This window comes from Williamsia limnetica, from assembly GCF_003217475.1.
GTDB lineage: Bacteria > Actinomycetota > Actinomycetes > Mycobacteriales > Mycobacteriaceae > Williamsia > Williamsia limnetica.
Window position 1 is genome coordinate 1 of record NZ_QJSP01000014.1, and the last position, 57,671, is coordinate 57,671.

Below are 57,671 nucleotides of genomic sequence, written 5' to 3' on the forward strand. Positions count from 1 at the left end.
CGGTCCCATTCCGAACCCGGAAGCTAAGCCCACCAGCGCCAATGGTACTGCACCCTAATCAGTGTGGGAGAGTAGGACACCGCCGAACACAATTTCCATTGAAGGCCCCTCATTCGTGAGGGGCCTTCAATGCGTTGTAGGCCAGATGTGCCTCGAGGTCGAGCGTGCAGTGTTAGATGAACGCATGTCATCCCTCGTTGCCGGTCCTTCACTGGTGGAGTCTTACCTGGAGCACATACGCAATACCTGCCTGGTCGGTACTGACGGCGATCTCGCTGACTACATCCCGGAACTCGCGCGGGTGGACCCGACGAAGTTCGGGCTGTCTCTTGCTCTGCACGACGGGTATGTGTACTCGATCGCCGACGCCGATATCGGGTTCACGATCCAGTCGGTATCGAAGCCGTTGACCTACGCGCTCGCGTTGACACACAAGGGATTCGATCAGGTAGACGATCGGATCGGTGTGGAGCCGTCCGGCGAGGCGTTCAACGAGATCAGCGTGGACAGCAAGCGCCGCCCCCGCAATCCCATGATCAACGCCGGCGCGATCCTGTCGGCGTCGATGCTGTTGGAGGTCGAGCCCGATGTGGATCTGGCGTTCGCGGAATTGCTCGAGTTCTACTCCGCGTGCGCAGGTCGGCAGCTCGCTCTCGACTCAGAGGTTTACGAGTCCGAGATGCGCAGTGGCGCCCGCAATCGCGCCATCGCCTACATGCTCCAGAGCTTCGGCGTCCTGCACGCCTCTGTGGAAGCCTCGATCGACCTGTATTTCCGGCAGTGTTCGCTGGTGGTGACGACAGACGACCTCGCCGTGATCGGCGGAACGCTCGCCAACGGTGGCGTCAATCCGCGGACCGGCCGACGGGCGGTCGGGCAGGCCGTTGTGCAGCGGGTGTTGAGCGTGATGACCACCTGCGGTATGTACGACGGGGCGGGCGACTGGGTCACCACCGTGGGACTGCCGGCGAAGAGCGGGGTCGGGGGTGGGATCATGGCTGTGCTTCCCGGCCAGCTCGGTATCGGTGTGTACTCGCCCTTGCTCGACGAACATGGGAACAGCGTTCGAGGTGTGGCCGCATGTAAGCGGCTGTCGGCCGATCTCGGATTGCACATGTTCAACGTCGCCAGGGAGAGCCGGGTGACCGTGAGGTCGTTCCACACCGCCGCTGAACTCGATATCGACACCGACCGTACCGACGCCGAACGCCGATACCTACGTGGAAAACGGGACCGGATCAGGATCTTCGAATTGCAGGGCGACCTCACCTTCTCCGGTACCGAGAGTGTGTTGCGGCGTTTGCGTGCCACCGCAAAGGAGTTCGAGGTCGCAATCTTGGACATGACACGGGTAGACCATGTCGATCAGGTGTCGCGGTCGATGTTCGTCGGTGCCAGTCGCAACCTGAAAGGTGTCCAGCGGAGCGCGGTCATCGTGGATCCGGACGGTGTCGTCGTTCGCCGCAGTGCCCATCGCACTGAACCAGGGCCAGGTATCGAGTTTGTGGTGACCACCATGGCCGAGGCGGTGGCCCGTGCGGAGGACTTCCTGCTCAAGCTGGCAGTGGAAGGGTCCTAACGAAGTGTCGAGTCGAACGCCGACAGCAAGGTGAGTGCCGCGAGGGTCTGAGCATCGCAGATCTGCCCGGATGCAACTGCTGCCCACACGTCTGCGACCGGCCACCACCGAGCGTCCATGTCCTGTTCCTCGTGTTCGCGCGCGGGAGGACCCGGTGAGAGCCTCTCGGCCAGGAACACTGCCTGCCGTTGGCTGCTGAAACCCGGTGCCACATCCACGGATCCGATCTGGATCAGCGCTTCGGCACGCAATCCGGTCTCTTCTGCGAGCTCCCTCACAGCAAGCTCTTGCGGAGGCAGACTCTGTCGGTCAGGCGCGGTGCCTGCAGGGAATTCCCAACGGCGGGCACCGACCGCGTACCGGAACTGTTCGACGAGGTACAGCCGCCCATCATCGCGTGGGATGACGATCACGCCGGCCGGCTTGTCGATGACGCTGTAGATGCCCGGGCTGCCGTCGGCCCGCACGATCTCGTCCTCCCGCAGAGACAGCCACGGATTGGCGTAGATATCGGTTGAGGACACTCGCTTGATCGACACCACACCAGAATATGGCGCTTGCTCGGCACGGGAGCCGCAGGAGTCCGCCGCCACGGGCCTAAGGTGGACGGCGTGCGTCTAGTCATTGCCGAGTGCCAAGTCGATTACGTGGGGCGGCTCACGGCCCACCTCCCCAGGGCCCGTCGACTCCTGTTGATCAAGTCCGACGGTTCGGTGAGTGTGCACGCCGACGATCGTGCCTACAAGCCACTGAACTGGATGAGCCCTCCGTGCTGGCTGGTCGAGACCGAACCGGAAAACCCTGACTCTCCTCAACTATGGATCGTCACGAACAAAGCGGGTGAAGAACTCCAGATCACGATCTTCGGTGTGGAACACGACTCGAGCCATGAACTCGGCCTCGATCCGGGACTGATCAAAGACGGCGTGGAAGCACATCTGCAGGAATTGCTCGCCGAGCATGTCGAGACACTCGGTAGCGGCTACTCATTGGTCAGACGTGAATACATGACCGCCATCGGGCCGGTGGATCTGCTGTGCCGTGATGCCGACGGCGTTTCGGTCGCCGTCGAGATCAAACGTCGCGGAGAGATCGACGGTGTCGAGCAGTTGACCCGGTACCTCGAACTGATGAACCGCGACCCGCTGCTTGCGCCGGTGCAGGGTGTGTTCGCCGCCCAGCAGATCAAGCCCCAGGCGAAAACGCTGGCCAAGGATCGAGGGATCCGCTGTGTGACACTCGATTACGACAAGCTCCGGGGAACCGAGAGCACCGAGTTCAAGCTCTTCTGAAGCCGAGGCGGAACATCAGTGGAGATCATCGAGTCGGGACCGGACGGGTATGACCACTATGTCCGTCCGATCAGCGGCCAGCGCGCGGTCAAAGAATATCGGTGCCCCGGCTGCAATCAGGTGATCTTCGCCCATACGCCGCACGTCGTCGTGTGGCCGGCAGACGACTACGGTGGCGGCAGCCTGGTCGCCGAACGCAGACATTGGCACACCGGCTGCTGGCGCCGCCGGAGGAACGTCGCTAACGGTAAGAGGCGCTGATCTCTTCTGCGGCGTCGTCCACGTCGTCCACGTCGTCCACGTCGTCGGCTTCGGCCTCTGCGGTGCTCGCCTCCGCCGAGTCCTCAGCGCCCGTGTCAGAACTCTCCGAGGTCGCCTGCGACCTCGACTTGTGAAGCAGCGCGTTGTCGGACAGTTCCTTGTTCAAGAGCCCGGTGGTGTCGGGATCGAGTAGGTCCGGCTCGGATTCGGCTTCGGCGAGCAATTGCGGGACCTCGTCGAGTTGACTGCGGATCTCGCTGAGTTGAGCCAACATCCGACTCCGCAGAACCCGAATCTGCTCGGTGACCTCCTGCGCGCGAGTGACCCGCTCGGTGGCCGCCGACGCCGCGCGCTGCCGCGTGCTCTCCGCCTCCGCGCGTGCGGTGTCTAGACGCTCTTTGGCCTCTGCCTTGCTGCTGCGGTCGAGTTCCTTCGCCTGCTCGAGCGCCTCGGAGCGCCTGGCGGCCATCGTCAGGTCGAAATCTTCCTGAATCCGCTCACGATTGCTCTGTGCGCGGGCATCGAGTTCCTCGGCCTGCGCGGTGGCCTCGGCGATGATGCGCTGGGCCTCGGCATGGGCGGCGCTCATGGTGGCCTCGTGCTCCGCTTCCATCGCCTCACGTCGACGCGTCATCTCCTCGCGCTGGCGGGCGATCTCGTCGCGGTGCTCCTGCGCCTCTTGGCGAGCGATCGAAAGAGTCTCCGCAGCCTCGGCCTCCGAACGGGCACGGATCTCGGAAGCCTCATCGGAGGCCAACCGGAGCATGCTCGATACCCGCTCGCTCATGCCCTGCACCGTGGTCGGTGGGACGGAGAGCTTGTTGACCTCTCGGCGCAGATCGTCGATCTCGTCGCGCGCGATCTCGAGATTGTCCGCGAGCTCACGTGCATTCGCAGTCGCGGCATCCCGATCTGCCGCGATCACCCGCATCTCGGCATCGAAACGACGGAAGAAGTCGTTGACCTGATCACGGTCGTACCCGCGCATGACGGTGGCAAAAGGCAAGCCGGAAGCGGAAGTGGCCTCGTGGTTTGGCATGGTCGCGATTTTACGCTGCCGAAACCCCCACACCTGCCACGACGGCCCGCCCGGCGCCGAGGAGTTACCGTGCTGCAACCATCACGTCGGGCGAGTCCGGGTCAGTGGGGATCGGCGGCAGGCTCCACCAGTTCGAGCAGAACGCCGCCCGCGTCTTTGGGGTGGATGAAGTTGATGCGAGAGTTCGCGGTGCCGCGGCGAGGGGCGTCGTAGAGCACTCGGATGCCGTTCGCGACCAGACGGCGGGTCACTTCCTCGACGTCGGTGACGCGCACCGCCATCTGCTGCAGACCCGGGCCGTTGCGATCGATGAACTTCGCGATGGTGGAGGTCTCGTCGATGGGGGACAGCAACTGGATCAGCGCATGTGACTTCTCGGCGCCCTCTGGGCCGACCATGGCCTCCACGACGCCCTGGGCCTCATTGGTCTCCTGGTGCAGGGTGACCAGGCCAAGGTTCTCGAGGTACCAGGCCTTTGCCGCGTCGAGGTCCGGGACGGCGATGCCCACGTGATCGATCGCGGTGACCAGATCGCCGATGGCGCTCAGCGTCGCTGACTGGGGGTTCTGTTCAGAGGCACTCATGGTCTAAAGGTAGCGTTGGGGGAGGCCATTACACCATTCAGCCACTGGCCGGGACGCTTTTGCTCCCGGTTGCCGGAGAACTCCGGCGGTATTGTCAAGAGAGGTCAGAAGAGATGTCGACGTCGGTAATCGTGTCGGGAGCGCGCACCCCCATCGGGAGATTGATGGGTTCGCTCAAGGATTTCAGCGCTGTGGACCTGGGCGCGATCGCCATTCGCGGCGCACTCGAGAAGGGTAACGTTCCCGCCTCTGAGGTCGAGTACGTGATCATGGGCCAGGTGCTGGGTGCCGGTGCCGGGCAGATGCCTGCGAAGCAGACTGCGGTCAAGGCCGGAATCGGCTGGGACGTACCGGCTCTGACCATCAACAAGATGTGCCTGTCCGGGATCGACGCGATCGCCCTGGCCGACCAGCTCATCCGGGCCGGCGAGTTCGAGTGTGTCGTCGCCGGTGGCCAGGAGTCGATGACGCAGGCGCCGCACATCCTTCCGGGCAGCCGCGGCGGCTTCAAGTACGGCAATACCGAGCTGGTCGACCACATGGCATATGACGGGCTGCACGATCCCTTCACCGACCAGGCCATGGGAGCTCTCACCGAGCAGCAGAACGACGTCGAGAAGTTCACCCGTGCGCAGCAGGACGAGTTCGCCGCCCAGTCGCATCAGCGTGCGGCCACCGCGTGGAAGAACGGCGTCTTCGCCGACGAGGTCGTGCCCGTGAGCATCCCGCAGCGCAAAGGTGATCCGATCGAGTTCACCGAGGACGAGGGCATCCGGGCCGACACCACCGCTGATTCGCTCGGGCGACTGCGCCCGGCGTTCCGCAAGGACGGGACGATCACAGCAGGCAACTCGTCACAGATCTCCGATGGCGCGGCCGCGGTCATCGTGATGAGCAAGAGCAAGGCCGAAGCCCTCGGACTCGAGTGGCTGGCCGAGATCGGACCCCACGGCGTCGTCGCCGGCCCCGACTCCACCCTTCAGCACCAGCCCGCCAACGCCATCCGCAAGGCGTGTGGTCGCGCGGGCATCGATCCCAAGGATCTTGATCTCCTGGAGATCAACGAGGCCTTCGCCGCAGTCGGTCTGTCGTCGGCCGCCGAGCTCGGCGTCGACGAGAGCAAGGTCAACGTGAACGGTGGCGCGATCGCAGTCGGACACCCGATCGGTGTGTCCGGAGCGCGGATCACGCTGCACCTCGCACTGGAACTGGCCAGGCGGGGCGGTGGCACGGGCGCTGCTGCGCTGTGTGGCGCCGGCGGACAGGGCGATGCCCTCGTCATCACGGTGCCCGCCAAGTGAGCGCGTCGGCAACAGCAGTGCTGTTTCGTATCGTCGCCATCGCCGAGGCCATCACCTGGCTGGCGCTCCTGATCGCCATGTTCTTCAAGTGGGTTCTGGGCCACGAGGAAGCAGTTGCCGTGCCGGGCATGGTGCACGGCATCGTGTTCGTCGTCTACCTCGTCGTGACCGTGTACACCGCGCTGCGGTTGCGGTGGAATGCCACCTCGACCAAACAGATGCTCACCATCACGGCAGTGGCGCTGGTCGCCAGCATCCCGCCGTTCGGCACCCTCGTATTCGAGTGGTGGGCGCAGCGCAACGGGCGCCTCACCGACGCGGGCAACACGTCGAAGGCTGCCATCTCCTGACAACATCCCCGGTCACCGCCACCCATCCGCACCCTCGGGTGCGGGTGGCGGTGTCGGGGATCTTTGCCCTCAACGGGCTGCTCGCTGCCATGTGGGTCGCTCACATCCCGGTCATCCAGTCGCGGACCGGCGTGGACCACGCCACCCTCGGTGGCCTGTTGCTGGTGCTCGGCGGGTCCGCGTTCATCGGTATGCAGGTGATGGGCCCGCTCACCGACAGATTCGGGTCTCGATTTCCGACCGTCATCAGTGCGATGGCTCTGTCCGGGGCCATCGTCCTGCCGGGACTGGCCACCGGGACAACGTCGTTGGCGGTCGCTCTGGTGGCCTTCGGCTTCTGCAACGGAGCTCTCGACGTCTGTATGAACTCGCAGGCGGTTCTCACCGAGCGCGCTTACGGCCGCCCGATCATGTCGTCTTTCCACGGATTTTTCTCGGTCGGGGGCCTTGTCGGGTCGGGAGTCGTGGCGGCCACGGTGGCGACCGACGTCCCCCTGCCCGCGACCCTGCTCGCCTGCTGTGTGCTCGGCGTCGGGACGGCGCTGCTGCTGGCACGGTCCCTGCTCGCAGGACGACCGGGTGATGGGCGGTCGCAGGCCCAGATCGTCGCGGATGGGCCAGAGCGCAAACCGTGGGGCCGTATCGCCCTGCTGGCGGCAGTGGCTTTCAGCGTGATGCTCGCCGAGGGCACCGCCTACGACTGGAGTGCTCTGCATCTTGTCGAGCGTTTCGATCAACCCGAGGCGATGGGCGCCGTCGCGTTCGGGGCCTTCAGCGCGACGATGGTGATCGCGAGATTCTCGGCCGACGCCGTGAGCGCCCGGCTGGGTCCGGTGGCCGTCGTTCGGGTGGGGTCACTGGTCGGATTTGCCGGAATCGCTCTGGTCATCTGCTCTCCGACACCGCTGCTCAGTGTCGCCGGCTGGGCGATCTTCGGTCTCGGCGTGGCCGGGGGAGTGCCGCAACTGTTCACTGCCGCAGGAAATCTCTCGACTCGATCGAGCGGTCAGACCATCTCGTTGGTCGTCGGATTCGGGTACGTCGGGATGTTGTCCGGACCGGCCGTCATCGGGCCCGTCAGCCACTGGTGGTCGCTGGGGTCTGCGCTGTGGCTCGCGGCGGCCGCAATGCTGTTCGCCGCGGTGGCCGCTCCCATCGTCCGGCCGCGCGGCGTCGACGAGGCTGCGCCCCTGTCAGGTGCTGTTGAAGGGTCGGCTGCCGGCGAAGTGTCAGCTTCTGGCGAACGCCCGCAGACCTGAGAACCAATCGCTTCGCCGTCGTGCCAAACTGGACTGGTGAGTAGACCGCAACAACGTAAACCCGTTCCCGCCGCCGCGGCCAGAGCAGCCGCCGCGATGTCCGGGGCAGTGGACCTTTCCGTGTTGAAGGAGCGTGCCGATGCGGGGCGCGCGCAGGCGAATCGACCTGCGGCACCCCCGGCCGGCCGCGCCCCTGCGCCGTCGTCAGGCGGCGCGTTCCCGTCGGTGTACGACGTCACCGAGGCCGACTTCGAAACCGACGTCGTCGCCCGTTCCGGTCAGGTGCTCGTCCTCGTCGACCTGTGGGCGACCTGGTGTGAGCCGTGCAAACAGCTCTCGCCGACCCTGGAAGCACTCGCGGCGCAGTCCGGCGGTAGCTGGGTGCTGGCGAAGGTGGACGTCGATGCGAACCCGCGGATCGCGCAGTTGTTCGGAGTGCAGTCCATCCCGACCGTGGTCGCGATCGTCGCCGGGCAACCGGTGTCGGCCTTCGCAGGGGTGCAACCCGCTGGACAGATCCAGGGTTGGATCGACGACATCCTCGCCAAGCACGGGGCGGAACTGACCGGCGCGCCGGCCGCCGAAGGCGCCGAGCCGGAACCGGAGCCCGAGGACCCGCGGATGGTCGCCGCGGAAAACAAGCTCAACGACGGTGACATCGATGGTGCGCTCGCCGACTACAAGGACATCGCCGCCGCCGAACCCGAGAACGTCGAGGCCGCTTCACTCGTCCGCAATCTCGAGTTCGTCGCGCGAGCCCAGAAGCACGACGCCGCGACCCTCACCGACGCTGCGCCCGACGACGTCGAGGCCCAGCTCGCGGCGGCCGATATCGAACTGCTCAACCAGCAGCCCGAAGCCGCGTTCGACCGCATCATCAAGGTGATCTCACGGACTGCGGGCGACGAACGCACCCAGGCCAGGACCAGACTCCTCGAGCTGTTCGAATTGTTCGATCCGGCCGAGACGTTCGTGGTCGCCGCGCGGCGCAAGCTGGCGACAGCGCTGTACTGAGCAGACGGGGCTGCGGTCGACAGCCGCATCAGCGCATCAGGGGTCGTAGCGCGAGCAACCGTTCTCGGTGTCGAAGTACCCGGCGGTGAAGGCATCGATCCGGGCGAACCCGGAGGGCAGTGAACGACCGGCGACATCGCTCGCCACCGCGCCGCTGACCAGAAGCCCGGACACCAGTTCGTCGAGATCGCCGCCTCGCAGGGTGAAGGTGCCGGAAGCGGCGGTGGATCGGGCCCAGCGGCCGGTGTCGCACGCCGCTCGCGCCGCGGTGACCGGCTGATCGATTGCCTGGCCCCGTGCGCTCTGCGCGGCGACCGAGTACCGGGACGCGACCAGTGAATAGGCGCTGAAGTCGCCGCCGATGAAACTCGGCAACCCTGCCGGCCCGTTCGTGCCGTTGGTGGCGATCAGCGCGAGCTCGTCCGGATCCATCGACACCGTGTTGGTGGTCGGGCAGAAGGCGACCGGGGCCTGCGCGACGACGGCCACATCGACGTCGGCGCACGAGATGCCGAGCGCCGTGCGGTCGACCACCGGCCGAACCGAGTCGGAGAGGCCGTAGAAATCCTCCACCGACGCCACCACCGAACTCAATCCCGCCTCACTGAACGGCGTGGCGTCGATCGACCCGGTGTTGTCGAATCGTGGTGGCATCAGGTCCCGCTTCTCGTCGACGTAGAGCTGACCGATCGCTCCGCAGACGGCTGCGCCAGAGCTGAACCCCGTCTTGAATGCATCGGCACGCTCGAAGGCGGTGCCGTGGTCGGATTGTCCGCGACGTCCGTCCCGCGCGGAGATGAGTGCCGCCACAGCACTGTTCAACCCGTCGCCGGTGTTGATCTCGAGATACTCGCCGTGTCCCTCGGCGAGCCAGCGGATGAAGGTGCCGGACAGGCAGTCGGCTTGTTGCTCGCTGACGATGGGAGAGGCGGATTTGTCGAAGCCACCGATCATCTGGATGTAGTGACCGTATTCGTGGGCGATCACGGTGACCGGCGCCATGGGGCCGAACTCCTCGAGCAGTGCGGGCATCAGCACCCCCCGGTCCCAGCCGATCTCGATGCGATCGGGACAGAACGCAGCGTTGACCTGACGAAAGGTGGACTGTCCGCAGAACGATTCCGAGAGTGTCTCGGACGTCTGCGCATCCCAGGAGACGAAGCGCAGACCCGTTTTGAAGCCCTGGCCGAAAGCTGGCTCGAAGGCCTGTTTCCAATAGGTGTCGAGGTCTGCGAGAGCGGCGGCCATGAGTGCGTCGATCTGGTCGCCCGTGCCGCCTCGGATGTCCAGATCGGGTCCGGTGGTGTCGGCGCGCAGCCCGTTGGGCCCGGTCGTGACCGGCAGACCGGCGACGGTGAAGGGATCGCTGAAGGCCGACACTGCGTCGCCGCTGACCTGTTCACGGCGCTCGTCGGCCGCACACGCCGTCAACGCCAGTAGGACGACGCCGAGCAGCGGCCCGATCACTGCCCGACCGGTCATGTTCATGTACGTCGGCCGTCAGGCCGGGGTGAGCCAGATGGCCCCGTTGGCCGGAAGGGTCAACCGGGCGCAGGCGGGACGACCGTGCCACTGTTCGTCCGCTGCGATCACCTGACCCAGGTTGCCTTCTCCACTACCGCTGTAGGCCGGTGCGTCGGTGTTGAGGATCTCTGTCCACGTGCCCGACTGTGGCAGTCCCACGCGATATTCGGTGCGGGTGGTGCCGGAGAAGTTGAACACGCACGCCACCACCGAACCATCGGAACCCCAGCGCAGGAAACTGATGATGTTGCCCGCAGTGTCGTTGGCGTCGATCCAGGAGTAACCGTTGGGCGTGATGTCCTGGCTGTACAGCGCGGGATGCGCCCGGTACACGCCGTTCAGATCGGTGACGAGGGACTGAACCCCGGAGTGCAGCTCACCTTCCCAGCCGTCGAGCTGATCCCACGACAAGCTGCGGTTCTCCGACCACTCCGGCGTCTGCGCGAACTCCTGGCCCATGAACAGCAACTGCTTACCGGGATGTGCCCACATATAGGCGAGCAGTGATCGGACACCTGCGGCCTTGGCCCGCGAGTCTCCCGGCATCCTGGACCACAATGTGCCCTTGCCGTGCACCACCTCATCGTGACTGATCGGCAGGACGAAGTTCTCGCTCCAGGCATACATCAGCGAGAAGGTGATCTCGTGGTGATGGAAGCTCCGGTGGATCTGGTCGCGCCCGAGATAGCCGAGAGTGTCGTGCATCCACCCCATGTTCCACTTCATGCTGAAACCGAGGCCGCCGAGATTGGTGGTGCGCGTGACGCCGGGCCACGATGTCGACTCTTCGGCAACGGTCACGACACCGGGGTGGTGCTTGTGCACGGTGGCATTCATCTCCTGGATGAATTGCACTGCCTCTAGGTTCTCGCGACCACCATAGATGTTGGGGGACCAGCCACCCTCGGGCCTCGAATAGTCGAGGTAGAGCATGGACGCAACAGCATCCACACGGAGGCCGTCGATGTGGAATTGATCGAACCAGTAGAGGGCGTTGGCGACCAAGAAGTTGCGGACCTCATTGCGACCGAAGTCGAATACGTAGGTGCCCCAGTCCAATTGCTCACCGCGCTGCGGGTCTCCGTGTTCGTAGAGCGGGGTGCCGTCGAACCGGGCCAACGCCCAGGCGTCCTTCGGGAAGTGAGCGGGAACCCAGTCGACGAGTACTCCGATCCCGAGGGAATGGAGGTGGTCGACGAAGTAGCGGAAGTCGTCGGGGCTTCCGAATCGTGAGGTCGGCGCGTAGTACGAGGTGACCTGATAGCCCCACGAGCCACCGAAGGGATGCTCCGACACCGGCAGCAACTCCACGTGTGTGAAGCCCAGCCGGGTGATGTAGTCGCCGAGCTGTTCGGCCAATTCTCGATAGTCCAGGCCCTGGCGCCACGAGCCGAGATGGACCTCGTAGACGCTCATCGGCTCGTCGGTGGCCACGACCTTCTCCCGGTCGGCGATCCACACCTCGTCTGTCCACTCGAACGACGTCTCCGGGATCACCGACGCGGTCGCCGGCGGGATCTCGGTGGCGCGTGCCATCGGGTCCGCCTTCTCGCGGACGATGCCGTCGTTGCCCGTGATGCGGAACTTGTAAGTGGTGCCGGGGCCCACGTCGGGAACGAAGACTTCCCACACGCCGCTCGATCCCAGTGAGCGCATCGGCGCAGTGTGCCCGCGCCAACCATCGAAGCTCCCGATGAGGGTGACGCCCTGGGCATTGGGCGCCCACACCGCAAAACTGGTGCCACCGACATCGCCGTCCGCAGTGGTGTAGACCCGCGCCTGCGGGCCGAGGATCTCCCACAGCCGTTCGTGGCGGCCCTCGGTGAACAGGTGGATGTCGAGCTCTCCGAGGCTGGGTAGGAAGCGATACCCGTCGGCGACGACGAATTCACGGTCGGCACCGCCGTCATCCGAGTTCGGATAGGTGACCCGGTAGCGGTAGTCGATGAGGTCGGTGATCGGCACTGCAACCACCCACAAGACCGAATCTTGTTGCGTGAGTGGGTACTCGACACCACCGATGATCGCGGTCACCGCGATTGCATCTGGTTTGAGGGTGCGCAGGACGGTGTGGTCGCCGACTGGATGGGCGCCGAGGACCCCGTGCGGATTGTGATGGGTGCCCGCGAGTAACCGCTCGAGGTCAGCTGCGGGCAGTAGTGCGTCGGGTACGGCGTCTGATGATGTGGTCATGAGGGAGTCCTGAACGCGAGGTTGCGGCGGGCGGCTTCGGGCATGGGAGGCAGGGCGACGATGTGGGCCACCGATCGCCAGGGTTCGAGTCTGACGAAGTTGGCCTGACCCCAGTGGAAGCTCTCGCCGCTGACTTCGTCCACGCCGCTGAAGCGGTCTTGCCAGTCGTATCCGATGGACGGCATGTCCAGCCAGAGCGTGGATTCTTCCGCACCGTACGGGTTGATGTTCACCACGACCACCACGGTATCCCCGGTCTTGGGGTCGAACTTGGAATACGCGATCAGCGCATCGTTGTCGAGGTGGTGGAACTTCAGGTAACGCAGCTGCTGTAGAGCGGGGTGTCGTCGGCGGATCTCGTTCAGTGACCGGATCCAGCCCTCGAGGGACTCACCTCTGCTCGAGGCGCCCTTGTAGTCGCGTGGACGCAGCTCGTACTTCTCGGAATCGAGATACTCCTCGCTGCCTTCCCGGACCGCGTGGTGCTCGTACAGTTCGTATCCGCTGTACACGCCCCACGTGGGTGACAGGGTCGCGGCCAGCGCCGCGCGGAGCGCGAACATCCCGGGACCGCCGTGCTGCAACGATTCGTGAAGGATGTCGGGCGTGTTCACGAACAGGTTGGGCCTGGCGATGTCGGCGTTGCCGGCAATCTCGTTGCCGAATTCGGTCAGCTCCCACTTGGCGGTACGCCAGGTGAAGTACGTGTAGGACTGGGTGAAACCGAGTTTGCCCAGACCGTACAGACGGGCCGGCCGGGTGAATGCCTCGGCCAGGAACAAAACGTCCGGATCACGTTTCTTGACCTCTACGATGAGCCACTCCCAGAAGTCCGGCGGCTTGGTGTGAGGGTTGTCGACCCGAAAGATCTTGACGCCCCGCGCGACCCAACCCAGGACCACCTTGAGCACTCCGCGGAAGATGCCGTTGCGGTCGTCGTCGAAATTGAGTGGGTAGATGTCCTGGTACTTCTTCGGCGGGTTCTCGGCGTACCGGATACTGCCGTCGGGTTCGGCGGTGAACCAATCCGGATGCTCGGTCGTCCACGGATGGTCGGGGGCGCACTGGAGGGCGAGATCGAGTGCGACCTCCATCCCGAGTTCTTCGGCTCGATGCCGGAAGTATTCGAAATCGTCGAACGTGCCCAGCCGTGGGTGGATCGCGTCGTGTCCACCGTCCTTGGATCCGATCGCCCACGGTGACCCGACGTCGTCGGGGTGCGCGGTCACCGAATTGTTGGGGCCTTTGCGGTTGACCTCGCCGATCGGATGGATCGGTGGGAGATACACGATGTCGAAGCCCATGTCCGCGATCCGCGGGAGGTCCTCGGCGGCGGTCAAGAAAGTGCCGTGGACCGGGTGTCCCTCGTTGTCCCATCCGCCGGTGGAGCGGGGGAAGAGTTCGTACCAGGATCCGAACAGGGCGCGGGTGCGGTCGACCCACACGCGGTGGGTCCGGCTCTTGGTGACGAGCTCGCGAACCGGATAGGTCGTGAGCAACTGCGCCACCTGCGCTGACAATGCGGGTCCGACACGGTCCGGCAGTGCCAGATGCGAGTCCCGCAACGCCGTGGACGCGCTCGTCAGCAAGTCGCGATCGGTGGGAGGTGTGAGCTCACGGACGCGATCGAGCAGTCTCGCACCTCGTTCGATGTCATTGGCGAGCTCTGCGCTTCCTTGTCCGGCCGCGAGTTTTTTGTCCATCGCATCGCGCCAGGTGCTGAAGGGATCGCTCCACGCGTCGATGCGATAGGACCAATAGCCCGTCGCGTCGGGACTGAAGAATGCGTTGAACGTGTCCGGTTCGGCTCCCGGCGACATTCGGATGTCCAAGGCACCCGCGCGGGTCGGGCCCTCGACATGCAGTGTGGCGGCCACCGCGTCGTGACCTTCGCGCCATACGGTTGCACTGACTGGAAAAGTTTCTCCGACAACCGCTTTCGCGGCGAATTGACCCGAAGAAACCACTGGGGCTATGTCATCGATCCCGATGCGCCCAATCACCTTGTCGGCCACCTCTCACAGTGTTGTTGCCAGCGTTGCCCTGGTCATCGTTCTGCCCACCACCGTATGCGACATCGACGTATCCGGCTCAGGCTCTGTCACCATCGGTTGTGTTCGTCCCCTGCAATCGGGACAGCGCGCCGCGCACCAACTGGCCGTCGGTCGTGCGCCAGAACGGCGGCAGCGACGCCAGCAGATAGTTCCCGTAGCGGGCGGTGGCCAAACGTGAATCGAGTACCGCGATGACACCGCGATCGGACGTGCCGCGGAGCAGACGCCCGGTGCCCTGCGCGAGCAGCAGTGCGGCATGGCCTGCCGCGATGGCCATGAATCCGTTGCCGCCCCGCGCCGCGACCGCGCGCTGACGTGCCATCAGCAGTGGGTCGTCAGGTCTGGGGAACGGGATGCGGTCGATCAGGACCAGGTTGAGTGATGGACCGGGGACGTCGACGCCCTGCCACAGCGACAGCGTGCCGAACAGACAAGTCTTCTCGTCGGCAGCGAACTCTTTCACCAACGCGCCGGTCGCACCGTCACCCTGGCACAGGACAGGCAGATCGATACGCGTCCGAACTGCTTCGGCCGCGTCTTTAGCCGCCCGCATGGACGAGAACAGACCCAGCGTCCGACCTCCCGCTGCGGTGATCAGGTCGACCACTTCGTCGAGGGTGCGCGCCGACATCCCCTCGCGGCCCGGTGCGGGCAGATGCTTGGCCACATACAGGATGGCGGACTTCTGATGGTCGAAGGGCGATCCGACGTCGAGCCCGTTCCAGACGAGCTTCTTCTCGTCGGCCGGTGGGGGTTTGCCGATCGCGGTGATGCTCTGCGCGGATTTGGTGGCTTCCGTCGCCGGGTCGGAGTCAGGGGCGGCCGAGGTGGCGTCTGCCGAGCCCGGGCGGTGGGGTGGTAGGCCCCAGCTTGCGGCCAGACCGTCGAACGACCCACCGACGGTCAGCGTTGCCGACGTCAAGATGACCGTGGCGTGGGCGAACAGTGAAGCCCGCAACAGTCCGCCGACGGACAGCGGTGCCACCCGCAGCACGCGCTTGCGGTCGCCGCGGACGAGGTCCTCACCGATCCAGACGACGTCGGGCCGCTTGGCCTCGTCGGGATCGTCGAACGCGGCCAGGATGCGTACGGCGGTGTCGTGCATTTCTTCGAGGCTGGTCAGCGCAGCCAACCTGGCCGCGTTTCCCTCGGGATCGACCTCACCGCTCCGACGTACCGGGCCGATTGCGGTGTGGGCTTTCCACAGCCGGTCACGCAGCGATGACAGGGCCAGCGGTGCCCCGTCGGGTAGTCCGGTCCAGCGGCCCGGTGCGATGTCGTCGAGCAGCGATTCGATCAGTTCGGCGCTGCCCGAGATGTCGTCTGCGACCTCTTCGTCGACGAGTTTTGCGCATCGTCGGGCCAGGCCGGCGACCGATGCACCGGAAATCTCCGCGGTCGCGACCGAGGTGATGCGGTCGGCCAGTTCATGGGCTTCGTCGACCACGACGACGTCGTGTTCGGGAAGGATCGCGGCCGGGCTCATGGCGTCGATGGCCAGCAGCGCGTGGTTGGTCACCACAACATCGGCTTTCCCTGCCTTGGCCTTCGCCTTCTCGGCAAAGCAGTCGGCACCGTAGGAACAGTTGGTGGCGCCGAGGCATTCGCGTGCGGTGACGCTCACCTGGCGCCAGGATCGGTCGGTCACCCCGGGCGTCAGGTCGTCGCGGTCGCCGGTCTCTGTGTCCGAGGTCCATTCGCGCAGCCTGGTGACCTCACGGCCGAGCCGTGAGGCCGCGAAAGGATCGGCCTTTCCGCCCCCGAGGGCGTCGAACAGGTCACCCTCGGGTTCTTCGATGGTGCCCGCGTGAATCTTGTTCAGGCACAAATAGTTTCCGCGACCTTTGAGGATTGCGAACTCGGGGACCCGGCCCAGGGGACCGGTGAGCGCCGTGGCGGTGCGCGGTAGATCGCGTTCGACGAGTTGGCGCTGCAGTGCGATGGTGGCCGTCGAGACCACCACCGTCTTGCCGGTGTCGACCGCATGGCGCAGCGATGGCACCAGATACGCCAACGACTTGCCGGTGCCGGTGCCCGCCTGAACGGCCAGATGCTCACCCGTGTCGATGGAGTGGGCCACCGCGGAAGCCATCTTCAGCTGCCCGTCGCGCCTGGCCCCACCCAGCGCCTCGACCGCGGACGACAGCAGATCGGGCACTTCGGGGATGTCTGTCATCGCGCTCTGTTCGTCCGTCGCGCTTGGCTGGTCACAGCGGCCGGGCGGCCACTGACGAGACCACGGAGACCCCGGCGGCGGTCATCGCGGAGATGGCCGCCCCGGTGGTCTCGGGGCTGACGCCGGCGCAGTATTCGAGTAGGACGCGGGTCATGAGACCCAGCTTGCGGGCGTCGAGCGCCGTGGCCAGGACGCAATGGTCGGTGGCCAATCCGACGACGTCGACCGCGTTGATGTCGCGGGTGCGTAACCACTCGCCGAGCTCGACGCCCTCTGCACTCGCGCCCTCGAAACCCGAGTATGCGGCAGTGTATTCACCTTTGCTGAAGACCTCGTCTGCGACACCGGCGTCGAAGGCGGGATGGAAGTCCACCCCCGGGGTTCCGACGACACAGTGCGGCGGCCAGCTGTCGACGAAGTCGGGGGTCTCGGAGAAGTGGTCACCGGGATCGATGTGATGATCACGGGTCGCAGCGACCGCCAGATAGCCGTGATCTCGGCCGGTGTACGCCGCGATCGCCGAGGCGACGGCAGCGCCACCGGACACTGCCAGCGATCCGCCCTCGCAGAAGTCGTTCTGGACGTCGACGATGAGCAGCGCTGTTCGGATGTGTTCGGTCACGGGCGATACCTTCCGGGCGTTGCGTGGCTGGTCGTTGTGTTGTCTGGTCAGTGTTGTCTGGTCATCGTGGGTCTGGTGATCGTGGGTCTGGGGCGATGAATCGCACCGGTATGGCCGGTTCGCCTCGCGACAGTCCCAAACCCTCCCACGGAAGACTGACAAGCGCAGCAGCGAGGTGTTCTCGCGAGTCGTCGAGGGTCGGCAGATCCGCGACCGGGTCGCCGCCGCGTACCAGGGGGATCTGCAGTGGCCGGGCGGTCGACGTCGTCTCCGGGACGGCCGCGCCGGTGGGATAGATGATCTCCTCGAGGATGGTGCCGGTGGCCTTCGCGGTGCGGATCGCGGTTTTGGCGCCGCCTCGGGACTCCTTGTGGCTGGCGCGTTTCGCGACGGGGATCCCGTCGACCTCGACCAACTTGTAGACCATGCCCGCGGTCGGGGACCCCGAACCGGTCACCAGGGAGGTCCCGACCCCGTAGACGTCCACGGGCTCGGCACGCAGCGACGCGATGGCGTACTCGTCGAGGTCTCCGGAGACGACGATGCGTGTGCCCGTCGCGCCGAGGTCATCGAGCTGTTTGCGAACCTGCCGGGCGAGCACCCCGAGGTCGCCGGAATCGATTCGGACCGCGCCGAGCTCGGTGCCCGCGACCTCGATGGCGTTGGCGACGCCCTGGGTGATGTCGTAGGTGTCGACGAGCAACGTCGTACCCACGCCGAGCTTGGCCACCTGGGCCGCGAACGCGGCCTTCTCGTCGGGCCGTCCATCGGTGGTCGTATGGAGCAGGGTGAATGAATGCGCGCTGGTACCGGCGCTGGGTACGCCGTGTCTACGCGCTGCCTCGAGGTTGGACGTGGCCGACAGGCCGGCGAGGTACGCGGCCCGGGACGATGCGACCGCGGCTTGCTCGTGCGTACGTCGGGATCCCATCTCGATGATCGGGCGTGATCCGGCCGCGGTGACCATGCGGGCAGCTGCGGAGGCGATGGCGCTGTCATGGTTGAGGATCGACAGCGCAAGGGTCTCCAGGATCACTGCTTCGGCGAATGTCCCGCGGACCGTCAGGACAGGGGACCCCGGGAAGAACAATTCGCCTTCGGGATAGCCGTCGATATCGCCTGTGAACCGATAGTTGCTCAGCCAATCGAGCGTCTCGTCATCCAGGAACTTTTCCACGACGGCGAGTTGCTCCGAACCGAATGTGAAGTCCGAGAGTTGCTCGATCAGACGTCCGGTACCTGCGACGACGCCGTAGCGGCGGCCGTCCGGCAAGCGACGCGCGAACACCTCGAAAGTGCACGTGCGATGAGCGCTCTGGTCGGCGAGCGCGGCCGCGACCATGGTGAGTTCGTACTGATCCGTCAACAACGCCGTGTTCAAGGAGTTCACCGTCAACACCCTAGGCCTGCCACTGCGCGCTCGTTCTGAACGGTCACTATCGGTACCCTGGGCTCCATGCGCGGACTGATGATGACCGCACCGCCCCGCTGTGAACCTCGGCGTGTGGCGGGCGACGGTCAGCACGAGGCCACCCCGTCGAGTACCGCCGTCGCCGAACGTGACCAGGCAGTGGACAGGCCGTGGGTGACCATCGTGTGGGACGATCCGGTGAACCTCATGCGCTACGTCACGTACGTGTTCCAGAAGCTCTTCGGCTACAGCGAGACGAGGGCATCCGAACTCATGATGCAGGTACACACCGAAGGTCGGGCCGTGGTGTCCACCGGTGATCGCGACAAGGTCGAACTCGATGTCCAGAAACTGCACGCCGCCGGCCTGTGGGCCACGATGCAGCGGGACAGCTGAGCAGTGCGCAACTGGAAACGGCGAGGTTCGGGTGAGCGGCTGCGGATCACCTCAGAACTCGACTCGCACGAGTCCGACCTCATCGCCTCGCTCGTCACCTCGATGACCGAACTGCTCGACGAACGCCAGTCGACCGCACCGACCGATTCGCTGGCCGACCTGACCGGCATCGAGGCCGGACACTCGACACCGCCATCGGATGCGACGCTCGGCAGGCTGTTCCCCGACTTCCATCGCCCCGACCAAGACGAGACGACCACCGTGGACGCTGTCACGGGCGATCTCAACGGGGCGTTGCGGAGCTTGCATGAACCGCACATCCTCAACGCGAAACAAGAAGCGGCGCAGGTGGTCCTGAACTCCTTGCCTACCGGCGGTGGCCAGATCTCGTTGAGTCCGCAGGAGGCCGACCAGTGGCTCTCGGCGATCAACGATGTGCGGCTGGCTCTCGGTGCGATGATCGGCATCAGCGAATCCACCCCTGACCAGCTTCCCGAGGGCGACCCGATGGCCGCCCATCTCGACGTGTATCACTGGCTCACGGTGGTGCAGGAATTGCTGGTGGTGGCGCTGATCGGCAAGTGACCCGGCTCGTGCTCGCGCGGCACGCGGCGACATCTTCGAGAGGTAGGGCACCACAGATGATTCCCGGCGCATCCGATTCGATCACCGACGTCGCAGGGGTGCTGGTCGGGCACCACCATCGCCTCGACGAGCAGGTCATTGTGGGCACCGATGAGGTGGTGGGCGAAGGCTGGGCGACCGGCACCACCGTGGTGTTGCTCCCCGATGGAGCGGTCGCCGCGGTGGACGTCCGGGGCGGGGGACCGGGTACGCGCGAGACCGATCTGCTCGATCCTGCGAACACCGTTCAGACGGCGCACGCGATCGTGCTCAGCGGCGGCAGCGCCTACGGGCTCGCTGCGGCAGACGGGGTGATGACGTATCTCGAGGACGCCGGCATCGGCCTGGCGATGGACACCCGCGGATCTGTGGTTCCGATCGTCCCGGCAGCGGTGATCTTCGATCTGGCTGTCGGGCAGTGGGGGGCCAGACCTGATCGCGACTTCGGGCGGCGTGCGGCGCTGGCGGCGGGGCCCGGCGTCGAGCTGGGATCGGTCGGCGCGGGCACAGGCGCACGGGCGGGAGCACTCAAAGGCGGCGTCGGGTCGGCGAGCATCACATTCACTTCCGGACCGGCGACAGGGATCACGGTTGGTGCCGTTGTCATCGCCAACCCGGTGGGCGCGGTGGTCGATCCCGCCAGCGGACTGCCCTGGGGTGTGCTGCCGTCCGAGCTCGACCACTTCGGATTGCGCCGCCCCTCCGACGTCGAGACCGCCGCATTGGCGGCCCTGACCGCAAAGTCGAGTCCGCTGAACACCACGATCGGGGTGGTGGCGACCGACGCCGCCCTCGACCCCGCGTCGACCCGGCGCGTCGCGATGACCGCCCATGACGGACTCGCGCGCGCCATCCGCCCGGCCCATTCACCGCTCGACGGTGACACCCTTTTCGCTGTCGCCACCGGTTCGGCGGTGCCGACACCGCACGAGAAGACGCCCGCCATCCCGAGGGGTATGAACCCGAACGTCGCGCTCGTAGCCGCGATCGGCGAGGCCGCGGCGACCGTCGTGCACCGTGCCATCGTCAAAGCCGTGATCGCGGCGACACCGGTCGCCGGAATACCGACCTATCGGACGACGTTGCCATCAGCGTTTGAGTCGTCGGCCCCGTCGACGTAGCCGATCACCGATTCCGATACGGAGGTAGCAGTGCTCGCCATCAGTCGTTCGCTGGTCGATTCGATGGTGGCGCACGCACGCGCGGACCACCCTGACGAAGCCTGCGGTGTCATCGCAGGCCCCGAGGGCTCGGATCGGCCGGAACGTTTCATCGCGATGATCAACGCGGAACGCTCACCCACCTTCTACCGGTTCGACTCTGGTGAGCAATTGAAGGTGTGGCGTGAGATGGACAGGGCGGACGAAGAACCGGTGGTGATCTACCACTCGCACACGGGAACCGAGGCGTATCCGAGTCGAACCGATGTCTCGTTCGCGTCAGAACCGAACGCGCACTACGTCCTGATCTCGACCAGAGATCCCGACACCGAGGAGATCCGCAGCTACCGGATCGCCGAGGGAGTGGTCACCGAAGAAGAGATCGAAATCAACTAGGAGTTCGCCATGGCGGTAACCGTTTCCATCCCCACGATCCTGCGTACGTACACCGACGGCAACAAACGCGTCGAATCGACCGGCGGCACAGTGGCAGAACTGATCGACAATCTCGATGCACGCCACAGCGGGCTCAAAGACCGCCTGATCGCCTCCGGAAAGCTGCACCGTTTCGTCAATGTCTACGTCAACGACGAGGACGTTCGATTCTCAGGCGGCCTCGACACCGCGGTCGCCGATGGCGACGAGGTCACGATTCTGCCTGCCGTCGCCGGCGGCGCAGACAGCAGTCGATGACCCGTTATGAATCGCTGATCGACTCGGTCGGTCACACCCCGCTGATCGGTCTGCAACGATTGTCGCCGCGGTGGCACAACACTGACGACGGCCTCGCCGTGCGATTGTGGGCTAAGCTCGAGGATCGCAATCCCACAGGTTCCATCAAGGACCGGCCGGCGCTACGGATGATCGAGCAGGCCGAGTCCGATGGATTGCTGACCCCGGGGGCCACGATCTTGGAACCGACCAGCGGCAACACCGGGATCTCGCTGGCGATGGCAGCGAAACTCAAGGGTTACAAGCTCATCTGCGTGATGCCCGAGAACACGTCGGTCGAACGGCGTCAGCTGCTGACGATGTACGGCGCCGAGATCATTTCCTCACCCGCGGTCGGCGGATCGAACAAGGCGGTCGCGATGGCCAAGGAGTTGGCTGCCGCCAACCCGGACTGGGTGATGCTCTACCAGTACGGGAACCCGTCGAATGCGCTGGCGCACTACGAGTCCACAGGCCCCGAGTTACTCGATGACCTGCCTGAGATCACCCACTTCGTGGCCGGACTGGGCACCACCGGGACCTTGATGGGTGCGGGCAGGTTTCTCCGAGAGCGGCGGCCGGAGATCCAGATCGTCGCGGCCGAGCCCCGCTACGGCGAAGAGGTGTACGGACTGCGCAACATCGACGAAGGCTTTGTGCCGGAGTTGTATGACGAGTCGATATTGACGATGCGGTATTCCGTAGAAGGCCGCAACGCGGTCCGGCGGATGCGAGAGCTGATCGACACCGAGGGCATCTTCGCCGGGGTCTCGACGGGCGCCATCGTCCACGCCGCGCTCGGAGTGGCCCGCAAAGCGATGTCCGCTGGTCAACGCGCCGACATCGCCTTTGTCGTCTGCGACGCCGGATGGAAGTATCTGTCGACAGGGGCGTACGAAGGTAGCCTCGACAAAGCAAGTGACGATCTCGAGGGCCAGCTCTGGGCCTGACGAGCGCAGCGATATCTGATCGGAGACCCATGACCGGATCGCTCGGCTCCTACGGCGGCGGATTGCCATCCGCAGGACCACCGACTCCTGCGCGGACGTCGTGGCCGCTGTGGGCGCGGTCGGCGGTCGTCATCGGCATTCTGACGGCGTTGCTCTACGTCGTCGAGGCGATCGACGCGGTCAGCAAACATGATTTCGACAGCGCAGGTATCGAACCGCGAGAGACCGACGGTCTCACCGGTATCTTCTTTTCCCCGTTCCTGCACGCCGACTGGGAACACCTGGCAGCCAACACCCTTCCGGGAATGGTGCTCGGGTTCCTGGTCCTGATGGCCCGGCGGTTCATCGTCACGACGGCCATCGTGTGGGTGGTGTCAGGCGTCGGCGTCTGGTTGTTCGCGCCGCCGTACGCCGTGACCGTCGGAGCGTCCGGCATCATCTTCGGTTGGCTCACCTACATCCTGGTGCGCGGACTGTTCAATCGTGATTTCTGGCAGGTCCTGCTCGGTGTGGTGGTGTTCATGGTCTACGGCGGAGTGTTGTGGGGCGTGGTGCCCACCGACGGCCGTGTCTCGTGGCAGGGACACCTCTTCGGTGCCATCGGCGGTGTGTTGGCTGCGTGGTACCTGTCGAAGAAAGACCGAAAGCGCGACGAACCAAAGGCCCCGACCCTGTGAACCCCGGTGTCGACGCCCCGATCGGAATCTTTGATTCAGGGGTCGGTGGCCTGACGGTCGCGCGTGCCGTGATCGATCAACTGCCCGCCGAGAACATCATCTACATAGGCGACACCGCCCATGGTCCGTATGGGCCCCTGACCATCCCGCAGATTCGGGCCCATGCGCTCGCCATCGGGGACGAACTCGTCGAACGCGGCGTCAAGGCGCTGGTGATCGCATGCAACACGGCGTCGGCGGCTTGTCTTCGCGACGCACGTGAGCGTTACCCGGTGCCGGTGATCGAGGTGGTTCTGCCGGCGGTGCGCCGAGCCGTCGCGGCGACCAGATCGGGACGTATCGGCGTGATCGGCACGGAGGCGACTGTCGCCTCCCGGGCGTACGAGGATTCCTTTGCCGCTGCGCAGAACGCGGTGATCACCTCCGTCGCGTGTCCGAGATTTGTCGACTTCGTCGAGCGGGGGATCACCAGTGGTCGTCAGGTTCTCGGCTTGGCAGAGGGGTACCTCGAGCCGCTGGCTGCCGCCCGGGTCGACACTGTCGTCCTCGGTTGCACCCACTACCCGATGTTGTCCGGGGTCATCCAGTTGGCGGTCGGCGACGATGTGACGTTGGTGTCGAGTGCTGAGGAAACCGCGAAGGACGTGCTGCGCGTGCTCACCGCCGCAGACCTCCTTCGCGAGCCTTCGGAGTCACCGGCGCAGCGCATATTTCAGGCGACCGGCGATCCGGATTCGTTCGCACGGTTGGCGACGAGGTTCCTCGGACCCGCCATCGGCGCAGTTCAACACGCCTGATCCGCCGTCCGGCGGCGCCACGGTCACCCGGCGTGGCAGCATGGCGGCATGCGATTGACCGTGCTGGGTTGTTCGGGCAGTTTGTCTGGCCCGGACTCTCCGGCGTCGGGGTATCTCCTCACCGTGCCCGGGCACCAGCCAGTGGTGATGGATTTCGGTCCGGGTGTCCTCGGATCTCTGCAGCAGCACGCGAATCCGAACGAGGTGGCGATCATGCTCAGTCACCTCCACGCCGACCACTGCCTCGACCTGCCGGGTCTGCTGGTGTGGCGTCGGTACAGCCCCGTTCCTGCCGTCGGCAAAGGCACACTCATCGGCCCTCCCGGTACGGCGGCGCGAATCGGCGCGGCGTCGTCGGAGTACGCGGGGCAGATCGACGACATCACCGACACCTTCGAGGTAGGCGAATGGGTCGACCGTGAAGAGATCGATCTGGGTGGGATGAAGATCCTGGCTCGCAAGGTCAATCACCCGCCGTCGACGTTCGGGTTCCGGATCACCGGACCCGAGGGCAAGGTCCTGGTCTACTCGGGGGACACCGGGGTCTGTGACGAGCTGGTCGAACTGGCCGAGGGCGCAGATGTGTTCTTGTGCGAGGCATCGTGGACTCACGACCCGGCGAACCGCCCTCCGAACCTGCACCTGTCCGGTCGCGAGGCTGGTGAAGCTGCGGCCAAAGCTGGGGTCAAAAGACTTGCGCTGACCCACCTACCACCGTGGACCTGGCCTGACGACGTCCTGGCGGAGGCACGTGAGGTGTACGACGGCCCGATCGCAGTCGTTCGACGTGGCGAACAGATCGACATCGGCTGAACCCCACCGGCCCGTGTATCGGCCACCCGACCACAGTCCTGGGCGTAGTCGATAGGGTGGCGGTGTGAGCAGACGTGTAGATGGCCGAGTCGACGACGAACTGCGGAAGGTCACCATCACCCGCGGATTCACCAACCACCCCGCCGGATCAGTGTTGGTGGAATTCGGGCAGACGCGGGTGATGTGCACCGCGAGCGTGACCGAGGGGGTACCCAGGTGGCGCCGCGGCTCCGGACTGGGCTGGCTCACAGCGGAGTACGCGATGTTGCCCGCCGCCACCCACGACCGCTCCGACCGAGAGTCGGTCAAGGGCAAGGTCGGCGGCCGTACCCAGGAGATCAGCCGCCTCATCGGTCGGTCGCTGCGTGCCTGCATCGACCTCGCTGCCCTGGGAGAGAACACCATTGCACTCGACTGTGACGTGCTGCAGGCCGACGGTGGTACGCGAACTGCGGCCATCACCGGCGCCTACGTGGCACTGTCAGACGCGGTGACCTATTTGAACGCCGCAGGTAAACTCGCTGACCCCCAGCCGATTTCCTGCATGATCTCGGCGGTGAGCGTCGGCGTCGTCGACGGCCGGGTCCGCTTGGACCTGCCGTACGAAGAAGACTCTCGTGCCGAAGTCGACATGAACGTGGTCGCCACCGACACCGGAACCCTGGTCGAGATCCAGGGCACGGGGGAGGGCGCGACCTTCCCGCGGTCGACCCTGGACCGGCTGCTCGACGTGGCGATGGCAGGCACCGAACAGCTCTTCGAGGTGCAGCGCGCAGCGTTGGCGCTTCCGTACCCGGGAGAACTACCGGTCGCCGAGACCTCCGGCAAGCGCAAGGCATTCGGCAACTGATGGGCGGCCGGCTGCTGGTTGCAAGTCGCAACGCCAAGAAGTTGGCCGAGCTGCGGCGTGTGGTGGAGCAGGCCGGCATCGAGGGCCTCGAGGTGATCGGGCTGGACGAAGTGCCCCCGTTCGACGAGGCACCCGAAACCGGCGCCACGTTCGAGGAGAACGCTCTCGCGAAGGCCCGGGACGCGTACGCGGCCACCGGGTTGCCCTGTGTTGCCGATGATTCCGGACTCGAGGTCGATGCGCTCAACGGCATGCCCGGGGTCCTGTCGGCGCGCTGGTCCGGGCGGCACGGCGACGATCCCGCGAACACCGCACTACTGCTCGGTCAGCTCACCGACGTTCCACACGAACGACGTGGTGGCGCATTCGTCTCTGCCTGCGCATTGGTCACCGCCGACTCGGAGGTCGTGGTCCGCGGGGAGTGGCGCGGTCGCATCATCTCGGAACCGCGTGGCGGCAACGGCTTCGGCTACGACCCGGTTTTTGTGCCTGATGACGCAGCGGCAGGCGGACGCAGTTCAGCCGAGCTGTCCGCGGCCGAGAAAGATGCGTTGAGTCATCGCGGGCGCGCGTTGGCACAGCTGGTGCCCGCCCTGCAGAAGTTGGCGACGCGGTAGACCGTCAGACGTTGAACTGCGCCCGGATCTCCTCGGTGCGTTTGTGTTCCACCCAGAACGACAGGAACGGGATGGTTCCGGCGATCAGGGTGAATATTGCCTTCCCGATCGGCCAGCGGACCTTGATCCCGAGGTCGATCGCCATGATCAGGTAGATGAAGTACACCCACCCGTGCACAAACGGCACGAAGTCGAGTGAGTGGTTGTCGAATCCGTAGAGCAGGATCATCTCGGCAACCAGTAGCAACAACCACAGGCCGGTGATCCACGCCATCACCCGATAACGCAGCAGCGCGCCCTTGATCTTGTTCGGCGGCGTGATGGTCTTCGGGGTCGTGGTCGACTCGGCGGGTGTTTCGGTCACTGATTACTCCGTTGTGAATTGTCGGACGGTGTCGCTTCGGCCTGCAGTCGCGCCAGACGGATCCGGTCCGCTTCCGCGAGCTCGGCGAGGATTCGGTTGTATTCGGCGATCTGATCGCCGTCGGTGGTGCCGTCCTCGACCATCGGTGCCGGTGCGGCACTCGGGCGCGGCGGCAGGATCCCCGCTGGGATCTCTTTGATGCCCTTGTCCGCCGCATGCATCTTCGCGACTTCGTCCGGGTTGTCCTCGAGGACGACGAACTTGCGGTAGGCGTAGACGAAGAAGGCTGCGAACGCAGGCCACTGCAGGGCGTAGCCGAGGTTCTGCCCGGTGCCGGAGCTGGACTCGAACCGATCGAGCTGCCACCAGGCCATGGCGAGACAGGCAACGGCTGCGACGATGACCAGCGCGATGAGTGCTGGTCGGTGCCGCTGCTTGTTCGATGCCATGTATTGACCGTACCTAAGTGCCGCAACCCGCTGGTCAGCCGGTAGTCTGTGGTCTGCACGCGCGAGTGGCGGAATTGGCAGACGCGCTGGATTTAGGTTCCAGTGTCTACGGACGTGGGGGTTCAAGTCCCCCCTCGCGCACCACGTGTGACCGCCCCCCGGCTTCGAAAAGCCGGGGGGCGGTGGTGCCGGGAGGGTCGGGGGACTCCCGGCATCAAGTCATTCGGTCGCCGGTCGGGTGTGGATTGGTCTGCTTCTGTGGTTCCGCACACAGCCGTGATCAACCGGGTGACTGGGTGTGAAAGCCGTCGTGGGGCGGGACTGTCGATAGACAGGGCGGCGTCTCCACGTCCCCATTCGGAGTCCGCGGGCTTGGCCGCCCCGTCGGGCTTGAGACTATCAGTCATTCGAACGTATGGTCGAACCATGAAGACGGCAGGCATCGGTGGAGACAGCGGTCAGCCGCGACGACCGGCGTTCGTCCGGGTGGGCCACATGGCGGTGACGGTTGATCTGGTCACGCTTTATGCCTACCAACCTCACCATTCCGGCTCGTACCACCCCGACGGTCTGCAGTTCCGAAAGAAGACGCTGGGGGTGCTGACGGAGTGGGGCATGACCGAATGGGGTGAATGGTTCGGCAAGGTGTCGTACACAATCCCTGCCAAAGGGCGGGAGGAAAAGGTCACGCACTGGGTTCCGGGGTGGGCGTTGAGACCGGCCGATCGGCCCGGGAACGGGTAGGTGGCGCGGTACACACTGCACGAAGTGGCCGAGGCCGGCGTGAAGGCGGATGCTGGACACACGATGCCCGCTCGCTTTGTCTTCGCTGTACCGTCCGCACGCACCGTCGTCGCGGCGTCGCTGATCGCCGCGCAGGTCCTCGTAGCAGCGTCGGTGGGGGCCGTGGTCTGTGGACCTGTAGGCGCCGACGCTCCCAGGCCGGCCGCCAACTCCTTGTTGGTGGCACCCTCCGGTCCCATGTCCGGCGACTATCCGTTCGCGGCACTGACCGCGGCGCAGGCCGCGGCCACCGGCGTGGGCGGCCTGGACCTCGATGTCGGGATCCTCGACCTGCGGACCGGGGTGAGCGCGTTCAGCACCTCGGCGCCAGTTCCGATGTTTGCCGCCTCGCTGGCCAAAGTGATTCTGATCGTCGACGTTGTCGACCGCCGCCGCGAGGAGGGACTCCCTGTCGGGGACACCGACCTGGAACTGATGCGGCGGGCCCTGGGGCCGAGCGATGACCTCGCGATGAATGAACTCTGGACGCGATTCGACGGTCAGGGTGCCGCACCGCGCGTCAGCACGCGGCTGGGCCTGAGTGGTACGGCGGCACCTGCCGATCCGACGTACTGGGGGCAGATGTTGATCACGGCCGCTGATCTCACAGCCGTCTATCGGCACATTCTCACGATGCCGAACGCGGACCGCGATCTGATCATCGGTGCGCTCGCCGCCGCGCCGGCCGTGGCGACAGACGGCTTCGCGCAAGATTTCGGGCTTCTCGGCCCGCGAACGGTCGGAATCGCCGTCGCCAAGCAGGGCTGGATGTGCTGCGGCGAGGACGGTCGGACCGCTTATCTGCACAGCGCAGGTCTGGTCGGCGACGACGGGCGGTTCGTGGTGGTACTGCTGAGTCGACAGCAGTTCGAGCAGGACTGGCAGTTGCAAAAGGACCGGCTCTCGGCGGTGGCCGACGCCGTCCACGACGTGCTGGACACCGCTGCGACGATGCACTGACACCGTGGAGCGGTGCGCTTTCGGCTGTGATGTCGATCGCCTCTGTGCCGGTCCGGGAACGCAACCCGCCCATCGGCCGTTGATCGAAAAGTTCAGAGCCGAGCCGCGTTTACGCAGTGTTCAAGGAGTAGTAGACAGTGAGTGACTTTCCGCCCCCACCACCGTGGACGGCCGGTTTTCGTGCCCAGCAGGCCGCGAAGAAGGCCGAGACCGAGCAGACGTCGCCGCCGCGCAAGAGCCGCGGTGACAAGTGGGAGTGGCTGATCCTGGTCGCGCTGCTGGCTCTCGTGGTCGGCGTGTTGGTTCTGAAGTAGCACCTGTCCCGGTTGTCTCAAGCCCGCGACGGCCACCACACCCGATTGCCCAGCAGTGACATCGCAGCGGGCACCAGGATGGTCCGGACGATCGCCACGTCGAGCAGCAGTCCGATGCCCACGGTGAAACCGATCTGCAGCAGATTGATCACCGTCCCGCTCATCAGGGCGAACATGGTGATCGCGAACACGATTCCGGCGGTGGTGATGACGCTGCCGGTGGTGCCGAACGCCCGCACAATGCCGCGGCGCATCCCCAGGGACGACTCCTCTCGGATCTTGGAAGCGAACAGCATGCTGTAGTCCGCTCCGACCGCGACCAGCGCCATGAACGAGATCGGCATCACCGACCAGTCGAGGTTGATCCCGATCAGGTGCTGCCACACCAGGATCGAAGTTCCGATCGCCGTTCCGAATGACAGGACCACCGCGCCGACGAGCAACGCCGGCGCCAGCAGGCTGCGCAGCAGTATCGCCAGGATCAGGAACACCGCCAGCACCGCCACGACAGCGAACAGCGCGAAGTCACGTTCGACCTGTTCGTTCATGTCGGCTGACAGCGACGTCAACCCGGTGCTACTCACCTCTGCGGTGTCCAGGACAGTCCCGTGTAGTCCGGCGCGAGCTGCCTCGGCGATCAGTCCGACGTTGCTCAGTGCGACGTCGCCGTAGGGATTGATGCTGCGCACCACGAGCATTCGGGCTGTTCTCCCGTTAGGGGAGATCAGCAGCTTGCTGCCCTCGACGAATCTCGGATCGGAAAAGCCCTGTGCGGGTAGATAGAAGCCGGCGCCGGGGCCGTACATGGTGTGTTTGCTCATCTCGGTGAGATAGTCGGACGCCTGAGCCAGGCCACCGGCCAGCTGGCCGGTGAGTCGAACGGTGGTGTCGGTACCGTCCTTCACCTCCCGCAGACCGTCGGCCAACGTGGTCATGCCGGTGGACAACTCGGTGACGCCTGAACTGAGCCGGTCCAGATCGGCGCGCAGTTGTTCGGGGGTACGTCCATCGAGTCCGTCCACCATCGACTGCAGCTGCACCAGTCCCGTCTGTAGTTCTGGCAGCAGGGCTCTTGCCTTGTCCAGTAGCTCTCTCGGTACCCCGCCCAGGGCCGCGCTCTGACGCAGTGCTGCAGCAGCTCTGCCGCCGGTCGCCCTGTCCAGTTCGGTGAAGGCGGCACGGGCGGTCAGACACCGCGGGTCGGCGACGCAATCCGGCGAAGGCAACGGGGCGAGCAGCGGGTCGAACACCGCGCCGAGCTGCCCGACGACTTCGCCTGTCTGCACATCGCTGCGGTTGATCGACTCGACCAGCGTGCCGAGCGTCCCCGTGAGCGCGGACAGCTGAGCAATTCCTCCGGTGAGCGTGCCCTGTCCGTCCGACGCGATGGTGGCGATGCGGGTGGCGGTCTCCAATCCGGCCAGTACGCCATCGGCCATCCCCACCACCTGTTGTGTGCCGGCGACGAGCTCGGGCATGCGCGCCCGGGCATCGTCTGCGCCATCGCGCAGTTGTGTGACACCTGATGCCAACCGTCTCAATTCCGGTGCGGCGTCGACCAGTTGACGGTGAGCGTCACCTAGACCATCGCCGACGATCTTGGTCTGCGATCCGATCGCCGCTTCCGGCAACGGTTTACCGTCGGGACGCGTGATCGACCGGACATAGGCGATGTCAGGGAGATTGGACACCGACATCGCGGCCATCTCCAGGGCAGCCAGGTCTCCGGTGTTGCGGAGATCATGGTCGGCGCGGATCACCAGATATTCGGGGAGCACCTCGTTGACCCCGTAGTGCTCGAGGACCTCGTCATACCCCTTGGCAGAGCCGGTATCCCGCAACTGCATCGCATTCTCGTCGAAGTTCACCGTGAACGTCGGTATCAGCAGGCAGATCCCGAGCAGGAATGCGAGCGCCAGCGCGGTCAGGGGGCCGGCGCGGCGGATGACGCGTGCACCCAATCGTCGCCACCGTCGTTCGGTGGACCGTTTCGGTTCGATCAGACCGCGGCGTCCGGCGATGGCCAGCAACGCCGGGGTCAACGTCAGTGACACGGCGAGGGTGATCCCGATACCGATGGCCGTCGGCGGGCCCGCGGTCTTGAACATGCCGACCTGGGTGAAGATCATCGCGCAGGCCGCGGCGGCGATCGTCAGCGCGGAGGCGATCAGAATGCCCGACACCTTCGCGCCGGCAGTGGCCACCGCATCGTCGGAAGGCTGCTTTGCGCGACGGGCGTCGTGATAGCCGGCGACGAGAAAGATGGCGTAGTCGGTACCCGCGCCCAGGACCATGGCAGTCATCAATGCGATCGTGAAATTGGAGACCGGGAGCATGTCGTGCATGCCGAGTGCGGACACCACCGGGCGGGCCGCCAACAGTGCTATCCCGATCGTGAGGAGTGGGACGAGGGCGGTGATCAGAGAGCGATACGCGAGAAGCAGCAGCATGGTGATGAGCACGACCGAGACGCCGGTGATGATCAACAACGAGTAGTCGATCGATGAGAACAGATCGGCCAAAGTGGGCGAGGCGCCGGTGTAATACGCTTCCAGTCCAACAGGTTTGGGAATCGAATCGATGATCTCTCGGATCCCGACGGTGCTGTGGTGCGCTCTCGTCGAGCCCACGTCACCTTGGGCCACGACCATGAGGTTGAGGGCTTTGCCGTCCGGGCTCACGCTGATGTCGCGGGTGACCGGATTGCCATAGGTATCGAGGATGTATGCCACGCCGGTGCGGTCGGCGAGCAGGGCACCCACCAGTTCGCTGTAGTACTGCCCCTCGGCCTCGCCCAGCGGGGTGTCGGAGGCCAGCACCACATGACCTACCGCAGTCGACGGCGGTGAACCGAAGTCGGTGGACATGTCCCGGAGTGCGTCCACCGACGGCAGGTTGCCGGGCAGGAAGGGCGCGGACCGCTCGGAGACCGTCTGTTCGAGTTGGGGCACAACGATGTTGAGTATGCCCACGACCGCGACCCAGAATGCCACGATCCACCACGCGTACCGCGCGCACCATGTCCCCAGCGCTCGCAGAGGACCATTCCCGCTGTGCCCACTCGCCACATCAACCCCCGATATATGGACCAATCGATCTATGTGACGAACGGTAACAGTAACAACGTTCATTGGTAAACCCGCGAAGGCGATCTCCGTCGCGGCTCCGGGCCGTATGCGGCGGCGTCAAGCCGGTAGCGTCCCCGAGAAATGACAACGGGAGGCAGGCCGCGGTGGCCTGCCTCCCGTTGCTTTCGGGGTCTTGTCTATTTCGTGTGTGTTGTCTACTTCGTGTAGAGACCCTCGATCTCGTCGGCGTGCGAATCGTGGATGACATTGCGCTTGAGCTTGAGCGTCGGCGTCAATTCCCCGGATTCGATGGTGAAGTCGGTGTCGATGATGCGGAACTTCTTGATGGCCTCGGCCTTGGATACCAGGGTGTTCGCCGTGTTGACGGCGTCATCGATGTCCGCGAGGACATCTTTGTGCTCGAGCAGGTCCGCGATCGGGGTGTCCGCGGGCAGTTCGTGCCGTTCGAGCCAACCCGGCAGGGCTTCGGGATCGAGGGTGATCAGAGCCGCGATGAACGGCTTGTTGTCGCCGACCACGAGCGCCTGGCTGACGAGCGGGTGAGCGCGCACGGCGTCCTCCATCTGCGCCGGCGAGACGTTCTTACCACCGGCGGTGACGATCAGCTCTTTCTTGCGTCCGGTGATCGAGAGGTAGCCGTCGTCGAGCGTGCCGATGTCGCCGGTGTGGAACCAGCCGTCCTTGATGGCCTCGGCGGTCGCCTGCTCGTTCTTCCAATACCCGCCGAAGACGACCGGACCCTTCAGCAAGACCTCTCCGTCGTCGGCGATCGCCACCGATTGGCCGTAGATCGGCCGCCCGACGGTTCCGATCCGTTGTGCACCTTCGGCATTGACGGTCACTGCGGCAGTGGTCTCGCTCAGCCCATAGCCCTCGTAGATCGGGATGCCGATGCCACGGAAGAAGTGTCCGAGGCGGGCGCCGAGGGCGGCGCCGCCGGACACCGCACTGGTGCATTCGCCACCGAGCGCGGCACGGAGCTTCGAGTAGACGAGGGCGTCGAACACCTTGTGCTTGACCTTGAGGACGAGTCCTGGGCCGGACGAGGTCTCGAGCGCCTTGGAGTACTCGATGGCGGTGTCGGCCGCCTTACCGAAGATCTTGCCCTTGCCGCCGTCTTCGGCCTTCTGCTTCGCGCTGTTGTAGACCTTCTCGAACACGCGCGGCACCGAGAGTAGATAGCTGGGCTTGAAAGCGGCGAGATCATCCATGAGCGTCGGCCCGACGGTGGTGTGACCGAGCTGCACCAGATGCACGATCGACGCCACCGAGATGATGCGCGCGAAGACGTGGGCGAGCGGCAGGAACAGCAGGGTGGAGCTGCCCTCGGACATGAGATCACCGAGCGTCACCCGCACGGCATGGCACTCGTGCAGGAAGTTCGCGTGGGTCAGGGCGACGCCCTTGGGCTTCCCGGTGGTGCCCGAGGTATAGACGAGTGTCGCGATGTCGCTCGAGAGGGTGTTCGCGTGCCGCTGGTCCAGTTCCGAGTCGTCGACCTTCTCGCCGCGCTTCTTGAGCTCATCGATCGCACCCGAGTCGATGACGAGTGTCTCTTTGAGGCTCGCCGCCTCCGCGAGGGCGGGGGAGTGCTCCGTTTTCTGCGCCTCGGTCTCGACCACGAGGAGCGAGGTCTCCGAGTTCTCCACGATGTACTGGACCTGCGACGAGGACGAGGTCTCGTAGATCGCGACCGTGGTGCCGCCCGCACGCCATACCGCGTAGTCGATGACAGTCCACTCGTACCGAGTCGCGCTCAGGATCGACACCCGGTCGCCGGGGCCGATGCCGGAGGCGATGAAGCCTTTGGCCACCGCATCGACGAGGTCGGCGAAATCCTTGGTGCTGATGTCGGCCCACGCGCCGCTGTCTGTGCGGCGCTTGAACAGGGCTTTGTTCGGTGACTCCTCACGGTGCCGCAACATCGAATCGACGATAGATGCCTTGTCCGGCACAACGAAGTCGGACGGGACGGTGATCTCTTGCACGTGGCCTCCTGCGGCATGGAATGCGGAGAACCGGTGAGGGACAGAATCGGACACCGGCAACTGTGCGATAGATTACCTTTTGTCATTACTCGTCAGTAAGGGACCTGCGAAGCCGCTTCGGGCGGCCGCGGCACCTTACGCTGCGAATAACGGATTCGGGCTGTTCACGGCTACAGTGGACAGTAATGACCGACAGTATTGATGCGGCCGCCGTGAGTGATGCGGCCGCTGCGAGTGAAGAAACCATCACGTTTGCAGACCTCGGGATGGATGCCCGGGTACTACAAGCGCTCACAGACGTGGGCTATGAGACCCCGTCACCGATTCAGGCAGCGACGATTCCGCCGCTCCTCGAGGGTCGTGATGTCGTCGGTCTTGCCCAGACCGGAACGGGTAAGACCGCTGCGTTCGCCGTTCCCATCCTCTCGGGAATCGATGCGTCCGCACGTAAACCGAAGGCCCTGATCCTCGCCCCGACCCGCGAGCTCGCGCTGCAGGTCGCCGAGGCGTTCGGCAGGTACTCGGCGCATCTGCCCGGTGTGAAGGTGCTACCGATCTACGGCGGCCAGAGCTACACCGTTCAGTTGTCCGGGTTACGTCGCGGCGCTCAGATCATCGTGGGTACCCCCGGTCGCGTGATCGACCACCTCGACAAGGGCACGCTCGACATCTCGGAGCTCGACTACCTCGTGCTGGACGAAGCCGACGAAATGCTCAACATGGGCTTCGCCGAAGACGTCGAGCGCATCCTCCGGGACACCCCGGACACGAAGCAGGTTGCACTGTTCTCCGCGACCATGCCGAAAACCATCGGCCGGCTGTCGCAGAAGTACCTGAAGGACCCCGTCGAGGTCACGATGAAGGCCAAGACAGGTACTGCGTCGAACATCACGCAGCGCTACCTTCAGGTCTCGCATCAGCGCAAACTCGATGCTCTGACCCGTGTGCTCGAGGTCGAGCAGTTCGACGCGATGATCGTCTTTGTCCGTACCAAACAGGCCACCGAAGATTTGGCGGAACGGTTGCGGTCGCGCGGATTCTCGGCGGCGGCCATCAACGGCGACATCGCCCAGGCCCAGCGCGAACGCACCATCGCGCAGCTGAAGAACGGCCAGGTCGACATCCTCGTCGCCACCGATGTGGCAGCGCGTGGGCTCGACGTCGACCGCATCTCGCACGTACTGAATTACGACATCCCGCACGACACCGAGGCCTACGTGCACCGCATCGGTCGCACCGGCCGCGCCGGACGGTCAGGAACGGCCTTGCTGTTCGTGTCCCCGCGCGAGCGGCACCTGTTGCGTGCCATCGAGAAGGCGACCCGTCAGCCGCTGGATGAGATCGGGCTGCCGAGCGTCGACGACGTGAACGCCCAGCGCAAGACGAAGTTCGCGGAGTCCATCACCCAGAACCTGGGATCCGATCATCTGGACATGTTCCGGAAGCTGATCGAGGGATACGCGCAGGAGAACGACGTCACGATGGCCGACATCGCGGCCGCACTTGCACTTGAGACGCGTGACGGCGGCTTCCTGATGTCGCCGGATCCGCCCGCGAGCGAGCGCAAGGACCGCGACCGCAAGGAGCGCGCCGAGCGGTCCGGCCGTGGCGGCGATACCGAGTTCGCAACCTACCGGCTCGCCGTCGGTCGCCAGAACAACGTCACGCCGGGTGCCATCGTGGGTGCGATCGCCAATGAAGGCGGCCTCTCGCGAGGCGACTTCGGCCACATCAGCATCCGCGCGGACCACTCGCTGGTGGAGTTGCCGCGAAACCTCGACCGCGACACGCTCACGCGCCTGCGCGGTACCCGCATCGGTGGCGTACCCATCGGCATCAAGAAGGACGACGGGGCGCCGCGCTCGCGGACCGCATACGGGAACAAGGGCGCCGGAGGCGGCAAGTCGTACGGTCGTGAGCGCCGAGGGTCTCAGAAAGTTGCAGGCCGAGCCCGCCCGTAGACCCTCAACTGGGCGGATCACTTCTCCTTATCACGTGCGGTGAGCTGTGAGAACAGCCGGGGTGGCACACACCCTGAATCATCCGTAGTATCGCCGTCGGCGTGACTCTGGTGTTACAAAATTAGATTCGGCGTCATCCTCTCGTAACAATTCGGGTGTGGTGAACGACGTAACCAGGGCGCACAACAAGCTGTAGGCAAGAGGAACGGTGATGAGTCCAGTAGTGATGGCTGATCCGATCTCGGCGCAAGAATGTGCTGAGCATCGCGATCGCGGAGATGCAATCGTGGTCGACATGCGACCACAGGTCGTGCGGCACCAGGGCAGTCTGCCCGGAGCGGTAGTGGTCGATCCCCATGAGCTCGACGCGGCCTTCGACCCCGCGTCCAAGCGCCGCATTCCTGTCATCGACGACCTGGACACCGAGATCGCGGTGGTGTCGGTGAGCTCTCAGGCCCCTCAGATCGCGCAGCGGATCGCCGCGTTGGGTTACACCAACGTGCACTACGTCGACGGCGGTTTCCGCGCCCTGCGCTCAGCCACCGGCGCCTGAGGGCCGGACAGCACGAGCGCGACGAAGTCGAGTCCACCATTCGGCAGCCATCTGGTGAAGACGATCGCTGCAACGGGTAGCGTTCCGGGTTAGTAAGTATAAACCTGAGGCTTAACTCGAGGACATGATGACCGATTCGGTGCCCGGCGACGACCGGCGCGGCAGGGTACTGCGCCTGTTGCAGTTCCTGCATGAGCTGGTTCGGGCGAAATCGTCGGTCATCCGTGATGTCTCGGAGCACGCCGGAGTGGTCTGGCTCGGTGCCGACTACGACATCCCGATCGACCGTGACGCAGCGGTCGGCCAGGTGATCACTGAATTGTCTCGCAGCAATCCGCTGCAGAACACGGCGTACGATCTGCTGGCCCAGGCGATCGACGAACTGGCCGAGCGGCCCGAATCCCTCGAACTCGTCCTCGCGTCGGGCCTGCTCACCGCAAGCGACCCGGTGATCATTCGAGAACATCTGCTCACGCAGCCGGTCGTCGCCGACCACGACCACGCGGCCGGGGTCATCAGCGTCAGGCTCGCCGGAGAGTCCCAACCAGAACTGCATGCAGGCCATCTCCTCACCGGCGTCGACGGGTTCGACCTCGCGGCGTCGACCGAATTCTCGGACACGCTCGGCACCACTCGCTCACCGATCGCAGAGTCGGTCGAGAAGTTCTTCACGAAGTGGCGACGCGCGGTCGTCGACGACCCGGCGTCCGTCAGCGTGGATCTGGCGCCTGCTCTCGTGCTGCGCCGCCGCGGTTCGGCACCCCTCCTGGACTACTACGAAGCCATGATGGCCACGGTCCGGGATGAATCGAACGAGATCCCGATCGGTCTGGCGCAACTGGTCGAGCCGGTCGAAGCCTCCGAACGAGTCGCTCGGCTGCGCGACAGCGGCGCGATGTCCGCCACCGAGCTCGTGGAAGATGCACTGTATCCGCTGCCGTCGAACGTCGAACAGCGCGACATCCTGGCCCAGCTCGGCCTCGACAGCGGCGTCGTCGTCGAAGGCCCGCCCGGAACCGGTAAGACGCACACGATCGCCAATCTGATGTCGGCTCTGCTGGCGAAAGGCCAGCGGGTGCTGGTCGTGTCGGAAAAGGCTCAGGCGCTGCATGTGTTGCGGGACAAGCTGCCCGTCGAGCTCCAAGAACTCGCGGTCTCCATCACGGACGTGACCAAGGACGGCTCGCAGTCGCTCATCGACAGCGTCGAGGCGATCGCCACCCGCAAGGGCAGTTTCCAGTCGCGTGTGGCGACCAGCGAGATCAAGAACCTGCGGTCCAAGCGTGATCAGGCGCGCGCCAAGCGCGAACAGATCCTGCGGGAGATCTGGCAGTTGCGGGAATCGGAGACCGAGAAGCACGAATGGGTCGCCGCCGGCTACAGCGGAACCGCCGCACATATCGTGCGCCAGTGCAATCAGGTTGCGGACCAGCATGATTGGCTCCCCGGGCCCTTGGCCAGTGCATTGCCTGCGTTGGAGCCAGGTGAGTTCGAACGACTGTTGGAACTATTGCGTGCGCGTGGCGATCAATGGTCCGATCGGCTCGCGCAGCACCTGCCGCCACTCGATGATGTGCTGCCGGGCACCGTCGAGCTCGAGCGCATCTGCAAGCGGGTGCAGGAGCGTCCCTCCGAAGACATGGTCGGCAGCGGTTCGCTTCTCGCGATCCTGGCCGATGTGGACAGTGCACGTTTGCTGCGAGTCAAGAACAGATGCGATCGCCTCGGCGCGGCGGTGCGCGAAGTCCGGACGTTCCCGCCGCATCTTCAGCAGATGGCGCAGCGTCTGCTCTCCGGTGAGGCCTCATATCTGTGGAATCGCGTGACGGCGCTGTCGGAGGTCATCGACGAGGCGACAGAGCGTGACAAGCGGATCGGCACGCACACCGTCGAGGTCGACGGTGCGGCCACCGGCGACTCGGTCCTGTTCGAACAAGCCGCTGACTATCTCGAATCGGGCGGTGTGTGGCGCGGCCGATTCCGAAAAGCCCCGCAGCAGAAAGCCATCGAGGAGCTGGGTGCCACCTACACGGTCGATGGCCGGGTTCCGACCGATGCCCCGTCACTGAGGTTGGTCGCCGATCACCTCGGTGTGCTCGATGCGGTCGCCAGGGTGCAGTCGATCCTCGCCGAGGTCAACGTCCCGATGGACACCAGTGGAACCCGCTCGGTGCAGCTCGGGCGCCTTGTCCGGCTCGACGGCCAGCTCGCCTGGGTCTCCGAACTGCTGACGGGCCGTGACCAGTTGGTGCGCGAGCTCAACTCCATCAGTCCCGGTGGGCCGCGCCCGAAGAGCATCGACGAGGTCGAAGAGGTGGCGCGGCAGGCAGGCGCCATCGCCGCGGCCAACGACGGCACGCTGGCCCGGCGCGAAATCGATGACATCGCCCGCCTGCTGTCCGCGGAGATCGAGAAGGGCCCATCGAGCGAGGGTGATGCCCTGCTCGCAGCCGTACGTGCCGCCGACCCCGACGCGATCCTCGAGACCCGCCGCGCGTTCAACTCGGCCCGCATCGAGCGCGAGAGCCAGGGGGCATTGGACCTGCTCGAGCTGCGCCTGAAGCAGAAGGCGCCCAACCTCGTCAAACTGCTGATCGAGACCTCGGCCGACCCGGTTTGGGACGATCGACTGGCGGACATGGACGCCGCGTGGTCGTGGCGGCGGGCCTACCAGTGGGCACAGGAGCGTAGCGATCCCGAGCGCGAAACGCGGCTCGAAGCGGACCTGGACGAAGTCGAGGCCGATATCACGCACTTCACCGCGAGGCTGGCCGCCGCATGCGCGTGGCGAGAGTGCCTCGAGCACATGACCGTCAGTCAGGTCCAGGCCTTGCAGTCGTACCGAGACCACATCACGAACATAGGCAAGGGTTCGGGCAAACATGCCGAACGGTTCCGGCTGGCCGCCCGGTCTGCGATGGCGCAAGCGCAGACCGCCGTGCCCGCGTGGATCATGCCGATCTCGCAGGTTCTCAGTTCTGTTGCGCCGCAACAGAACTCCTTCGACGTGGTGATCGTGGACGAGGCCAGCCAGGCCGACATCTCCAGTCTGTTCCTGCTGTGGCTCGCGCCCCGCGTGATCGTCGTCGGCGACGACCGGCAGTGCGCGCCCGGCGGTTTCGGGGGATCAGGCATGGACGAGGTCTTCACCAAACTCGACACCTACCTGTCCGACATCCCGCAGTACATGCGCGACAGTCTCACCCCGCGTTCGAGTCTGTTCTCGATGTTGCGAACCCGGTTCGGGCACGTGGTGCGCCTCCGTGAGCATTTCCGTTCGATGCCCGAGATCATCGAGTTCTCCAGTCGGCAGTTCTATCCAGACTCTCCGCTGATCCCGGTGCGGCAGTTCGGAGCGGACCGGCTGCCGCCGCTGCAGACCAGGCACATCGAAGGGGCCAGGAGTTCGGGATCGAATTCGTCGTTGGTGAACCCTGACGAAGCTGCGGCGCTGGTGCAGCTGCTGAAGGAGGCCGACGCCGATCCACGGTACGACGGGATGACCTTCGGGGTCGTCGTGTTGCAGGGTCAGCGGCAAGTCGACCTCGTGAGTCAGTCGCTACGAGATGCCCTCGATCCAGAGACCTGGCGCGAACGGTCACTGCGGGTGGGCACTCCACCGGACTTCCAGGGCGATGAGCGACACGTGATCTTCCTGTCGATGGTCGTATGCCCCGACACCAACGTCAATGCATTGACCCGCAGTGAATCCCAACGTCGCATCAATGTGGCCGCCTCGCGGGCGATGGATCAGCTCTGGCTGGTCCACTCGGTCGAGGCCGGTGACCTCAAAGAGAACGATCTGCGGTATTCGCTGCTGACGTACATGCAGAAAACCGAAGGTGCGCTGGTGGATCCGATGCCTGTCGGCATCACGGCCACCTCGCGCAGCGAGCCCTTCGACTCACTGTTCGAGCAGCAGATATTCGTTGATCTGACCGAGCGTGGCTTCTACGTGAATCCAAAGGTGGTCGTGAACAACAGGGTCATCGACCTGGTGGTCACCGGTAGCGACGCGCGGCTCGCCGTCGAATGCGACGGTGACGAGTTCACCAGCACGCCCGAGCAGGCACGAGCCGACATGGAGCGAGAACGCGAACTTCGGCGCTGCGGTTGGCGGTTCTGGCGAGTGCGCGAGTCGGAGTATCTACTCGATCCAGAGCTCGCCCTGAGCGGACTCTGGGAAGAACTCGAACGGCGCGGAGTGCTACCGAACTCGGTGGCATCAGAGTTGGCCGGCCCTACAGACATCGAGCCCTGGCGGCCGCTCGCGCTGTCCGGCGGGGACTAGCTCCACGGTCGGCGGTGGTCGGCCGCGACTCGATTGCCTCGGGAGCTCAGTTGTCGGTGGCCTGAACGTGGTCGAGCAGGGCGGGTAGTCCGCGACCGGCGGTGGTCTGCATGAAGTGGGTGACCGATGAGCTCAGAGGTGTCGGGTCCGGGTTGATCTCGATCACCGGGGTCCCGGCGGCCAGGGCCCGTTCCGGCAGGGCAGCAGCCGGATACACCAGGCCGGACGTTCCCACCACGATCAACAGATCGCATCCGGCTGCGGCATCGGCTGCCCGCTCCCAGGCATCCTGCGGTAGGGGTTCACCGAACCACACGACGCCGGGCCTGACGGGGGAGAGGCAACGCGGGCAGGCCGGTGGCTCGACTCGTAGAGTCTCGGTGGCGGTGTCCGGGTTCGCATCGGTGCCGCTGTACGGGGTGTCGCAGTGGGAGCAACGCGGCGCGAACAGGCTGCCGTGCAGATGGGCAGTGACGGCGCTGCCGGCCCGCTCGTGGAGATCGTCGACGTTCTGGGTGACCACCATGAGCGTGCGCCGCTCGGCCCACTGTGCGAGCGCGCGGTGGCCCGCATTGGGTTCGGCACCGCGGACCAGACGGGCACGCCACTGATACCAGGCCCAGACCAGGGCGGGGTCGTCCGACCACGCCCCGGGCGTTGCCAGTTCGGTGGGGTCGAAGCGCTCCCACAGTCCGGTCTCGGCGTCACGAAACGTCGGCACATTGCTCTCGGCGGACATGCCGGCACCCGTGCACACGGTCACCCAGTCCGCTCCGTCGACCAGGGCTGCGATCGCCGGGTCGAGGTCTGCGCCGCCCATGGGTATCAGGATCCCTGCAGTTCGGAACGCAGGATCTCGGCTGTTCCGGGAAGGTCGTTGTCGCGCCGGATGAGCAGGCTCTTGGCGAGGACCAACTTGTCACCGTCGTGTCGAGGCACGACGTGCAGATGTGAGTGAAACACGGTCTGGAAGGCTGCGCGGCCGTCGTTGACGAGCAGGTTCACACCGTCGGCAGCAATCGCCGATGCGCGCTGTGCCGCGGCGACCCGCTGACCGGCCTGGAAGAGCTTGCCGCCCTGATCGGGACTGAGTTCTGCCAGGTTGGTGGCGTGGCGTTTGGGGATGAGCAGCGTGTGGCCCGGCCGCACCGGGCGGATGTCGAGGAAGCCGAGTATGTCGTCGTCCTCATAGACGATGTGGGCCGGGGAGGATCCGGCGACGATCGCGCAGAAGACGCAGTCACTCATGTATCCAGCCTAGTGCCGCGTTCAGCGGCAGCCCGCTCACCGGGAGTGACAAATTCGTTTGTCACGATTAGGTAACGGTGCCGACAGCCCGTCGTTTTCCCTGGTGAACGCTCGTTCGGCCCGTGTGATCTGCGAATTCAATGATTGCTTGCGGGCTGTTGCTCACCGCTTGACCCCCTGTGTCGAATGTTACCGACGGGTATACCCACGGGTCACTTGCAAACATGAGGAAAACCTCATTTTTGTGTGCCAACATGGTCTTCGAGCGCATCTGGAGGGGGCGGGCAACGTTGCCTGTCTGTCGAGATGAAACGTAATGGGCCGCACAGGGATTCGCAATGCGAGTTGCTCGGTCCACCAGCGGGTGAGAGTTCTCCAGGCTGCGCCGCCCACAGACAGCGCGGTCCTCACATCCGCAGAAACACACGCAACCAGCTACATGAGGGAGCCTCGTGACCATTCACCAGTTCCGCACCGGATCCGAAGAAAACTCTGCCTGGGCCACTCGGCCCGACGGATCCCTGATCGATCGACTGCGGGATGGTGAGTCATACGCAGTGAGCTTCGGGGGACAGGGTGGACCCTGGTTGCCCGTCCTCGCCGAGCTGGTCATCGACGCCGACCTCGACCGCAGCACCGCCAAGATCGTGGAGGCGGCCGAGCGGCTCATCGAGCCGGTCGCCGACCGGCTGTCCGCAGTACGCCCCGACGGCTTCCATCCGCTGAGCTGGGTGCGCGCCTACAACGCCGAAGAAGTCATCCCGGCCGACTCCGCGCTGGCCGCCGCCCCCGTCTCGGTGCCCGGCATCCTCCTTGCCCAGTTGGCTGCCGTGAGCGCCACTCGCAAGCAGGGTCTCGACCTCGCCGCCATGCCGCCCGTCGCGGCCATCGGACATTCGCAGGGTGTGCTCGCCACCGAGGCCATCAAAGCCGCCACCATCGAAAGCGGACTGGGTGATGGAGCCCTGCTGGCCGTCGCACACCTGATCGGCGCTGCGGGCGCTCTGGTGGCTCGTCGACGCGGATTGACCGCCGAGGCCGCCGGAAGCCCCATGCTCTCCATCTCGAACGTCGATCCGGCGCGGATCCAGGAGCTGGTGGACGCCTACGCCCAGACCCTGCGCGAAGGTGATCGTGAGTCGGCCCCCGTCCTCTCCATCGTCAACGGACGCCGTGCGGTGGTCCTGTCGGGAGCTCCTCGCCACCTCGCCGCGTTTGTCGCCCAGTGCGAGACCATCGCCGCAGCCGAGGCAGCCGAGCGCAAGAAGAAGACCACCGGCGGTTCTGCATTCGCGCCGGTATTCGACCCGCTCGCGGTCTCGATCGCCTTCCATCACCCCGCACTCGACGCAGCGGCCGATCTGGTCGCCGAATGGGCCCAAGACTGCGACATCGATCCCGTGGCTGCTCGCCGCTTGGCGGCGGCCGTGCTCGTCGACCGCGTCGACTGGGTGGACGCCCTCGACGACGTCGTGAGCGCAGGCGCCAAGTGGATTCTCGATCTGGGCCCCGGCGACGTCGCCACCCGACTGAGCGTTCCCGTGGTTCGTGGCCAGGGCGTCGGCCTCATCTCGGTGAGCCAGCGCGGTGGACAGCGCAACCTGTTCGCGCCCGGCGGTATCCCCGACGTCCAACGTCCGTGGAGCAGCTACAGCCCCCGCATCGTCGAACTGCCGGACGGACGCCGCGTCGTCGAGACCTCGTTCACCCGGTTGACCGGTAGGTCCCCGATGCTGCTCGCAGGCATGACACCGACCACCGTCGACCCTGCGATCGTGGCGGCCGCCGCGAATGCCGGCCACTGGGCCGAGCTCGCCGGTGGCGGCCAGGTGACCGAGGCGATCTTCGCCGACAACATCGCCAAGCTGACCGAGCTGCTCGAGCCGGGTCGGCAGGCTCAGTTCAACACGCTGTTCCTCGACCCGTACCTGTGGAAACTGCAGATCGGCGGCAAGCGCCTCGTCCAGAAGGCACGTGCGAACGGTGCCCCGATCGACGGCGTCATCGTCTCGGCGGGCATCCCGGAACTCGACGAGGCGGTGGCCTTGGTCTCCGAACTCGCCGAGGCCCAGATCCCGTACGTCTCGTTCAAGCCCGGCACCATCGGCCAGATCCGGTCGGTGATCCGTATCGCCGCCGAGGTACCGCACTACCCGGTGATCGTCCAGATCGAGGGTGGCCGCGCAGGCGGACACCACTCGTGGGAAGACCTCGACTCGCTGCTGCTCGCGACCTATGCAGAGCTCCGGGCGCGGCCGAACGTCGTCATCTGCGTCGGCGGCGGCATCGGGACCGCCGAGCGCGCAAGCGAGTACCTCACCGGGGTCTGGTCCGCGGCACACGACTATCCGCTGATGCCGCTCGACGGCATCCTGGTGGGCACTGCCGCTATGGCGACCAAGGAAGCGACCACGTCGCCGGCGGTCAAAGAACTGCTCGTCAACACCCCAGGGTGCGACGAATGGATCGGCGCCGGATACGCCACCGCCGGAATGGCCTCGGGCCGGAGCCAACTCGGTGCCGATATCCACGAGGTCGACAACGCCGCATCGCGTTGTGGTCGACTGCTCGACGAGGTCGCCGGTGATGAGGACGCGGTGGCCGAACGCCGCGACGAGATCATCGAGGCCCTGAGCGGAACCGCGAAGCCGTACTTCGGTGATGTGGCTCAGATGACCTACCGGCAGTGGCTCGACCGCTACGTCGAGCTCGCCGTCGGCGAGGCCACCGGGCCCGACACCTGGGTCGACATCACCTGGCGTCAGCGCTTCATCGAGATGCTCCAGCGCACCGAGGCGCGTCTGCACGATGCCGATCGCGGCCAGATCCCGACGCTGTTCGGACACACCGCTGCCACGGACAACGCCGGTGCTGCCATCGACGCCCTCGTGGCCGTCTATCCGGCTGCCGACGCGGACGTGCTGCACCCGGCCGATCTGCTCTTCTTCCTCGAGCTCTGCCGCACACCCGGCAAGCCCGTCAACTTCGTGCCCGTCATCGACAAAGACGTGCGGCGTTGGTGGCGCAGCGACTCGCTGTGGCAGGCACACGATGCCCGCTACGGCGCGGACGAGGTGTGCATCATTCCCGGCCCGGTCGCCGTTGCCGGCATCACCCGCGTCGATGAGCCGGTGGGCGAACTGCTCGATCGCTTCGAGGCGCAGGTGGTCACCGACCTACAGGGCATCGGCTCTGAGCCGTTCGCGATCAGTGCACGGCTGCGGGCCGGGCTGGTCGATGTCGACGGTGTCCTGGGCAGCGCGATCGAGGCACTCAGCGTTCAGTGGTCGGGCCGACTCGTCCCCAACCCGATCGCGCAGCTCGGCGATCGTGACGCTTGGGAGTTTCCCTCGACCGAGCGCGGCGAGCACGAACCGACCGGTGCCGTCCTGGAGCGCACCGAGGACGGCGTGCTGCTGAGCGTGCCGATCGGTAAGGCCACGGTCTCGATCCCGATGATCGTCGACAACTCCATCTTCGACGGCGGAGCACCCACCGTCACCGTCGACGCCGCGGCAGGCGCCATGCGTCAGCTCCTGGCCGTCGCCGCAGGTGGATCCCTGGCAGAGGTGACCGATGGCAGCGCAACGCGCACCGCCACCTGGGATCCCGACCTGGTCGCCGACCACGCCGCCGTCACCGCCTACACCCTGCCCGAGCACCTCAGCGCCTCGACTCCCCAGGGCGTCACAGGTTTCGCCAACCCGGACACGCTGGTCGGTCTGTGCTGGCCCGCCGTGTTCAGCGTCATCGGCGCGGCGACCACCACCGACGGCGCGCCCGTCGTCGAGGGGCTGCTCGACCTGGTCCACCTCGACCACGTGGCCTCCACCTTCGGTGAGCTGCCCCGCACGAAGTCCGAGTTCACCGTCACCGCGTCGCTGTCCGACGTCACCGACACCGATCTCGGTCGCGTCGTCACCGTCGATGTCACGATCGCCGACGGACATCGTCAGGTCGCCACCATGACCGAGCGGTTCGCGGTACGCGGACGCACCGGCAGCGGCGAATTGAGCGATCCGAAGCGTGCAGGCGGTGCTCTGAGCGCCCGCGCCGGTGACGCGACCCGTAAGAAGATCCGTCAGGCCACTATGACGGCACCGTCGCGGATGAACGGATTCGCGCTGGTCTCCGGCGACCACAACCCCATCCACACCGATCTGTCGGCGGCGAAGATGGCCGGTCTGGGCACTCCCATCGCCCACGGCATGTGGCTGTCGGCCGCCGCGCAGCACGTGGCGACCGCCACCGACGCGAAAAACCCCGTCCCGGTGCCGCGTGCACTGACCGGCTGGACCGCCCGCTTCTTGGGGATGGTCCGCCCGGGCGACGAGATCACCGTTCGCGTCGACCGAGTCGGCATGGACGCCGGCCGCGACGTCATCGAGGTCAGCGCCAAGGTGGGTGACCTGCTGGTCATGAACGCCACCGGCCTGCTGGCCCCGGCGAAGACCGTCTACGCCTTCCCCGGTCAGGGCATCCAGAGCAAGGGCATGGGTCTCGACGCCCGTTCGCGCTCGAAGGCCGCCCGCAAGATCTGGGACCGTGCGGACAAGCACACCCGGGATGCTCTGGGCTTCTCGATCCTGGCCGTGGTGCGGGACAACCCGACGACACTGTCCGCCGGTGGCACCACCTATCAGCACCCGGACGGCGTGCTGTTCCTCACCCAGTTCACCCAGGTCGCGATGGCCACCTTGGGTGTCGCGCAGATCGCGGAACTCAAGGAATCCGGAGCATTCGTCGAAGGCGCGATCACCTGTGGACACTCGGTGGGCGAGTACAACGCGCTGGCCGCATGTGCAGGAGTGCTCCCGCTGGAGGCCGTTCTCGAGGTCGTGTTCCAGCGCGGTGAGGCAATGCACCACCTGGTCCCGCGGGACGCCAAGGGGCGCAGTGACTATCAGATGGCTGCCATCCGGCCGAGCCAATTCGGTCTGGCCGATGAGGACGTCACCGATTTCGTCTCCGAGATCGGGGCGCGCACCGGCGAGTTCGTCGAGGTCGTCAACCTGAACCTGCTCGGGTCGCAGTACGCGATCGCGGGCACAGTGAAGGGTCTCGAGGCTCTCGAGACCGAGATCGAGATCCTGCGTGCGAAGACCGGCGGCAAGCGCTCCTTCATCGTGGTACCCGGCATCGATGTGCCGTTCCACTCCACGGTGCTGCGTGCGGGCGTGCCCGACTTCCGTACCCGCCTGCAGGACCTGTTGCCCGAGCACATCGACCCCGACATCCTGGTGGGACGCTACGTTCCCAACCTGGTGCCGCGGATGTTCAACCTCGGCCGTGACTTCGTCCAGGAGATCGCTGATCTCGTACCGTCTGATCCGCTGAACGAGGTGCTCGCCGACTGGGATTCGTGGAGCGCCAAGCCCGGTGAGCTGACCAGGGTGATCTTGGTCGAACTGCTGGCCTGGCAGTTCGCCAGCCCGGTCCGCTGGATCGAGACGCAGGACCTGCTGTTCACGCCTGCCGAACGTGGTGGCGCGGGGATTGAGCGATTCGTCGAGGTCGGCGTCAAGTCGGCTCCGACGCTCAGCGGTCTCGCAGGCAACACCCTCAAGCTCGACGACTACGCCCAGTCCGCTGTGCAGGTCCTGAACATCGAGCGCGATTCCGACGTCATCTTGGCGAAGGACACCGCGCCCGACGTAGACGAGGACGAGGCCATCGACGAGGGCCCCGCAGCAGAGACAGCTCCGCCGGCCACGGCCGCTGCAACCGCTGCACCGGCTCCGGTCGCTGCTCCGGTCGATTCCGGGCCACGTCCCGACGACATCGCGTTCACCCCGGCCGACGCGGTGGATGCCGTGATCGCGCTGTGGACCAAGATCCGCATCGACCAGATCGGCACCGCCGACACGATCGAGGCACTGTGTGACGGCGTGTCGTCCCGACGCAACCAGCTGCTGCTCGACATCGGTGGCGAACTGGGCCTGGGCGCCATCGACGGCGCGGCCGAGGCAGAGATGCCCGCGCTCGCGTCGACCGTGAACGCGCTCGCTCGCGGCTACAAGCCGTTCGGCTCGGTGCTGACCGATGCGATCGGCGACCAGATCCGCAAGGTGTTCGGACCGACGGGCAAGCGCGCGTCCTACATCGAGGACCGCGTCACCTCGGTCTGGCAGCTCGGACCCGGCTGGGCCCTGCACACCAGCCTCGCGGTGGCTCTGGGCAGCCGCGACGGCGTCAGTGTGCGCGGCGGCGACCTCGGTGATCTGATCTCCTCCGCCCCGGCGAACACCGACGCGATCGACGCGTTGATCGACGCCGCGGTCTCGAAGGTCGGTTCCAACAAGGGCATTTCGGTGTCCAAGCCGGCAGTCGGGGGAGGCGGCGGTGGCGGAACCGTCGACGCCGCGGCCCTCGGTGAGTTGACCGAGCAGTTCATCGGTCGCTCCGGTGCGCTCGCATCGGCTGCGCAGACGATCCTGTCGAAACTGGGTCTGGCGGACGAGCAAGAAGTCGGCGCGCCGGCAGAAGACAACACCGCAGTCCTCGAACGGGTCAGCGCGGAGCTGGGTTCGGATTGGCTGCGAGTCGTGGCACCCGCATTCGACGAACGTCGCGCGGTGCTGATCGACGACCGGTGGGCCAGCGCCCGCGAGGACCTCGCCCGCATCTGGCTCGACGACGAGCACGTGGTCGACAACGATTTCTACGACATCAGCGCACGCTTCATCGGCGCCGGTGAGACGGTCTGCCACCAGGCATCGTGGTGGCAGGGCAAGGCGCTGGCGAACGGGCATCGGGTGCACGCCCGGGTCTACGCCCAGATCGCCCATGCGGCACAAGATCCTCAGCCCGAGACCTACGCCGGCGATGTTGCTGTCGTGACCGGCGCCAGTAAGGGTTCGATCGCCGCCGCGGTGGTCGAGCAGTTGCTGGCAGGCGGTGCGACCGTGGTCGCCACCACCTCGCGTCTCGACGACAACCGGCTGGCGTTCTTCAAGTCGCTCTACCGGCGAAGTGCCCGCGGCGACGCGGCACTGTGGGTCGCCCCGGCGAACCTGTCCTCGTACACCGACGTCGACGAGTTGGTCGAGTGGATCGGTAGCGAACAGACCGAGAATCTCGGCGGCAAGACCGGAGTCGTCAAGCCGGCCCTGAAGCCGACGCTGCTGTTCCCGTTCGCCGCTCCGCGGGTCGCCGGTGACCTCACCGACGCCGGCGCCCGCGCCGAACTGGAGATGAAAGTCCTGCTGTGGTCGGTGGAGCGGTTGATCGCCGGTCTCGGCGACATCGCGGCCGATCATCACCTCGCGGCGCGACTGCACGTGGTACTCCCGGGTTCGCCGAACCGGGGAATGTTCGGCGGCGACGGCGCCTACGGTGAATCCAAGGCGGCTCTCGACGCGTTGGTCAAGCGTTGGGCGGCAGAGGACTCCTGGAACTCGAAGGTGACCCTGGCGCACGCGCTGATCGGTTGGGTCACCGGCACCGGGCTGATGGGCCACAACGACGGACTGGTCGAAGCGGTCGAGGCCGCAGGTGTGAAGACCTGGTCGACGAAGGAGATGGCCACCGAATTGCTCAAGGCCGTCACCCCCGACAGCCGGACGCAGGCGCGGACAGTGCCCATCGAGCTCGACCTGACCGGTGGACTCGCGGACGCCACGCTCGACATGAAGGCACTGGCCCAGGCTCAGGCCGAAGCAGCCGCACGCACCGAGGACGACGACGAAGACGACGAGCCGACGCTGGCAGCCCTGCCCGCACCGGCCCGGGCTCCCGAGTCGACCACCCCGAACTGGGGTGAGATCGATGCGCGGCCGGAGGATCTGGTGGTCATCGTCGGCGCCGGCGAACTCGGCCCCTACGGCAGCTCACGCACCCGCTTCGAAATGGAGGTCGAGGATCAGCTCTCGGCCGCCGGTGTCCTCGAATTGGCTTGGAGCACAGGGCTGATCGTCTGGGAGTCGACCCCCAAGCCAGGTTGGTACGACGCCGAGACGTCAGACCCGGTGGCCGAGGCCGACATCGCCGATCGCTATCACGACGCGGTCGTCGAGCGCTGTGGCATTCGGCGGTACGCAGACGACGGCGACATGATCGACAACACCTCGCCGTTGCTCACTTCGGTGTTCCTCGACAACGACCTCACCTTCACGGTGTCGTCGGAGACCGAGGCCCGGGCGTTCCAGTCGTCGAGCCCCGACAAGACGAAGATCAAGGTCGACGCCGAGAGCGGCGAATGGCAGGTCACCCGTCTGGCGGGCACCGAGATCCGCGTCCCGCGCCGGTTCACCCTGACGCGGACCGTCGGTGGCCAGATCCCGACCGGCTTCGACCCCACCCGTTGGGGTGTGTCGGCCGACATGGCCGAGTCCGTGGACCGGGTCGCGCTGTGGAACCTGATCGCCACCGTGGATGCCTTCCTGGCGTCGGGCTTCGAACCGTCGGAGCTCATGCGCTGGGTGCACCCCGGACTGGTCGCCAACACCCAAGGCACCGGCATGGGTGGCATGACATCGATGCGCTCGCTGTACCTCGACACCTTCACCGGTGAGGCCAAGGCGAACGACATCCTGCAGGAAGCACTGCCGAACGTCGTTGCCGCACACGTGGTCCAGTCGTACATCGGCAGCTACGGAGCGATGATCCACCCGGTCGCCGCCTGTGCCACCGCCGCTGTGTCGGTGGAAGAGGGTGTGGACAAGATCAAGCTGGGCAAGGCGTTGTTCGCGGTCGCAGGTGGATTCGACGATCTCGGTATCGAGGGCATCGTCGGATTCGGTGACATGTCGGCCACCGCCGAGTCGGCGAAGATGGAAGCACAGGGCATCGACGCCCGCCGCTTCTCCCGTGCCAACGATCGTCGTCGCGGTGGCTTCGTCGAGTCCCAGGGTGGCGGCACGATCCTGCTGGCCCGCGGTGATGTCGCGGCCGAGATGGGTCTGCCCGTCCTCGGTGTGGTCGGCTGGGCGCAGAGCTTCGGCGACGGTGTCCACACCTCCATCCCGGCGCCGGGCATCGGCGCACTGGGAGCCGCTCGCGGACAGAAGGATTCGGGCTTCGCGAAGTCGCTGCGTCAGCTGGGTGTGAGCCCTGACGATGTGGCGTTGGTGTCCAAACACGACACCTCCACCAAGGCAAACGATCCCAACGAGGCGAATCTGCACGAGCGCCTCGCCGAGGCTCTCGGCCGAAGCGAGGGTGCTCCGCTGTTCGTGGTGTCCCAGAAGTCGCTCACCGGTCACGCCAAGGGTGGTGCTGCGGCCTTCCAGCTCATCGGGCTGTGCCAGGTCCTGCGCGACGGCGTCATCCCACCGAACCGCAGCCTGGACTGCGTCGATGAGGCGATGGAGGAGTACAAGCACCTGGTGTGGCCTACCGCCCCGTTGCGTTTCGGGAAGCGGTTCGCGCTCAAGGCCGGTCTGCTGACCAGCCTCGGGTTCGGCCATGTGTCGGGTCTCATCGCGGTGGTCCACCCGGAAGCCTTTGTCGCGGCCCTGGATCCGGCGCAACGTGAGCAGTACCGGGCGGCCGCGGCCGAGCGGTCACGACTCGGACAGCAGCGTCTGCTCGAGGCCATGTTCGGTGGCAAGCCCGCCTACCAGCGTCCGCCGAACCGCAGGTTCGACGACAGCGCCTACGAGGGCGATCAGGAAGCGGCCATGCTGCTCGACGGCGATGCACGCTTGTCGGCGACGGGTCATTACGGCGCGGGCGAATGAGCGCCTGCCACGCGCAGACGGGAATGTCTGACGGATGACGGTGATCGGAGTGGGGATCGACCTCGTGTCGATCCCCGGCTTCGCCGAGCAGTTGAGGCAACCGGGGACCACGTTCGCGGACCGTTTCACGGTGGGGGAGCGGCGCGACGCCGCGTCCGGCACCGGTAGCGAGGCGAGGCATCTGGCGGCCCGGTGGGCGGCGAAAGAGGCGGTCATCAAGGCGTGGTCGGTCAGTCGGTTCGCACGTAAACCGTTGCTGCCCTTGATTCGCCATGGCGACATCGAGGTCGTGACGGATACGTGGGGCCGCCCGGCGATTCGGCTGGGTGGGGAAATCGGAGAGCTGCTCGCGGGCACGGTCGTCCACGTCTCCCTGACCCACGACGGCGACATGGCCGGAGCGGTGGCGATCATCGAGGACGCACCGGCGGAGAGCTAGGGCGTCAGCGGCTGTTCTCGGGGTCCTCGAGCATCATGTAGCGGCCGAGCATGAGCTTGAGCTCGGCTACCGTGTCGGGGTGGTTCTGACCTTCTTGCACCGAGAAGCTCAGCAGCGAATACGCCGTGTGGACCAGTAGTTCGGACATCAACGCCCGCCGGCTGCGTTCGGGCGTCAACGGGGCGATGATCCGGGCGACCAATGCGGCCAGGGCCTTCTCGTGCACCATCGCGGTCGCGCGGGTCGCGGGGGTCGACTGCACCGCGAGCCACACCGCGCGCCTCGACGGATCGTCGTGCCACAGCTGGGCCAGGTGGTCGAGGAACTTCTCCAGCAACCGTGGCCAGTCGAGCGAGGGGACCTCCGCCGCGAAGGTCGCCAGTTCGCTCTGCACACCGGTGGCGTCCTGTCTGTCGAGTTCGCAGACGACCACGTACTTGTTGGCGAAGTACTGATAGAGCGTCCCGATGGGGACGTCGGCGCGCTGTGCGATGTGCTCGCAGGTGAGCGATTCGAACCCGACCTCGATCAGCAGATCTCGCGCCGCCGCCAGCATCGCGTCGAAACGTAGTTGGCTTCGCTGCTGGGTCGGCCGTTTCCGGGGCACCAGTGGCTCTGAGCTCAGCAGCCTCGAGGCCCCCGGCTTCAGGGCATCACGGGACCCGGTGTCGGGTTCGGAATGCACCTGGGCCATGGGGGTCGCACGCTTCCGATCAGACTGCGAGGTCGCGGCGGAGTTTCGCCACGTGGCCCGTTGCCCGCACGTTGTACTGGGCGAGTGCGATCTTGCCGTCGGCGTCGACCAGGAACGTCGACCGGATGACCCCGGTGACGGTCTTGCCGTACATTTTCTTCTCCCCGAAGGCGCCCCATGCGGTCAACACGGACTTGTCCACGTCGGACAGCAAGGGGAAGGTCAGGGACTCTGCATCGCGGAACTTCGCGAGCTTCGCAGGCTTGTCAGGCGAGATTCCGACGACGTCGATGCCCTCGCCTCCGAGTTCGGCGAGGCTGTCGCGGAAGTCGCAGGCCTGCTTTGTGCAGCCCGGCGTACTGGCCGCGGGATAGAAATAGACGATCACCTGCCGTCCGCGGTAATCGTCCAGCGAGACAGTGTTGCCGTCGGCGTCGGGGAGGGAGAAGCCTGGAGCGTTGTCGCCCACCGCGAGTCGTGTGTTCTCAGTCATCGTCTTCAGGCTAGCCGAGTGGGCAAACGTGTGGCGGAGCACTGCCGATCCTCGCGGTGAACTACCGTAGAGCCGATACTGACCGGCCGAACACGCACCTGGCCACCGGCGAGGCGGCGCAGCACTAGATGGAGGACCTGTGGGACGCGACACCGACGGAATCGAACGCGACATCGAGCGGGCCCGCGACGAACTCGCCGGCACCCTCGACGCCCTGGCCACCCGGGCCAGCCCTGCGCGGCTGGCCGAAGACGCCAAGTCCACGGCCCTGACAACATTGCGCAAACCCGCGGTAGCGGGATCGCTGATCGCGGTCGGTGTCGTGGTGTTGGCGGTCGTGATCAAGAAGATCGCGAGCTGAGCGGGGAGTTCGTCGATGGGGGCTGCGCAGGCGCGGCCCCCATTTTCGTATCTGCCTACGGTGAATCCACGTGCGCAGCAGCAGTTCCTGTCGTCATTCGATCGGACGAATTCACCCGGTGACACAAAAAAATCCCCGGAGCATGCTCCGGGGATTCCTTCGTTGTGCGCCATCAGGGACTCGAACCCCGAACCCGCTGATTAAGAGTCAGCTGCTCTGCCAATTGAGCTAATGGCGCTCGTTCTTTCGAGTTGGAACGGTAGCAGGCCGAACCCGAGAAATGAAAATCGTGTGGCGCGCGAGCCGTAAACCAGGGCTTTTGCGGCGGTTCGCAGTTCCCGGTTGTCTGGCTTTGCACGTAGACTCTCGCGCAGATGGTTTCTTGCCCGCGTCGTCGGGCCTTAGGCAGATGTTTGGAGTGAGATGGGGTTCCGGCAGGCCTCCATGAGCAGCAGGGTCGGCAAGCCCGCTGCACTGGTGATATTCCTCGTGACGCTCGCGGGTGTCATGTCAGCGTGTTCGTCGGATCCGACTCCGCCGAAGTACAGCGATCAGGTGGTCAGCACCACGCCGTTCGACGATCTCCTGCAGCCCGCGGTGGAAGTGACCGGGTTCGCGGACAAGCCGGTGGTGGACGGTGATGTCGGGTTCGCACCCGGTGCGCCGGTCAAGGTCACTGCGAAAGACGCTCGCCTCACGGACGTGACCATCACCAACGCCGGCGGCGGGACGCCGGTTCAGGGGACGCTCTCGGAGGACAAGAAGTCCTGGACGGTGCCGGCCGGGTCGTTCGGGTACAACAAGAAGTACACGCTGGTGGCCGACGCCAAGGGCATCGGTGGCACCACACAGTCGACCACCACGTTCACGACGAGTTCGCCGAACAACCTGACGCAGGCGTACCTGCTGCCGGAGAACAACTCGACCGTCGGTGTCGGCATGCCGGTCTCGATTCGCTTCGACGAGTCGATCCCGAACCGGAAGGCCGCGCAGGACGCGATCACCGTGACCACGGATCCGCCCACAGAGGGTGCTTTCTACTGGCTCAGTGACACGGAGCTGCGCTGGCGGCCGGAGAACTACTGGAAGCCCGGCACGAAGGTGGACGTGGCCGTGAACACCTACGGCATCGATCTCGGTGACGGACTGTTCGGCCAGGAGAACCTGAAGACGAACTTCACGATCGGCCGCGAGCTCATCGCGACGGCCGACGACAACACCAAGACGATCACGATCACCGAGAACGGCAAGGTCATCAAGACCATGCCGACCTCGATGGGCAAAGACTCCACGCCGACCGACAACGGCACCTACATCATCGGTGACCGAGTCGACTCCATCGTGATGGATTCATCGACATACGGTGTGCCCGTCAGTTCTTCGGCCGGATACCGGCTCGACGTCGACTACGCGACGCAGATGTCGTGGAGCGGTATCTACATCCACTCGGCGCCGTGGTCGGTCTACGCACAGGGCAGCGAGAACACCAGCCACGGCTGTTTGAACGTCAGCCCGGAGAACGCGCTCTGGTGGGTCCAGAACTCGCTACGCGGCGACGTCATCACCGTCAAGAACACCGTCGGCCCGGAACTGTCGGGCACGGACGGGCTGGGCGACTGGAACATTCCCTGGGAGACCTGGAAGAAGGGCAACGCCTAGTCAGGTCCCGACCCGCTCCACTTTCGTCAATCCGCTCCGCTTCCAGAACCTTGGGAGCGGAGCGGATTGCTGTAGGTGGAGCACGTCGCCGTTGCTCCGACAGAAGAAGGCCTGCTTCGCCGAATGCGGAGCAGGCCTTCTTGTCGGGGTGGACGACGGGACTCGAACCCGCGACAGCCAGAATCACAATCTGGTGCTCTACCAACTGAACTACGCCCACCATCGGTACCGCTAGCGGAACCAGGGACTTACTCTAGCGGCATGCCGGGCCGGAATTCCAATCGGTATTCTGGCCTGGCGAAATCATGCTGGACCGAGGGTCTTTGTGACCTCTTCGATCTCGGCCGACTCGGGTCCGGGCAGCGGCACGAACGCGGTCGCCCGGTAGTACTTCAACTCCCGAATCGACTCACGGATGTCTGCCAGAGCCCGATGGGACAGCCCCTTCTCCGGTTGGCCGAAGTAGATCCGGGGGTACCAGCGCCTGCACAGCTCCTTGATCGAGCTGACGTCCACCATGCGGTAGTGCAGGTACCCGTCGAGCTTGGGCATGTCCCGCGTGATGAATCCCCGGTCGGTGGCGATCGAGTTGCCGGCCAGGGGTGCCGCGCCTGAGCTACCGATCTCTTTGCGGAGGTAGTCGAGGACCATCTTCTCGGCTTCCTCGATGGTCACCGTGGACCGGCGCACCTCTTCGGTGAGGCCGGAGGCCGCATGCATTTTCTTCACCACCGCGGGCATGGCAGCGAGGGCGTCGTCGTCGGCGTGGATGACCACGTCGACACCGTCCCCGAGAATGTTCAGTTCGCTGTCTGTGACAAGGGCTGCGATCTCGATCAGTTTGTCGCTGCCCAATTGCAGCCCTGTCATCTCGCAGTCGATCCACACAAGTTTGTCTTGCACCCTTGCACCTTAGTGGAGCGATAGTCTTTGCCAGCAGACAAGCCACTCGAGAGGACATCCCACCGTGACCGAGCCAGTTTCGCCCGCCCAGGAAATCGCGGCTGGATATGCCACCGACGGTGTCGCCCTCGAACTGGGCACGGTCGTCGTCGGGGGCAAGGCGGATCCGTCGGCGAAGGTCCGGATCCCGCTGGCGATGATGAATCGGCACGGGTTGATCGCCGGGGCGACCGGGACTGGCAAGACCAAGACGCTCCAGGTGATCGCCGAACAACTCTCGGCCGCCGGTGTCCCGGTGGTGATGGCCGACATCAAGGGAGATCTGTCAGGACTGAGCCGGCCGGGCACGACCAACGACAAGGTGGCGGCCAGGGCCTCCGACACGGGCGACGACTGGACACCGACGGCATCGGCGGTGGAGTTCGTCTCGTTGGGCACAGAGGGCATCGGTGTGCCCATCCGGGCCACGATCACGTCCTTCGGCCCGATCCTGCTCAGCAAGGTTCTGGGGCTGAACACGACTCAGGAATCGGTTCTGGGCCTGATCTTCCATTGGGCAGATTCGCGAGGCCTGGCGTTGCTGGACCTCAAAGATCTCCGGGCTGTGATCGCGTATCTGCTCAGCGATGAGGGCAAAGCCGAACTCAAGGGGATCGGTGGGGTGTCCGCAGCGACGGCAGGGGTGATCCTGCGCGCGCTGACCAATCTGGAAGCAGACGGCGGCGACACCTTCTTCGGTGAGCCCGAGATCGACCCCGCCGATCTGTTGCGGGTGAATCCGGACGGCGCCGGGATCATCACGCTGTTCGAACTGGGGCAGCAGGCCGCGCGGCCCGTGCTGTTCTCGACATTCTTGATGTGGATCCTGGCGGATCTCTTTCAATTCCTGCCAGAGGCCGGAGACGTCGACAAACCGAAGTTGGTGTTCATCTTCGACGAATCCCACCTACTGTTCACCGACTCGTCGAAAGCTTTCGAGGAGCAGGTGGTGCAGACGGTCAAACTGATCCGGTCGAAAGGGGTCGGGGTCTTCTTCTGCTCCCAGCAGCCCACCGACATCCCGAACGATGTGCTCTCGCAACTTGGCGCACGGATTCAGCACGCGCTGCGCGCATTCACCCCGGATGACCAGAAGGCACTGTCGAAGACCGTCCGGACATACCCGACGACCGAAACCTACGACCTCGA

47 protein-coding genes, 3 tRNA genes and 1 rRNA gene (1 of these 51 running past the window's edge) are annotated in these 57,671 nt (G+C 65.5%); 31 read left to right on the forward strand and 20 right to left on the reverse strand.

Features of this window, described 5'->3' with window-relative positions; all coding sequences use genetic code 11:
• Both rrf and glsA read left to right on the forward strand, forming a co-directional pair.
• Positions 1 to 88 (forward strand): 5S ribosomal RNA (gene rrf / locus DFR67_RS21635); the annotation flags it as partial.
• 96 nt (positions 89 to 184) lie between these two features.
• Positions 185 to 1,579: a glutaminase A gene (gene glsA / locus DFR67_RS21640; RefSeq protein ID WP_110471686.1), complete on the forward strand. Its 1,395-nt coding sequence runs from the start codon at positions 185 to 187 to the stop codon at positions 1,577 to 1,579.
• Here glsA and DFR67_RS21645 read toward each other — a convergent pair.
• Positions 1,576 to 2,121 (reverse strand): NUDIX domain-containing protein, encoded by a 546-nt coding sequence (locus tag DFR67_RS21645; RefSeq protein ID WP_110471574.1) that lies wholly within the window; start codon positions 2,119 to 2,121, stop codon positions 1,576 to 1,578. The two genes, glsA and DFR67_RS21645, sit on opposite strands and share 4 nt — an antisense overlap.
• Before the next feature lie 69 nt (positions 2,122 to 2,190).
• Between DFR67_RS21645 and nucS the strand changes: the two genes are divergently transcribed.
• Both nucS and DFR67_RS21655 read left to right on the forward strand, forming a co-directional pair.
• The gene (nucS, locus tag DFR67_RS21650) at positions 2,191 to 2,871 is read left to right on the forward strand and encodes an endonuclease NucS (RefSeq protein ID WP_110471687.1); all 681 of its coding nucleotides are present in this window, start codon (positions 2,191 to 2,193) and stop codon (positions 2,869 to 2,871) included.
• An 18-nt stretch (positions 2,872 to 2,889) separates the two neighbouring features.
• Positions 2,890 to 3,132 carry a hypothetical protein gene (locus DFR67_RS21655; protein WP_110471575.1) on the forward strand — a complete coding sequence of 81 codons (243 nt, stop codon included), beginning with the start codon at positions 2,890 to 2,892 and terminating at the stop codon, positions 3,130 to 3,132.
• Here the strand turns inward: DFR67_RS21655 and DFR67_RS21660 are convergent.
• A complete protein-coding gene (locus DFR67_RS21660) occupies positions 3,113 to 4,171 on the reverse strand; it encodes a coiled-coil domain-containing protein (protein ID WP_110471576.1) in 1,059 nt (352 codons plus the stop codon). The genes DFR67_RS21655 and DFR67_RS21660 overlap by 20 nt on opposite strands.
• 101 nt (positions 4,172 to 4,272) lie before the next feature.
• Positions 4,273 to 4,755: a methylmalonyl-CoA epimerase gene (mce, locus tag DFR67_RS21665; protein ID WP_110471577.1), complete on the reverse strand. Its 483-nt coding sequence runs from the start codon at positions 4,753 to 4,755 to the stop codon at positions 4,273 to 4,275.
• A 113-nt stretch (positions 4,756 to 4,868) separates the two neighbouring features.
• On the opposite strand from mce, the gene DFR67_RS21670 reads away from it, so the two are divergent.
• The 4 genes from DFR67_RS21670 to DFR67_RS21685 all read left to right on the forward strand — a co-directional run bounded on the left by DFR67_RS21670 (position 4,869) and on the right by DFR67_RS21685 (position 8,679).
• Positions 4,869 to 6,056, forward strand: coding sequence for an acetyl-CoA C-acetyltransferase (locus DFR67_RS21670; protein ID WP_110471578.1), 1,188 nt, complete (start codon positions 4,869 to 4,871; stop codon positions 6,054 to 6,056).
• Positions 6,053 to 6,406: a DUF3817 domain-containing protein gene (locus DFR67_RS21675; RefSeq protein WP_110471579.1), complete on the forward strand. Its 354-nt coding sequence runs from the start codon at positions 6,053 to 6,055 to the stop codon at positions 6,404 to 6,406. The genes DFR67_RS21670 and DFR67_RS21675 overlap by 4 nt, the downstream gene beginning before the upstream one ends.
• A gap of 38 nt (positions 6,407 to 6,444) precedes the next feature.
• Complete coding sequence (locus tag DFR67_RS21680) at positions 6,445 to 7,665, forward strand: MFS transporter (RefSeq protein ID WP_110471580.1); 1,221 nt, start codon at positions 6,445 to 6,447, stop codon at positions 7,663 to 7,665.
• Between the two features lie 96 nt (positions 7,666 to 7,761).
• Positions 7,762 to 8,679, forward strand: coding sequence for a tetratricopeptide repeat protein (locus DFR67_RS21685; RefSeq protein WP_110471581.1), 918 nt, complete (start codon positions 7,762 to 7,764; stop codon positions 8,677 to 8,679).
• A gap of 36 nt (positions 8,680 to 8,715) precedes the next feature.
• On the opposite strand, the gene DFR67_RS21690 is transcribed toward DFR67_RS21685, so the two are convergent.
• From DFR67_RS21690 to DFR67_RS21715, 6 genes are all read right to left on the reverse strand, one after another.
• On the reverse strand, positions 8,716 to 10,161 hold the full coding sequence (locus DFR67_RS21690; protein ID WP_146240498.1) for a neutral zinc metallopeptidase: 1,446 nt from the start codon (positions 10,159 to 10,161) through the stop codon (positions 8,716 to 8,718).
• 18 nt (positions 10,162 to 10,179) lie between these two features.
• Positions 10,180 to 12,396, reverse strand: a complete 2,217-nt coding sequence (glgB, locus tag DFR67_RS21695) for a 1,4-alpha-glucan branching protein GlgB (RefSeq protein ID WP_110471583.1) — start codon at positions 12,394 to 12,396, stop codon at positions 10,180 to 10,182.
• Positions 12,393 to 14,399, reverse strand: coding sequence for a maltotransferase domain-containing protein (locus tag DFR67_RS21700; protein ID WP_110471688.1), 2,007 nt, complete (start codon positions 14,397 to 14,399; stop codon positions 12,393 to 12,395). The genes glgB and DFR67_RS21700 overlap by 4 nt, the downstream gene beginning before the upstream one ends.
• 88 nt (positions 14,400 to 14,487) lie before the next feature.
• On the reverse strand, positions 14,488 to 16,626 hold the full coding sequence (locus tag DFR67_RS21705) for an ATP-dependent DNA helicase (protein ID WP_110471584.1): 2,139 nt from the start codon (positions 16,624 to 16,626) through the stop codon (positions 14,488 to 14,490).
• Between the two features lie 31 nt (positions 16,627 to 16,657).
• A complete protein-coding gene (locus DFR67_RS21710; RefSeq protein ID WP_245938082.1) occupies positions 16,658 to 17,248 on the reverse strand; it encodes an isochorismatase family protein in 591 nt (196 codons plus the stop codon).
• Positions 17,249 to 17,309: 61 nt separating this feature from the next.
• Entirely contained in the window at positions 17,310 to 18,638 is a 1,329-nt protein-coding gene (locus DFR67_RS21715; protein WP_110471690.1) for a nicotinate phosphoribosyltransferase, read from the reverse strand.
• 78 nt (positions 18,639 to 18,716) lie between these two features.
• Here DFR67_RS21715 and clpS point away from each other — a divergent pair, with 78 nt between their 5' ends.
• The 11 genes from clpS to rdgB all read left to right on the forward strand — a co-directional run bounded on the left by clpS (position 18,717) and on the right by rdgB (position 26,254).
• Complete coding sequence (gene clpS / locus DFR67_RS21720; RefSeq protein ID WP_425451320.1) at positions 18,717 to 19,055, forward strand: ATP-dependent Clp protease adapter ClpS; 339 nt, start codon at positions 18,717 to 18,719, stop codon at positions 19,053 to 19,055.
• 3 nt (positions 19,056 to 19,058) lie between these two features.
• On the forward strand, positions 19,059 to 19,640 hold the full coding sequence (aosR, locus tag DFR67_RS21725) for an oxidative stress transcriptional regulator AosR (RefSeq protein ID WP_110471585.1): 582 nt from the start codon (positions 19,059 to 19,061) through the stop codon (positions 19,638 to 19,640).
• 56 nt (positions 19,641 to 19,696) lie between these two features.
• Positions 19,697 to 20,800, forward strand: a complete 1,104-nt coding sequence (locus DFR67_RS21730; protein WP_110471586.1) for a P1 family peptidase — start codon at positions 19,697 to 19,699, stop codon at positions 20,798 to 20,800.
• 30 nt (positions 20,801 to 20,830) lie between these two features.
• Positions 20,831 to 21,235 (forward strand): M67 family metallopeptidase, encoded by a 405-nt coding sequence (locus DFR67_RS21735; RefSeq protein ID WP_110471587.1) that lies wholly within the window; start codon positions 20,831 to 20,833, stop codon positions 21,233 to 21,235.
• A 9-nt stretch (positions 21,236 to 21,244) separates the two neighbouring features.
• On the forward strand, positions 21,245 to 21,532 hold the full coding sequence (locus DFR67_RS21740; protein WP_110471588.1) for a MoaD/ThiS family protein: 288 nt from the start codon (positions 21,245 to 21,247) through the stop codon (positions 21,530 to 21,532).
• Positions 21,529 to 22,500 carry a PLP-dependent cysteine synthase family protein gene (locus DFR67_RS21745; RefSeq protein ID WP_110471589.1) on the forward strand — a complete coding sequence of 324 codons (972 nt, stop codon included), beginning with the start codon at positions 21,529 to 21,531 and terminating at the stop codon, positions 22,498 to 22,500. The genes DFR67_RS21740 and DFR67_RS21745 overlap by 4 nt, the downstream gene beginning before the upstream one ends.
• A 29-nt stretch (positions 22,501 to 22,529) precedes the next feature.
• Positions 22,530 to 23,177: a rhomboid family intramembrane serine protease gene (locus tag DFR67_RS21750; RefSeq protein WP_110471590.1), complete on the forward strand. Its 648-nt coding sequence runs from the start codon at positions 22,530 to 22,532 to the stop codon at positions 23,175 to 23,177.
• Complete coding sequence (murI, locus tag DFR67_RS21755) at positions 23,174 to 23,974, forward strand: glutamate racemase (RefSeq protein WP_110471591.1); 801 nt, start codon at positions 23,174 to 23,176, stop codon at positions 23,972 to 23,974. The genes DFR67_RS21750 and murI overlap by 4 nt, the downstream gene beginning before the upstream one ends.
• 48 nt (positions 23,975 to 24,022) lie before the next feature.
• Positions 24,023 to 24,787, forward strand: a complete 765-nt coding sequence (locus tag DFR67_RS21760; RefSeq protein ID WP_110471592.1) for a cyclic nucleotide-degrading phosphodiesterase — start codon at positions 24,023 to 24,025, stop codon at positions 24,785 to 24,787.
• Positions 24,788 to 24,851: 64 nt separating this feature from the next.
• Positions 24,852 to 25,637 (forward strand): ribonuclease PH, encoded by a 786-nt coding sequence (gene rph / locus DFR67_RS21765; RefSeq protein WP_110471593.1) that lies wholly within the window; start codon positions 24,852 to 24,854, stop codon positions 25,635 to 25,637.
• Entirely contained in the window at positions 25,637 to 26,254 is a 618-nt protein-coding gene (gene rdgB, locus DFR67_RS21770; RefSeq protein ID WP_110471594.1) for an RdgB/HAM1 family non-canonical purine NTP pyrophosphatase, read from the forward strand. The genes rph and rdgB overlap by 1 nt, the downstream gene beginning before the upstream one ends.
• A gap of 4 nt (positions 26,255 to 26,258) precedes the next feature.
• Here the strand turns inward: rdgB and DFR67_RS21775 are convergent, their stop codons facing one another.
• Together DFR67_RS21775 and DFR67_RS21780 are read right to left on the reverse strand one after the other, a co-directional pair.
• Positions 26,259 to 26,618 (reverse strand): DUF3817 domain-containing protein, encoded by a 360-nt coding sequence (locus DFR67_RS21775; RefSeq protein ID WP_245938083.1) that lies wholly within the window; start codon positions 26,616 to 26,618, stop codon positions 26,259 to 26,261.
• Positions 26,615 to 27,067, reverse strand: a complete 453-nt coding sequence (locus tag DFR67_RS21780; protein ID WP_110471595.1) for a transcriptional regulator — start codon at positions 27,065 to 27,067, stop codon at positions 26,615 to 26,617. Before DFR67_RS21780 ends, DFR67_RS21775 begins: the two co-directional genes overlap by 4 nt.
• A gap of 59 nt (positions 27,068 to 27,126) precedes the next feature.
• Here DFR67_RS21780 and DFR67_RS21785 point away from each other — a divergent pair.
• The 4 genes from DFR67_RS21785 (at position 27,127) to DFR67_RS30590 (ending at position 29,124) form a co-directional block, all read left to right on the forward strand.
• A tRNA-Leu gene (locus DFR67_RS21785) sits at positions 27,127 to 27,211 on the forward strand.
• A gap of 282 nt (positions 27,212 to 27,493) precedes the next feature.
• Entirely contained in the window at positions 27,494 to 27,811 is a 318-nt protein-coding gene (locus DFR67_RS21790; protein WP_110471596.1) for a hypothetical protein, read from the forward strand.
• The gene (locus DFR67_RS21795) at positions 27,812 to 28,810 is read left to right on the forward strand and encodes a hypothetical protein (protein ID WP_110471597.1); all 999 of its coding nucleotides are present in this window, start codon (positions 27,812 to 27,814) and stop codon (positions 28,808 to 28,810) included. It abuts the gene before it with no gap.
• A gap of 137 nt (positions 28,811 to 28,947) precedes the next feature.
• Positions 28,948 to 29,124, forward strand: coding sequence for a hypothetical protein (locus tag DFR67_RS30590; protein WP_158540008.1), 177 nt, complete (start codon positions 28,948 to 28,950; stop codon positions 29,122 to 29,124).
• A gap of 17 nt (positions 29,125 to 29,141) precedes the next feature.
• Here DFR67_RS30590 and DFR67_RS21800 read toward each other — a convergent pair whose 3' ends face one another.
• Positions 29,142 to 32,117 carry an MMPL/RND family transporter gene (locus DFR67_RS21800; protein WP_245938084.1) on the reverse strand — a complete coding sequence of 992 codons (2,976 nt, stop codon included), beginning with the start codon at positions 32,115 to 32,117 and terminating at the stop codon, positions 29,142 to 29,144.
• 290 nt (positions 32,118 to 32,407) lie between these two features.
• Complete coding sequence (locus DFR67_RS21805) at positions 32,408 to 34,201, reverse strand: AMP-dependent synthetase/ligase (protein WP_110471693.1); 1,794 nt, start codon at positions 34,199 to 34,201, stop codon at positions 32,408 to 32,410.
• Positions 34,202 to 34,386: 185 nt separating this feature from the next.
• Here DFR67_RS21805 and DFR67_RS21810 point away from each other — a divergent pair, with 185 nt between their 5' ends.
• The 3 genes from DFR67_RS21810 to DFR67_RS21820 all read left to right on the forward strand — a co-directional run bounded on the left by DFR67_RS21810 (position 34,387) and on the right by DFR67_RS21820 (position 41,006).
• On the forward strand, positions 34,387 to 36,162 hold the full coding sequence (locus tag DFR67_RS21810) for a DEAD/DEAH box helicase (RefSeq protein ID WP_110471599.1): 1,776 nt from the start codon (positions 34,387 to 34,389) through the stop codon (positions 36,160 to 36,162).
• Between the two features lie 211 nt (positions 36,163 to 36,373).
• On the forward strand, positions 36,374 to 36,715 hold the full coding sequence (locus tag DFR67_RS21815; RefSeq protein ID WP_425451317.1) for a rhodanese-like domain-containing protein: 342 nt from the start codon (positions 36,374 to 36,376) through the stop codon (positions 36,713 to 36,715).
• Positions 36,716 to 36,839: 124 nt separating this feature from the next.
• Positions 36,840 to 41,006 carry an AAA domain-containing protein gene (locus DFR67_RS21820; RefSeq protein ID WP_342766750.1) on the forward strand — a complete coding sequence of 1,389 codons (4,167 nt, stop codon included), beginning with the start codon at positions 36,840 to 36,842 and terminating at the stop codon, positions 41,004 to 41,006.
• A gap of 46 nt (positions 41,007 to 41,052) precedes the next feature.
• On the opposite strand, the gene DFR67_RS21825 is transcribed toward DFR67_RS21820, so the two are convergent.
• Both DFR67_RS21825 and DFR67_RS21830 read right to left on the reverse strand, forming a co-directional pair.
• Positions 41,053 to 41,826, reverse strand: coding sequence for an SIR2 family NAD-dependent protein deacylase (locus tag DFR67_RS21825; protein ID WP_110471601.1), 774 nt, complete (start codon positions 41,824 to 41,826; stop codon positions 41,053 to 41,055).
• 5 nt (positions 41,827 to 41,831) lie between these two features.
• Positions 41,832 to 42,254 (reverse strand): HIT family protein, encoded by a 423-nt coding sequence (locus tag DFR67_RS21830; RefSeq protein ID WP_110471602.1) that lies wholly within the window; start codon positions 42,252 to 42,254, stop codon positions 41,832 to 41,834.
• A 452-nt stretch (positions 42,255 to 42,706) separates the two neighbouring features.
• Between DFR67_RS21830 and DFR67_RS21835 the strand changes: the two genes are divergently transcribed.
• Positions 42,707 to 51,934 (forward strand): type I polyketide synthase, encoded by a 9,228-nt coding sequence (locus DFR67_RS21835; RefSeq protein WP_110471603.1) that lies wholly within the window; start codon positions 42,707 to 42,709, stop codon positions 51,932 to 51,934.
• 34 nt (positions 51,935 to 51,968) lie between these two features.
• Complete coding sequence (gene acpS, locus DFR67_RS21840) at positions 51,969 to 52,373, forward strand: holo-ACP synthase AcpS (RefSeq protein ID WP_110471604.1); 405 nt, start codon at positions 51,969 to 51,971, stop codon at positions 52,371 to 52,373.
• A gap of 4 nt (positions 52,374 to 52,377) precedes the next feature.
• Here the strand turns inward: acpS and DFR67_RS21845 are convergent, their stop codons facing one another.
• Positions 52,378 to 53,067, reverse strand: coding sequence for a TetR/AcrR family transcriptional regulator (locus DFR67_RS21845; protein WP_425451318.1), 690 nt, complete (start codon positions 53,065 to 53,067; stop codon positions 52,378 to 52,380).
• Positions 53,068 to 53,086: 19 nt separating this feature from the next.
• Positions 53,087 to 53,560, reverse strand: a complete 474-nt coding sequence (bcp, locus tag DFR67_RS21850) for a thioredoxin-dependent thiol peroxidase (protein ID WP_110471605.1) — start codon at positions 53,558 to 53,560, stop codon at positions 53,087 to 53,089.
• Between the two features lie 139 nt (positions 53,561 to 53,699).
• Here bcp and DFR67_RS21855 point away from each other — a divergent pair, with 139 nt between their 5' ends.
• The gene (locus DFR67_RS21855; RefSeq protein ID WP_084891930.1) at positions 53,700 to 53,921 is read left to right on the forward strand and encodes a DUF3618 domain-containing protein; all 222 of its coding nucleotides are present in this window, start codon (positions 53,700 to 53,702) and stop codon (positions 53,919 to 53,921) included.
• 165 nt (positions 53,922 to 54,086) lie between these two features.
• Here the strand turns inward: DFR67_RS21855 and DFR67_RS21860 are convergent.
• Positions 54,087 to 54,159, reverse strand: a tRNA-Lys gene (locus DFR67_RS21860).
• 206 nt (positions 54,160 to 54,365) lie between these two features.
• On the opposite strand from DFR67_RS21860, the gene DFR67_RS21865 reads away from it, so the two are divergent.
• Entirely contained in the window at positions 54,366 to 55,580 is a 1,215-nt protein-coding gene (locus DFR67_RS21865; RefSeq protein WP_110471696.1) for a L,D-transpeptidase, read from the forward strand.
• A gap of 147 nt (positions 55,581 to 55,727) precedes the next feature.
• Here DFR67_RS21865 and DFR67_RS21870 read toward each other — a convergent pair.
• Together DFR67_RS21870 and orn are read right to left on the reverse strand one after the other, a co-directional pair.
• Positions 55,728 to 55,800: transfer RNA gene (locus DFR67_RS21870), tRNA-His, on the reverse strand.
• A gap of 83 nt (positions 55,801 to 55,883) precedes the next feature.
• Positions 55,884 to 56,483, reverse strand: coding sequence for an oligoribonuclease (gene orn, locus DFR67_RS21875; protein ID WP_110471606.1), 600 nt, complete (start codon positions 56,481 to 56,483; stop codon positions 55,884 to 55,886).
• Positions 56,484 to 56,547: 64 nt separating this feature from the next.
• Between orn and DFR67_RS21880 the strand changes: the two genes are divergently transcribed.
• On the forward strand, positions 56,548 to 57,671 hold the 5' portion of the coding sequence (locus tag DFR67_RS21880) for a helicase HerA-like domain-containing protein (protein WP_110471607.1). It continues 445 nt past the right edge of the window; 1,124 of the gene's 1,569 nt are visible here — the first part of the coding sequence; its start codon is at positions 56,548 to 56,550; its stop codon lies beyond the right edge, outside the window.

What these genes read in the sequence shown, in the direction of transcription:
- glsA (WP_110471686.1), top strand. Translation starts at nt 185, where the DNA reads ATGTCATCCCTCGTTGCCGGTCCTTCACTGGTGGAGTCTTACCTGGAG.
- DFR67_RS21660 (WP_110471576.1), bottom strand. Translation starts at nt 4,171, where the DNA reads ATGCCAAACCACGAGGCCACTTCCGCTTCCGGCTTGCCTTTTGCCACC.
- mce (WP_110471577.1), bottom strand. Translation starts at nt 4,755, where the DNA reads ATGAGTGCCTCTGAACAGAACCCCCAGTCAGCGACGCTGAGCGCCATC.
- DFR67_RS21670 (WP_110471578.1), top strand. Translation starts at nt 4,869, where the DNA reads ATGTCGACGTCGGTAATCGTGTCGGGAGCGCGCACCCCCATCGGGAGA.
- DFR67_RS21685 (WP_110471581.1), top strand. Translation starts at nt 7,762, where the DNA reads ATGTCCGGGGCAGTGGACCTTTCCGTGTTGAAGGAGCGTGCCGATGCG.
- DFR67_RS21690 (WP_146240498.1), bottom strand. Translation starts at nt 10,161, where the DNA reads ATGACCGGTCGGGCAGTGATCGGGCCGCTGCTCGGCGTCGTCCTACTG.
- glgB (WP_110471583.1), bottom strand. Translation starts at nt 12,396, where the DNA reads ATGACCACATCATCAGACGCCGTACCCGACGCACTACTGCCCGCAGCT.
- DFR67_RS21705 (WP_110471584.1), bottom strand. Translation starts at nt 16,626, where the DNA reads ATGACAGACATCCCCGAAGTGCCCGATCTGCTGTCGTCCGCGGTCGAG.
- clpS (WP_425451320.1), top strand. Translation starts at nt 18,717, where the DNA reads ATGATGACCGCACCGCCCCGCTGTGAACCTCGGCGTGTGGCGGGCGAC.
- DFR67_RS21730 (WP_110471586.1), top strand. Translation starts at nt 19,697, where the DNA reads ATGATTCCCGGCGCATCCGATTCGATCACCGACGTCGCAGGGGTGCTG.
- DFR67_RS21740 (WP_110471588.1), top strand. Translation starts at nt 21,245, where the DNA reads ATGGCGGTAACCGTTTCCATCCCCACGATCCTGCGTACGTACACCGAC.
- DFR67_RS21745 (WP_110471589.1), top strand. Translation starts at nt 21,529, where the DNA reads ATGACCCGTTATGAATCGCTGATCGACTCGGTCGGTCACACCCCGCTG.
- DFR67_RS21750 (WP_110471590.1), top strand. Translation starts at nt 22,530, where the DNA reads ATGACCGGATCGCTCGGCTCCTACGGCGGCGGATTGCCATCCGCAGGA.
- DFR67_RS21760 (WP_110471592.1), top strand. Translation starts at nt 24,023, where the DNA reads ATGCGATTGACCGTGCTGGGTTGTTCGGGCAGTTTGTCTGGCCCGGAC.
- rdgB (WP_110471594.1), top strand. Translation starts at nt 25,637, where the DNA reads ATGGGCGGCCGGCTGCTGGTTGCAAGTCGCAACGCCAAGAAGTTGGCC.
- DFR67_RS21780 (WP_110471595.1), bottom strand. Translation starts at nt 27,067, where the DNA reads ATGGCATCGAACAAGCAGCGGCACCGACCAGCACTCATCGCGCTGGTC.
- DFR67_RS21790 (WP_110471596.1), top strand. Translation starts at nt 27,494, where the DNA reads ATGAAGACGGCAGGCATCGGTGGAGACAGCGGTCAGCCGCGACGACCG.
- DFR67_RS21810 (WP_110471599.1), top strand. Translation starts at nt 34,387, where the DNA reads ATGACCGACAGTATTGATGCGGCCGCCGTGAGTGATGCGGCCGCTGCG.
- DFR67_RS21815 (WP_425451317.1), top strand. Translation starts at nt 36,374, where the DNA reads ATGAGTCCAGTAGTGATGGCTGATCCGATCTCGGCGCAAGAATGTGCT.
- DFR67_RS21820 (WP_342766750.1), top strand. Translation starts at nt 36,840, where the DNA reads ATGATGACCGATTCGGTGCCCGGCGACGACCGGCGCGGCAGGGTACTG.
- DFR67_RS21825 (WP_110471601.1), bottom strand. Translation starts at nt 41,826, where the DNA reads ATGGGCGGCGCAGACCTCGACCCGGCGATCGCAGCCCTGGTCGACGGA.
- DFR67_RS21830 (WP_110471602.1), bottom strand. Translation starts at nt 42,254, where the DNA reads ATGAGTGACTGCGTCTTCTGCGCGATCGTCGCCGGATCCTCCCCGGCC.
- acpS (WP_110471604.1), top strand. Translation starts at nt 51,969, where the DNA reads ATGACGGTGATCGGAGTGGGGATCGACCTCGTGTCGATCCCCGGCTTC.
- DFR67_RS21845 (WP_425451318.1), bottom strand. Translation starts at nt 53,067, where the DNA reads ATGGCCCAGGTGCATTCCGAACCCGACACCGGGTCCCGTGATGCCCTG.
- bcp (WP_110471605.1), bottom strand. Translation starts at nt 53,560, where the DNA reads ATGACTGAGAACACACGACTCGCGGTGGGCGACAACGCTCCAGGCTTC.
- DFR67_RS21865 (WP_110471696.1), top strand. Translation starts at nt 54,366, where the DNA reads ATGAGCAGCAGGGTCGGCAAGCCCGCTGCACTGGTGATATTCCTCGTG.